The following is a 57671-nucleotide window of genomic DNA, read 5'->3' as shown; positions in this document are numbered from 1 at the left end:
CCGCGGGGCTATAATCAACATCTCCCATGGCCCTTATCAAATCAAAATCGCCAAAGATCAAGGGGCTCAACGAAGTCGGCCGCTACGCTATCGGCGTGCAGTGGATCGACGGCCACGACAGTATCTACCCGCTCGAGAACCTGCGCCGCGGATGCCCGTGCGATGCGTGCCGCGGCCGCATCGAGGGCGAGATTCCGCCGGCCAGCCAGCGGGTTCGACAATTGTCGCGGCTCGGCGAGGCGTCGGTGTTCATCGGCTGGGTCGATGGTCACGAGACGATCCTTACGATGAGCCAGCTGCGCGCGCTATGCCGATGCGCCTATTGCGTCGGCGAGCCCGAGCGGCCGGTCACCGGAGGCTGAGCAAGCAATCATGCATCGCTCGAAATTGATCGCCACGATATGCGGTTGCGTGATCGCGCTGGCGCTCTGCGCATCGTCGTTTGCAGCGGGTGCCGGGGGCGGCGGAGGAGTTGGCGGAGTCGGCGGCATCGGGGGCTTCGGTGGCGCGCATGGTGGCGGCATGATGGGGATTCCGGGGGGAGCGCCTGGAACCGGCAATGTTGCTCCACCGACTATCATGAACCCCTACCTTTACGATCGGCACTTCAGGGAGCTGAAGCTCGCGGGCCAAGTGCCGGCGGTGCCTGACAAGCTGCCGAGCGGTGCGCGGATCGTGCAGCTCAGGATGGACGGAAAGATCATTCCGATGGCCTTGGACACGGAACTCGGTTCAAGCGAGCTCGAGTTCGAACCGGGAGAGCGCTACGCCGAGGAGCTCTACACCGCAGTACTCACCAAGAGCGTCGCGGTGGTGGGCGACTCCGCGCTGCGTGAGCGTATTATCCAGGCGGCGGGAAGTTCGCAGCCCATCGAAGTGGAGGGCAAGGTGTTCAACTCCACGACCCCGTACTTCGTCGTGACCTCGGTCGAAGCGGCGAAGTAGTTCGGCGCCTCAGTTGGTTTTTGAATGCTTGGTGATTGTGCCGCGGCCGGTTGAACCGCTGTTGAGCTCGGTCAGGTTCTCGCGCGCGGTCTTGAGATTCGGATCGTAGTCGAGCGCGGTCTGGAAGGCCTCGGCCGCTTCGTCATAGCGATCGAGATCGTTCAGCGCCATGCCCTTGGCATTGTAAAGATGCGCGTTGCGATGGTCGTGCTGGAGACCGGCGTTGGCGGCCTCCAGCGCGCGCTCCGGATCGCCGACGCGCAGGTAGATATCGGCCAGTTCCTGGTAATTCGCCGCCGATGGATTCAGCGTCACCGCGCGCCGGTACATATCGACCGCGGTTGGTCCGTCGCGAAGCGCACCGTAGCAGAAACCCAGATCGACATAGGCGCCGTCGTTATCCGGATCCAATCGAACGGCGCGATGCAGCAGGTCGACCGCGTTGTAGATGAGCTTTGAGTTCATCGGATTCGATTCGCCCGCGCGGCGAATCTGCGCTTCGGCCTGGGTGACCAGCTGATTGGACGCGGTGCGATCTTCGGGCGTCGCGGCATAGGCCTGGCGCGCGCCCAGCGCGATCGCAATCGCACAAATTGTCAACATCCCGCTCGCCGCGCGACGGCGCTCGGCCTTGGGTTTCGTGCTGGAGCCTGCGCCCGCGGTTTTCATTTGGCTGCCAATCAACTCGAAGATCGCGGGCAGCACAACCACAGTCGCGATGAGAATCAGCGCCACGCCGAGGCTCAGCACCCAGCCGAGGCTCGAGATACCGCGATGGGTCGCGGAAATCAGCGCCGCGAAACCAGCGATCGTCGTCAGCGAAGCGATACACACCGATTTGCCGACCGAACGAGTGAGAATCAAGGCCGATTTGTCACGCTCCTCGCGCCAGCGATAAATCATGTTCACGCCATTATCGACTCCGGTACCGATGATAATAGGCACGGCAAACAGGTTGGCAAGATTGAAATCCCAGCGCATCCAGCCCATCGCTTCCAGCAGCCAGGCGCCGCCGAACAGCAGCGGCACGGTCGCGAGCGCGGTATCGCGCAGACTGCGGAAATCGGCGAACACGAACAGGAACACCGCGATGAGCGCAAACACCGCGGCGCGCTCGTAGCCGCGGCGCATCACCGAGGCGATCGACCAGGTCTGGATCGGCGGCCCCGTGACGTCCGGATCCACGGTGCGGAGCGCCGTCACGAATCGCGCGAGGGGAGCATCGTCCCAGATGTCGCCGCGCGGATAGACCTGCACCAGGTACGTGCCGGCGCGGCCGACGAAGCGATCGTGAATCAAGTGCGGCAGATTGGCGGCGGTGACTTCGCCCGGCGCGAGGTTGCGCCTGAATTCATCGAGCTTGCTCGAGAGCGCGCTCGCCATTCGCGCCTCGTACGCGTCGAAGGCCTTGGGATTCGCGGCGAGCCGCGCGATCGCTCGGGCCAGCAGCGAATCGGTCGTTGCAAGCTGGCCCGAGGGATCCTGATCGCGCGCGCCACCGAGCTTGAACCGCAGCGACTTCAGCTCCGCGAGCAAAGTGGCGGAATCATCCCGATGCGCGAGCGGCTGGACTGCAACACCCTCGATCGCCGGACGCAGGCCCGCCAGCGCCGCGCGCTTGGCCGCCTGATCGTCGGGGATATAGGTCGCGATCGTCTCGGCGTCCGAAACTTCGGGCAGCTTCTGAAAGGCCGCTGCGCGCCGCTCGGCCTCAGCCTGGTCGGGTGCCAGCGACACCGCGAACCATGAAGAACGCCCCGAGTCCTTGAGCAGCTTGTTCTCGAAGATTACGGCCTCGCTGCGTTCGGCCTGAAGCTTCAGCAGGTTCTGATCGAACCTGACCCGCGGCAGTCCCGCGGCGAGCGCCACCGTCACGCCAATCGCGCCCGCCACGATAACTTTCGGCCGCGAGTAGAGGCGCTTTAGGCGTGGCTCGCGCCGGGTCAGGCGAATTACTTGCGCGCGCGGCCGGCGGTTGGCATCGCGAATCGCGACCAGCGCCGGGAAGACGAACATTGCGGAGACCAGGCACAGGAACAGTCCCGCCGCCGAGACGAGGCCCAGTTCGGCGATACCGCGGAAGTCGGTGAAGCTCGGCATCAGGAAGGCCAGCGCCATGATGCAGGCCGAGGCGACCACGCCGGCCCCGGTGTTGACCACCGACAGCTCGACGCCGTCGCGCATCGCACGCCCGCTCGCGCGCGCCTCGTCGTAACGCGCCATCAGGTGAATCGGAAAGTTGATTCCGATTCCCGCCAGCACACTGGTGAAGACCGCGGAGAGCAGGTTCAGATGACCGACGAACAAGGTCGTGAAGCCGAAGGACCATGCGACCCCCACCAGCAGCGCCGCGAGCGCGAAGATCGGCTCGACGATTCCGCCGAAAGGGATCACGACCAGCAGCACGTTAGCGACGATCGCGATGGTCGAGGCCAGCGCCACGTCATGCGCGGTCGAGCTTTCCTCGGCCCGCGCGAGGGCCGGGCTGCCAGTCATTCCGGCTTCGACGTCGGGGAACGCAGCGCGCGTCTCATCGAGCGCGTGCTGGATCGCGTCAACTGGGTCGGGGCCGTTGGGCGCGCCGTCGCCCTGCGCGATATCCATCAACAGGTACTTGCCGTTGTCGGAGGCGAGATAGCCGTCGCGCAGCGCGCCGCTCTGCTGGCCCGCGCCGGTCAGGCGATCCCACGGCAGCGGCGCATGCGCCGGATCCTGCGCCAGCATTCCTTTCAGAACGTCATCGATAAAGCCGAGATCGAGATTGCTCTCGGTGCTGCTGCTCGATGACGGGCTGCCGAGCAGCCCCGACATCATCCGCGAGGTCATCGCGCGATTGGTTTCGTCGTTGACGATGGCGAAGAACGTCGCGAGGCTAGGGTCGGCGGTGTATCGCGCGAGCAGGGCGCGATTGTCACCAAGCCGCGTGGAGAGTTCCTTGATCTCGGGCAAGCTCAGGTAGAGCAGGGCGTGTCCATCGAAGAGTGCGGGATCGATACGATAGAAAACGCTCTTCACATTCGCCTTGTCGGGCGTGAGCTTCGCCGCGAGCGCGTCGGCGAACTGCTCGGCGCGAGCTGGATCGGGATCGGCGCGCACGACGACGATCAGCCCGTCGAGGTCGGGAAACTCATCGGTATAACGATGATAGTTGTGGGAGTCGCGGCCGGTGCCGGTTACGAGATCGTCCTGGCCGGTGCGGAACTCGAGATGCTGCTGGGTGTAGAAGATCGAGACCGCGGCAATGAGTGCGCATATCGCGAGCACGGCCCACGGATATTGGATATCGAGCCGCGCAATTGCGCGGAAGAAGCGATAACGGATGCTCAACCCCTCTCTCCAGGTGCGCGCCGGGCGGCGTTGCCGGATGCGCCGTCTCACGCGGCACGGCTGCCGAAGCATCCGTTCGCGCAAATCAGCCTTGGAGATTAACAGCTTCGTAAAATAGAGCGAAGCTGCGCCACGTTGATTGTCTCGTTAAGCGCTACACGTTTAGTATTGGGGAGTGCCGCGCGACTCCTTCAACCGCGAAATCGACTACCTGCGGATCTCGGTAACCGATCGCTGCAACTTTCGATGCGTCTACTGCATGCCGCTTGACGGCCTGCGTTTCCTGCCCAACAGCGAGCTGTTGACGCCGGCCGAGATCGAAACCGTGGTTCGCGCCGCAGTCGGAATCGGATTCGGCAAGTTCCGCTTCACCGGCGGTGAGCCGACGTTGCGGCTCGATTTGCCGGAGATCATTGCTCGCGCATCGCGGGTGCCGGGCGTCGGACCGCTCGCGCTGACTACCAACGCGATGCTCCTTGAGGAACTGGCGAAGCCGCTCAAAGAGGCCGGGCTCTCGCGCATCAACGTTCATCTCGACAGCCTTAAGCCGGCGACGCTCGAAAAGCAGATGCGCTGGGCGAACTTCGATCGCGTATGGCGCGGGATCATGGCGGCGGAAGAGGCGGGACTCAGGCCGATCAAGCTCAACGCCGTGGTGACCGCCGGATACAACGAGGACGAAGTCGTCGAGCTGGCGCGGCTCACGCTCGAGCGCGATTGGCATGTGCGCTTCATCGAGCTGATGCCGCTGGGCGGCGGTGAATGCGCGCGGCTGTCGGTCAAGCGTTACGTTTCGAATATCGAGACGCGGCGGCGAATCGAGGCCGAGCTCGGCGCGCTCACGCAGTTGCCGACCGACAATCCCGCCGACGAGGCTGTCAACTTCAGGCTCGCGGGCGCGCGCGGCGTGGTCGGATTCATCAGCCCGGTAAGCGAACCCTACTGCGGCACCTGCAATCGCATGCGGCTCACCGCGGACGGCAAGTTCCATCTCTGCCTGCTCAACGACGACGAGATGGATGTCCGCAAAGCGCTGCGCTCGGGTGCGTCTAACTCGGAGCAGCAAATCGCGGAAATCCTGCTGCGCGCGGTCCAGCACAAGCCCACCGGCCATCACCTGCTCGAAGGCCGCTCGACCCGCGAGCGCTCGATGTACCAGATCGGCGGATAGCTATCGGACCAGGTACGGCTCCGCGAACTTTCAATCCTACGATCCACAGAGCGGCGCGCGGACTGCGACTTAAGCCAGCCGTTCTTGCCAAGATCGAGCTTCGCAACGGGTACATCGATACGGTTTGAGCGATAGCAGAAAACGATTCGACCGGGCTGGCCGATAGTAAATCCGTCGCGTTCGCTCTATTTGCTGGGGCGAACTCGAGCGTATTTCCGCCTTGAATCCCCGGCGTCGATTTGCCGGGTACCGGACCAGAGAGATCGAACTGATACTGTGCAATGCGCGCCCGCCGGGAGATCGGCAATCGCGAGGCCAAACAATATAGCCCGATACCACTTCACGATCTCAGTATAACGCTTGCGCGCGGACTGAGGTTAATGGGTAATCGCGGCCTGCTAATGGCTCATAACGATCGATCAGGATCTGCCTGTGTTGCGGCGAGGAACATAAAAATTCCACCCTCTCGCGCTAATTGCACTAACTAGGGCGTGTGAGTACATATTCTTCGGCGAAAAGTCGTGCCGAGCATAGACGCTCACAGCGATTGTCCAATCTGCGACGCCCTTGGAGTTCTCAAAGTGGTGTACCGCTTCGAAGACGCATCTTGTTTCGTAGTCGCATGCGACAACTGCAGAACGGAGACTATACTACCTCATCCCGGCACAAACCAACTGCACGACTTCTACACCGACTACTACAATACAGAAACTCCTGAAACCAACATGCCGCTTCTGATCGAAAGGTCGGCGCGACTGTTTGAAGACCTGCGTGAAGCCATGACGCTGGCCGATCTGACGGCACTCCCCTATCTGGAAGTGGGATTTGGCAACGGCGCGAGTCTCCTGGCGGCGGCTCAAGCCGGGATGGAGGCTGTCGGAATCGATGTAGACCAGTCGAAAGTTCGCGAAGTCGCCAATCGAGCGTCCAGGCTCGGGTTGAAGATCGATTTGAAGTGCGGCGATCTGAACGATGAAGTCGAACTGGAGGGCAGGTTTTCACTGATCAAGGCCTCTCAGGTAATCGAACACTTGCTCGATCCCGTTGGATTCGTAAGAACGCTGATTCGAGTCCTGGCGCCGCGCGGATATCTATACCTGGAATGTCCAAATAACACGGCGGCGTTTCTGCGCGTCAAGAATCTGCTCCGCAGGCAGTTCAAGCGAATGAATTTCTACAACTCGCTTAAAATAGGCGAACACTTGTGGGGTTTCGGCAAGCCGGGCCTGTGTGAACTCCTGCGGCGGCTCGATTTGGACATTATTTCCTGTCGCTCGTACCCCATCCGACATCGATACCTGCAACCGGAGAATCTTGTCTGGTATCCCTCGTTTGCGATGGGAGTTCGCCAGTCAATGGCCTACCGTCGAGCATATCCGCTACTGAAGGCCTCTATTGCAGTCTTCGATCGTTTTGCGTACTTGAGTGCCGACCAGGGAATGGGGCTCAGGGTTCTCGCTCGTAAAAACTAATCCCGAACTCTCGGAGGCGGGCAATGCCTGACGACGGATCGCAGCAATCGAAAACGATATGGCCAATGCCGAAGTTCTACTTCGAAGTGAAGTGGGATTCGATCGCGACGGCGTTCCAGGAAGTTTCTGGCCTGGACGCGGAAACGCAACCCATCGAATATCGCGCGGGCGGCACGCCCGCTTTCTCGACCGTCAAAATGCCCGGCATTAAGAAGTACGGCAATGTCACGCTTAAAAAGGGCCTTTTCAAATCGGACAGCGACTTCTGGGACTGGTACAACCAGATCAAAACGAATGTACCGGATAGAAAAACGGTCACTATCAGTCTGCTCGATGAAGCGGGTAAGCCGACGATGGTCTGGACGCTCGCGAATGCCTATCCCACCAAAATTACCGGCACTGACTTGAAGTCCGGAGGCAACGAAGTGGCGATCGAGGCGATGGAGCTCGCCCACGAAGGAATCAGCATCGTCGATCCGGACAAATAGTCTCGGCCGCGAGCCGCCTCACCTGGGCGCGGACGATGGATCGGGGACGCGATGAAAGTCGGCGTGCCAGGTACGGAGGCTCTCGAAACCCGAGCCCAGCACGAGTTGCTGACGAGCGGTCACTGACACCGTGTTAGTATCCTTGAGAGTTGCGATCTCCTCGTCGGTGAGGGTCTGGTGGAATGGTATCGGGACGACCCATAGCATCAGCTCGACACCTTTGAGCGGTACGAACGTGCGAGCGTGAATCTGCGTCGGAGTCACCGCATAGACCTTGCTTTCGATCCGGGCTTCATCAACCTTCAGCACGGTCAATCCAAGACCGTAATTCAGCGCGATGTCCTTTAGCCAACCATTCTTGCCGAGGTTCAGTGTGGCTACGGGAACATCGATGCGGTTTGGGCGGTAGCAAAAGACGATTCGTCCCGGCTGGCCGATAGTGAATCCGTCGCGCGAGTTGACTACTGAATCGAAGCCATCAGGGGTGCCTTCCCAGCATCCGACGAAGGCGGACGGTATCTCGATGTTGGTTAGAGGCGCCGGGGCTGGAGGCAGCTTCGCGCCCTGCGCCGGGGCGAGCTCGAGGATATTTCCGCCTTGTCCTGCTGGCGGCCGTTCGAGCGTATTTCCGCCTTGAAAACCCGGCAGCGCGGGACTCGGTGCTGGTCGCGGGACATCGTACTGGTATTGTGCAGCCGCCCCGATTGGAACGAACGCAAGCGCTAGCGCGGAGAATATAGCCAAACACCCCTTCACGGTTCCTGGCAGTATAGCGTTTGCAGAGGACCGAAAGTTACCGCGAGAATCGCTCCGGCACGGCTCAAGATATCGAACCGTGCCGGCCTCGCCTCAGCTCATTTTTGCGAGCAGATTCTTCAGATCGTCGGCGTGCTCCTCTTCGACCTTCAGGATCTCCTCGATCAGTTTTCTGGTTGTTGGATCGTCGGAGCCGAGCCAGCGGACGATTGAGGAATACGATTCGATCGCAATGCGCTCGGCGTAAAGGTCTTCTTTCAGCATCGAAACTAAATCGTCGCCTTCCTGGTATTCGGAATGACTCCTGGTAGCAAGGCCCTCGGGATTAAAATCCGGTTCGCCGTTCAACTGAGTAATGCGAGTGGCTACCCAGTCCGCATGCTGCTCTTCCTCAGTCGCGTGCTGTTGAAATTCAGTTTTCACGGCCTCGGCGTTGATTCCCTCGGCCATATAGTAGTGACGCTTGTAGCGAAGTGCGCACACCATCTCCGTCGCCAGGACTTCGTTCAGGACTTTGATCACCGCCTTGCGATCGGCTTTGTAGCCCGCGGTGACCGCGCCCTGCTCCATGTGGTTGCGCGCACGCTCTTTGATCTTCTTCAAGTCTGCGACAAACTCGCCCATTGCTCTGCTCCCTGAGTCTCAATTTGAAGGTTCGAGGTGAATATAAATATTGAATCAACCCGGCGAGGTGAGGTCCAATTTTTCATCAAGCTGAGGGGACCAAGTTGGTAGCGGCGGTCGGCTTTTGCAGGCAACACTTACATTACGAGCAGCCTTGAATTTTGAATCTGCGAGCGCCGCCCGAGCGATATTTTTAGGGAGTATTTACACAATTCTCCTTTTCCGCCGATGGACGGAACGCATTTTGCGCAATAAAGCTCGTCAAATCAGTGAACTCGCATGACGATTCGATGGCACATTGCGTGCTGCAATTCACTCAATGGAGGCTCTACCGCGATGAGTGATTTCGCCCAGCGCATTCGTGAACGCGCTTATCAGATTTGGCAAAGCAAAGGCTGTCCCGACGGCGAGGCCGAGCAGCACTGGTGTCAGGCGGAGCGTGAACTTTCCACTTCGAATGATGAGGAGTTGCGCGGCGCGCATGACTACGAACGCAATCTTCAAAAATTTGAGCGCAACGGCCACGCAGGCTCTGCCGCTCAGGAAGCGAAACGTGCGGTCGAAGGCCCGGAAGGCCAATCGCTTCGTGAGGCCGAGGAAAAAGGGAAACAGAGGAGCAAGGGCGAAGATCTGTAACCTTTGACCCAATCGCGTTTGGAGAACCTACACGTGAATCGCAGCATCTTCATCTCCATATTATTTAGCGCGGCAGCGCTCTGCTTGATCGCGTGCCAACAGCCATCGGCCGTCGTCACGCATAAACTCGTTGCGACTGGAAATCAGCATACCGTTCCGCTGTATCCCGACGAGCAGACCTACCTGCACGTCTCTCATGAAAAGCAGTCGGGTGGCGTGGAGGGAATGGTCGGCGACGTCAAGCAGCAGTTTCAGGCTCGCGAAATCGATGACCAGACACAGGTCAGCGTAATGTCCAGCGACGACAATGGATCGGTCGTCCAGGTGATCGACGGTCCAATGAAAGGCGCGAGTGGTTTCGTTGCCAAGCAGAACGTTGACTAGTCGCCATTAGTCGCTTCGGCCATCGAAACGACTCTGTCTCTCCGCGCCCGGATTTCGAAAGCAATCCGGGCGCGTTGTTTTGTATGTACTTGGCATTCTACAGGATAATTCAAGAGTGTTTTTCCTTCAGGCTGATGTTATCCAGGCGCCTATCGGATGGATAAAAATTACTTGCTGTCATCAGGCAGTCCGCAAAGTCCAAGACGATATCAATACCTCAGTAGCTTCAAATAACGCTTACTTAGCCGACATTTTAAAAACACGCGACTTGCACTGCGCACTGGATGCGCAATGGCACAGCGGTTGCTGATTAATCTGTCAGCGCTCAGGAGCGCGGAAATCAAATCGGAGGACGGCCAATTATGCGTTACGCAATTGCATGGCTATTGGGAGTGCCGATATCGGTGCTCGTCGTCATATATCTCTTCACCCACGTGCTGTAATACGAGGTATTTCCCTTGAAACGCATTGCACTGAGTTTACTATTGTCGTCCGCCTTGGTGGGTTTTGGCGGCTTTGCGATCGCGCAAGAGGCTGCGCCCGACAATACCGCGGTAAACGCGCGTGACAAGCTCGCTGGCGCTGTAACACCCGATCAGCAGTCGAACTCGCCCAATGACCTGCAGCTCACCAGTGAGATCCGCCGGGCGGTCGTGAAAGACGATTCGCTTTCGACGCTGGCGCACAACGTCAAGATCATTACCGCCAACGGCAGCGTCACACTGCGAGGCCCGGTGCAGAACGAGGCTGAAAAGACCTCGATCGCAGACAAGGCCAAGGCGCTCGCCGGCCCAGATAAAGTCAACGACGAGCTCGAAGTAAAAGCTCAATAACAGGAGAGGTCATGGCAATCAAAGCAGTATTCGGTATCGCGAAGACTGAGACGCAGGCGATCCAGATCGCCGATGGTCTCAAAGCCGCGGGCTTCAGCGAGAATGATATTTCAGTCCTTCTGCCCGATAAGCAGGGAACTCGCGACTTTGCTCACGAGCAGCATACCAAGGCGCCCGAAGGCGCGACCGCTGGAGCGGGAACGGGAGCAATCCTGGGCGGCGCGCTCGGATGGATGGTCGGTATCGGAGCACTGGCTATTCCGGGGCTTGGCCCATTTATCGCCGCGGGTCCGATCATGGCGGCACTCGCCGGTGCGGCCGGCGGCGCTGCGGCCGGTGGCGTGACCGGCGCCCTTATCGGCTTCGGTATCCCCGAGTACGAAGCCAAGCGCTACGAGGGCAAGGTCGCCAGCGGTAACATCCTGCTGTCGGTCCATACCGAGGACGGCAAGGAGCGCGATCGCGCCAAGAAGATTTTCGAGGCGCTCGGCGCCGAGGACATTTCGTACACCGGCGAAGCGTCGGTGCCCAAGGAAAATAAAGCGCCTGCCCACCACTAACCGCCTGACGAGCGGGTGAGATCGCCACGATTTCGCCCGCTCCCTTCCAATCTCTTTGCGGTCATCTTCAATCGATCGCCCAGTTTGGTCGCTCTCTTCACGGCGTGGTATGAGATGCGCTGCGGCGACTCTGGCCGAGGAGAGTTTGATATGGCGATTCAGATTGACGGTTCGTGCGATCCCAGGTTCAATCGCGTCAAGGATGCGTTTGCGCAGAATTTCGAACGCGGCGTTGAGGTTGGCGCCGCGGTGGCGATCACAATCGACGGCAAGCCGGTCGTTGATATCTGGGCTGGTCATGCCGACAAGGCCCGCACGCGGCCGTGGACTCGCGATACACTGGTTAATTGCTATTCGACGACCAAGGGCGTGACGGCAATTTGCGCTCATCGCCTGGCTGGCGAGGGCAAGCTCGATATCGATGCGCCTGTCGCGAAATACTGGCCGGAATTCGCGCAAGCCGGAAAGGCGAAGCTGCCGGTGCGCTATCTGCTCAGCCATCGCGCCGGACTCGCAGCTGTCAGCAAGCCGCTCCGCCCCGACGATATCTACAACTGGGATACGATGTGCACCGCGCTCGCCGAGCAGGAGCCGTGGTGGGAGCCGGGAGCAAAGCACGGTTACCATGCGCTCACATTTGGATGGCTCGTCGGCGAAGTGATCCGGCGTATCTCGGGCAAGACGCCGGGACGCTTTCTGCACGATGAGCTGGCGGGTCCGCTCGGACTCGATCTGCATATCGGCCTCGATGCGAAGGACGATGCGCGTACTGCCGACATGATTCCGTCGCCGCCGCTGCCGCCGGGCGCGCCGAACCTGTTTGCCGAGATCGCGAAGAATCCCGAAGGCGTGATGGCGAAGGCATTCGCGAATCCGCCGGTGCTCTCGATGCCGGGACTCGACAACACGCGTGGTTGGCGCGGCGCGGAGATCCCCGCCGCCAATGGTCACTTCACCGCGCGCGGACTGGCGCGCCTTTACGGTGCGCTCGCGCGCGGCGGCGAGCTCGACGGCGTACGGGTCGTGGCGCAGAAGCAGATCGCGCATTGCTCGGAAGAACAGTCCCTCGGTCCCGACGCGGTGATCATGGGAATCTCGACCAGGTTCTCGCTGGGCTTCATGATGTCGCAGCCGTCCGCCGCGTTCGGTCCCAATCCCAAAGCGTTCGGCCATCCTGGCGCGGGCGGTTCGGTCGGCTTCGCTGATCCAGAGGCGAAGGTCGGATTCGGCTACACGATGAACCAGATGCAGATGGGCCTGCTGGTCGATCCGCGCGCGACTGCGCTGATGGACGCGTTCTACGCGTCGCTCTGAGTGAGATTGCGATGAACGTGAAGAGCGAAGGCAGTTGCGATCCGCGCTTCAAGCGCGTCAAGGAAGTCTTCGAGTCAAACTTCGCCGCCGGACTCGAGGTTGGCGCCGCAGTGGCCGCGACCGTCGATGGCAAGTCCGTCGTCGATCTGTGGGCTGGGCATGCTGACCAAGCCCGCACGCGTCCCTGGCAGCGCGATACGCTGGTCAACGTCTACTCGACGACCAAGGGTATCACCGCGATCCTGGCGCATCGCCTCGTCGATCAGGGCCGGCTCGATCTCGACGCGCCGGTAGCGAGTTACTGGCCTGAGTTTGCGGCAGCGGGAAAGGCGAAAATTCCTGTTAACTATTTGTTGAGCCATCGCGCCGGCATGGCCGCCGTGCGCAAGCAGCTTCCGCCCGACGGGTACTTCAACTGGACGCTGATGTGCGATGCGCTCGCCGCCCAGGAGCCCTGGTGGGAGCCCGGCACGAAGCACGGCTACCATGCGCTCACCTTCGGGCATCTAGTCGGCGAGGTGATTCGGCGCATCACGGGCAAGACGCCAGGCACTTATCTGCGTGAGGAAATCACCGGGCCGCATGAGCTGGATATTCATATCGGCGTCGGCGCGAGTTTCGATTCGCGAATCGCGGACCTTGTTGCGGCGGCGCCTCCGCCAGCGGGTGCCCCCGACCCGATGGCGCAGATGGCGAGCGATCCCGAATCGGTCAGCTACAAGGCGATTGCCAATCCCGTGCCGGTGATCGATTCAAAATTGGTGAACAGCCGCGCCTGGCGGGGCGCCGAAATTCCCGCCGCCAATGGTCATGCGACGGCGCGCGATCTCGCGCGCCTCTACGGCGCACTGGCCATGGGCGGCAAGCTCGACGGGCGTCAGGTTCTAACGCCCGCGAGCATCAGGCGTGCGCATACCGAGCAGGCGGTCGGCCTCGACGCGGTCCTCGGGCAGAAAACGCGATGGGGCCTCGGCTTCGCGCTGACGCAGGCCGAAACGCCGCTCGGTCCGAATCCGCATACGTTCGGCCATCCAGGAGCGGGCGGTTCGATCGGCTTTGCAGATCCCGATGCCCACGTCAGCTTCGGCTACGTGATGAATCAAATGGGCGCGAACGCGTTGATCGATACACGCGCTGCTTCACTGTACAACGCACTGTTCGAAGCGCTCTGAGACGCCGCGCGCCTAGAGTTCGTAGAGTTGGTAGAGCGCCGAGCGCAGCTTGAAAAAGTGCGTCATCGACGCGAGGTAGCGCACCCGCCAGACCGGTGAGATCTTGTCGTGCTTCAAATCGAGCTTGAAGCGGCGGCCAATCAGATCGTAGGCGAGCTTGATACGCTCAAAAATGTCATCGCCCGTCCCCGGGCGCGTGTTGCCGACCAGACCGATCGTGCGCATCAGTTCGGCAGGATAGGCAGCCAGCGCGACGAGGCTGTCGGCGAATAGCTCGTCGGGCGCATCGATATGGGCAGACAGGTTTCCTTCCATCAGCGCGACCGTGGTCTGCGTCTCGCCGACCAGCGATCCATGGATGAAGTGGCCGAGCTCATGACCCAGGGTCGCCGCGACTGCGCCAGGATGGTGCGCGGTGTTGAGAAAGATCACGAATTTATCGCCGCTTTTGAGATTGGCGCGGCAAAAAAAGCCCCGCAGCGCCAAACCCGCTCCGCGACGATAGGGCTCGGTGCGGAGCTCGATTTCGCGTGGACCGAAGATGCGCGACATGTGCGAGAGCATCTCAGGACTGTCGTCGAGGCTTTTCCAATCCGTGACGTAGGGACGGAGTTCGTTATTCGCGATGAGCGAAAGCTCGCGCAATAGCGGCCGCGCGGGGAGCCCAGCTGCCGCGAGATAGTTGGCGCTCAGGATCTTCTTGAGGTCAGCGAAATGACTCAGCACTCGCTGCCCCAGCGACTGGAACGGGATGCGGGTTTCGGTGAGCAGGCGCGAGACGAGCGCATCGACCTCGCGCGCGACCATAGCATCCGGGGCGCGACCGGAAAGTCGCCTGCCGATTCGTGGCGATTGGGCGAGGGCGGCACTCATAACATCACCAAGCGCCTTTCGCTGGTCCCGAAGGAACCGCACGTAGCCATCGGGTGGCTACGCTCTGCGCTACTTTAAATTATCTACCGCTAAATTAAGCGAGTTCCAAGCGATAATTCCATCAAATCGTCATGCTAAAAGGCGAAAAGTCCAAGATCGTCGGATGAATTGAAAATTCTGGCTTGCGCTTTGAATGATCGATAGGTTGCGACCCCAGTAGCAGGCCGCGATCTAATCTCCGAGAAAGGGTACGAAATTCGAAAACATTTTGAGCCTGAAATTGCATTTTTCTTCCCAGCGTGAGCGCCAACGTGCGAATTGTTTGTTTTTGCTTACTATTTGTCAAGGCTGCTTGCGTTGCTGGCTCGTAACTCTCCTCCTCGTCAAAGCGTCCCGCCCCCGTTTTTGCATTCAACGGCGTCGGGAAAGGCCATTTCGACCGGGTTGCGGCAAGGCGACGCGATTGTCATTACTGCCTGACGGTCGCTCCCGCACTTCTGTATTATCGAATTAACATCGACTGATTCAGGCGATTCATCATCATGAGCCGACGTGCCAAAGCCACTCCAACGCTAAATGCTTCCACCGGATCGCCGCATCCTCTCGGCGCAACCTTCGACGGCTCGGGCGTCAATTTCGCCCTGTTTACCGAGAGCGCCGCCGGCGTGACGCTATGCCTCTTCGACGGCGAGGGCGGCACCACCGAAGTCGCGCGCGTGCCGCTAATCGAGCGCACCGAGGGCATATGGCACGGCTATATCTCCGGGCTGAAGCCGGGGCAGCGCTACGGCTACCGGGTTGATGGCGCCTACGATCCCAATGCCGGCCTTCGTTTCAATCCGATGAAGCTCCTGCTCGATCCGTATGCCCGCGCGTTCGATCGCCTGCCGCTGCCGTTTGATACGATCTTCGCCTATCGCTTTGGCCACGCCGATCTCGACTTGCGCAAGGATAATCGCAACAGCGCAGCCGTCGCCGCCCGCAGCGTTGTGGTCGATCCGAGCTTCGATTGGGACGGCGACTCTCAGCTCAGGACTCCGTGGACTGACACGATCATCTATGAGGCGCACGTCAAGGGCATGACGGCACGGCATCCCGACGTGCCCGAGAATCTGCGCGGCACTTACGCGGGCCTCGCGTCCGCGCCGGTCATCGCCCATCTCAAGGAGCTCGGCATCACGGCGATTGAGCTTCTGCCGGTATATCAATCGTCGCCGGAGCGCCGTCTGATCGACCACAATCTCGTCAATTACTGGGGCTACAACACGATCGGATTCTTCGCTCCCGACATCCGCTTCGCTGCATCGAAGGAGCTCGGCGGCGCGGTCAACGAGTTTCGCGAGATGGTCAAGGCGTTCCATCGCGCGGGAATCGAGGTCCTGCTCGACGTGGTTTACAATCACACCGCCGAAGGCGGACCGGCGGGGCCGACCTTTTCATTTCGCGGAATCGACAACGCCGCTTATTACCGGCTCGATCCTAACAACAAGCGCGCCAACCTCGACACCACCGGCTGCGGCAACTCGCTCAACATGATGCATCCGCGGGTGCTGCAGTTCGTGCTCGACAGCCTGCGCTATTGGGTCGTCGAGATGCACGTCGATGGATTCCGCTTCGATCTCGCCACGACGCTCGCGCGCACGCGGATCGGTTTCGACGGGCAGTCGCCGTTCTTCTCGGCGCTGATGCAGGACCCGGCGCTGTCCAAGACCAAGCTCATCGCGGAGCCATGGGATATTGGCGACGGCGGTTACCAGGTCGGCGGCTTTCCCGCCAACTGGAAGGAATGGAACGGCAAGTTTCGCGACAAGGCGCGCGACTTCTGGCGCGGCGCCGACGATACGATGGCGGAGTTCGCCTCGCGCTTCACCGGCAGCTCCGATCTCTTTCAATGGAACGGCCGCGCGCCGCAGGCGAGCGTAAACTTCATCACCGCGCACGACGGCTTCACGCTCGCCGACCTCGTCTCCTACAACGAGAAACACAACGAAGCCAATGGCGAGAACAACCAGGACGGCGACAACACCAATCGCTCATGGAATGGCGGCGCCGAAGGTCCCACCGCTGACCCGGTGATCAAGGCGCTGCGCCGCCGCCAGCGCCGCAACTTCATCGCGACTCTGATCATCTCGCAGGGCGTGCCGATGATGCTCGCCGGCGACGAGCTCGGACGCTCGCAGCGCGGCAACAACAACGCGTACTGCCAGGACAACGAGATCGCGTGGCTCGACTGGTCGGCGGCCGATACCGAGTTCCTGGATTTCGTGCGCGCGATGATTCGGCTGCGCAACGAGCATCGCGTCTTTCGCCGGCGCAAGTGGTTTACCGGCCTTGTGCGCGCTGGCAGCAAGCTCAAGGACATCGGATGGTTCCGGCTCGACGGCAACGAGATGACCGTCGGCGATTGGAGCGCGGGCTATGCGAAATCGCTCGCGGTCTTTCTCAACGGCGACGCGCTCGACGAAGTGAAGGGCGATCGGGTGGGCGCCGACGATTCGTACTACGTGATTTTCAACGCCGGCGCGGATGCGCTCGACTTCGTGATGCCGGCACGCATCTGGGCCCGGCGCTGGGTCAAGATCCTCGACACCACCGAGCCGATGCCGCAGGAAACGGATTCATTCACGCCAGGCGGCAAGGTCCACGTCGCGGGACGTTCGATGGTTATCCTGCGGCGCACGGCGTGATTTCGCGAGCGCGGTTCAGCTCGTGACGCGGTCAAGAAACGCGCGCACCGCGGCGTTGAACGCCTCGGGCTGATCGATATTGGCGGCGTGGCCGGCATCGGCCAGCACGACTTTTTCCGCGCCAGGAATTTTCGCCGCCATGTAATCGGCCGAAGGCAGAAACTGCTTGTCATTCGCGCCGACCAGCACCAGCGTCGGCACTTTGATCTCCGGCAGTCCTTCGATGACGCGGCCGTCCTTCTGCGCCAGCATCCCGCGCGCGGCATGCGCGAGCCCTTGCGCGCTTCGATGATGCGCGAGGCGCGCTTCGGAGCCGCCCATCGCGCCTTCGAGGCCCTTGGTCTCGAGCGTGCGCGCCAGCGTGCCGGCCATCGCATTCCATTCGTTGCGCGGCCCGTCCTTTTTGTAGCCGGGTCCCGTGTCGAAGAGCATCAGCGCGGCGCTGCGCTCCGGATGCGCGAGGTGAAAGGCCAGCGACATGAAGCCGCCCAGCGAGAGGCCGCCGATCACGGCGTGCTGCGCACCGCATGCATTGAGAATCGCGGCCATGTCCGCGACGGTCGCCTCGTGCGAGTAGGCCGCGGGATCGGCCGGCGAATCCGAGCGATCGTGACCGCGCATGTCCCACGCGATGATATGAAAGCGATCGGAGAGTGCGCTCAACTGCCCTTCCCACATCCGCGCGCTCGCGCTGTAGCCATGGCTCAGCAGAACCGCGGGCCCGCTGCCGCGCTCCTCGTAGTAGATGCGCACGCCGTCACGATCCAGATAGGCCATGATGCTCCTCCAGCGATATCAGCCGATGACGACGCTATCGCACGAACCTCGCTCGCGGTGCAACGAGCGCTTCTAGCGCTTCGCCGAAGAGGCATGAAACACGTTGAGCGCCGAGCCTGCGCGAAACCATTCGAGCTGCCGCGCGCTGTAAGAATGATCGAGGATCAACGTTTCCGACGTGCCGTGGGCATGTGCGACGCGGCATCGGACTGGCTGGCCCGGCGCCAGGGCGGCGAGTCCGAGGAGGCTTATCCGATCATCTTCGCGAATCCGCTCGTAGTCGGCTGGATCGCGAAACGTCAGCGCGAGGAGGCCCTGCTTCTTTAGATTGGATTCATGAATCCGCGCGAAGCTGCGCGCGATTATCGCGGCGCCGCCGAGAAGCCGCGGCGAAAGCGCGGCATGCTCGCGGCTGCTCCCCTCGCCATAGTTGCGATCGCCGAGCACGACCCACCTGAGTCCGCGCGCCCGATAATCGCGCGCGACCTTCGCGATCTGCTGGCTCCGATCGCCGCTCACGACGTTCGCGGTCTTGCCTGCCTCGCCGGTGAACGCATTGATTGCACCCATGAACATATTGTCACTGAACTTGTCGAGATGGCCGCGATACCTGAGCCATGGTCCGGCCGGAGAAATATGATCGGTGGTGGTCTTGCCGACGGCTTTCAGCAGCACCGGCATATCGACGAAATCGCGGCCGTCCCACGCGGGCCATGGTTCCATCAACTGCAATCGCTCGCTGTGCGGATCGACGATCAATTTTGTCGCCGAGCCGTCCATCGGCGGCGCAACGTAGTCTGCTTGTCCACGCTCGAATCCAGCGGCGGGCACTTCAGGCGCAGACGCGGGCGGCTGGAGCCGAAACGTCGTGCCATCCGGAGCCGTGAGCAAATCAGTGAGCGGATTGAAGGACAGCCGACCCGCGATCGCGAACGCCGTGGCGATCTCGGGACTGGCGATGAAATTCATCGTCGATGATTTGCCATCGTTGCGCCCGGGGAAATTACGATTGTACGAGGTGACGATCGTATTCGGATCGGGGGCGGAATCGCGCCGCCACTGGCCGATACAGGGGCCGCAGGCGTTGGCGAGCACTGCGCCGCCGACGTCTTCGAAGGTCTTGAGCTGGCCGTCGCGCGCGATCGTCGCGCGAATCTGCTCCGAGCCCGGCGTGACCATGAAGGCGGACGCGGCTTTGATTCCATGCGCGCGCGCCTGCGCGCCGATATCGGCGGCGCGGCTCATATCTTCGTACGAAGAATTCGTGCAACTCCCGATAAGCGCCGTCGAGACCCGGTCGCAGAACGAGTTCGCTGGATCGCGGACTTCTTCGGCTAGCTTTGAGATTGGACGCGCGCGATCGGGCGAATGAGGTCCGACGACGTGCGGCTCCAGTTTCGAGAGATCAAGCTCGAGCACGCGATCGTAGTAGCGCTCCGGATGCGCCTCGGCCTCGGCGTCGGGCTCGAGCAGCGTCTGATACCGCCTGATCAAAGGCACGAGGCCGGCGCGCCGCGTCGCGGCGAGATAGGTGCACATCCGCTCGTCGGCCGGGAAGATCGACGTTGTCGCGCCAATCTCCGCGCCCATGTTGGTGATCGTGGCCTTGCCCGTGGCGCTTAACGTGCGCGCTCCAGGGCCGATATATTCGACAATCGCGTTGGTCCCGCCGCTCACTGTCAGTTGGCCTGCAACGTACAAAATGACGTCCTTGGCTGCGGTCCATCCGCTCATCACGCCCGTCAGGTAGATCGCGATGCGCTGGGGATAGAGCACTTCCCACGGCAGGCCGGCGATGACTTCGACCGCATCGGCGCCGCCGACGCCGACCGCGCACGCGCCGAGACCGCCGGAATTGGGCGTGTGTGAATCGGTGCCAAGGATTAGCTCGCCCGGAAACGCATAGTTCTCGAGCACCACCTGGTGGATGATACCGGCGCCCGGCCCCCAGAATCCCGCGCCGAACTTCGCCGCTGCCGAGCGCAGAAAATCGTAGATCTCGCGATTCTCGGCCAGCGAGTCGCGCAGGTCCGAGACGCCGCCGGTGCGCGCCTGGATCAAGTGATCGCAGTGAATCGTCGTCGGCACCGCGACCGTTTCGCGCCGCGTCTGCATGAACTGGAGCAGCCCGGTCTGACCGAGCACATCCTGGAACACAACGCGGTCCGGCCGCAGCATCAGATAGCTCGCGCCAGGCTTCAATTCCTGATGCTCGGGCTCGTCGAGATGTCCAAGCAGGATTTTCTCGGCCAGCGTCAGCGGCCGTGCGAGCCGGCGGCGCACGACTGCGAGATTCTTTGCGATAGTTTCATAAACGCGCGCGGCCATTTCAGGTGTCGATTCGATCGCTGGCATGAGTACTTCCTCCGATAAGAAAATTCTGCGGAGGAACTGCATTGCAAGTAAAATGAATTTATCTCTAATATTAATGCATATTGTTCATGAGAATCGACACGCTCGGACTCGAGGCTTTCGTTGCGATCGCCGATCATGGCGGCTTTCAGAAGGCCGCCGACGTTCTGCACCTCACGCAGACCGCGCTCACGCGCCGCCTGCAGAATCTCGAGAATCTGCTGGGCGTAAAACTGGTCGAGCGCACGACGCGGCGCGTCGCGCTGACCACGCTCGGGCGCGATTTCGTGCCCCAGGCGCGGCGCCTGCTCGCCGATCTCGGCAATGCGCTGACGGAGATTCACAACACCGGCAAGGCGCAGCGCGGCGACGTCGCGATCGCGTGCGTGCCGACGGTGGGCGTGCAATACCTGCCGCGCATCATCCAGGAATACGCGGCGCGCTACCCCGACAACCGCATCAAGATTCTCGACCATGCTTCTTCGGGAGTGGCCGAGGCGGTGCTGCGGCGCGAGGCCGAATTCGGCATCAACATCGGCGGGCCGCATCACGCGGAGTTAACAAGCATCCCACTGCTCGAGGATCGCTTCGTGCTCATTTGCCGCGACGACCATCCGCTCGCAGCGAAGAAGAGCCTGCGCTGGAAGCAACTGGCCGGCTCGCCGCTGATCTTCGCGGGTGACGTGAGCGGTAATCGTCCCCTGCTCGACAGCGCTCTCGGTGCGCAGCACGTGACGCTCGAGGCGCACTACGAGGTGCAGCGCAGCTCGACCGCCGTCGGACTCGTCGCGCAGGGCGTGGCGGCGGCAGTTGTGCCGAGTCTCGCGATTCAGAAAGGCGCCTATCCGCGGATCAAGGTTATCGCGCTCACCGATCCGGTGATCTCGCGAACCCTGGTGCTGGTGGCGCGCAAGACTGCGTATCTCTCGCCCGCGGCGCAGGCACTTTACGAGATGATTCGCCGCCAGGCGAAGCTGGCATGAGTCAGTGCCGGGCGGCACATCGTGTCACACCGCGCGCGTTTCGTGTAAGTAGATGCCCGTGGGTGGACGGCTGCTGATGCGCACTCGGATAGTCCTGCTCCTCGCAGTTTTCGCGACTCTGGTCCTCTGCGCATGCGATCCGATTATCACGATCGCGGGCGCGAATTTCCCGAGCTGGCTCGTATGCATGATCGTCGGCGCGATCGTCACGGCGATCGTGCGGCCGCTGCTCGCGCTTTCACGTCTCGAGCCGTACCTTGGACCGCTCACGATTTTCTATCCCAGCATGATCGCGATGTTCGCGATGATCCTGTGGGTAATTTTCTTCAACCGGGTGTAGCGCGCGATGGCGTTGGACGATCGTCAACTCGCTCGCAATATCGCCGGGAAGATTCTCGCCGCCGCGGTCTATGCGGTGACGATCGCGCTTGCGATTTACGTCACGCACATCTACCTGGCCTTTCCGCAAACTGACGACGCATACGTGCGCGCGAATATCGTCGGCATCGCACCGCACGTGAGCGGGCCGATTGTCGAGTTGCCGGTTCGCGACAACCAGCGCATCAGGAAGGGCGACTTGCTGTTCATCGTCGATCCGCGCCCCTATCAGGCCGAGCTCGATTCCGAGGTCGCCAATGTCGATCTGACTAATTTGCAGATAAGCGCGCTCGACGATTCAATCTCGGCCGCCAAGGCCCGGCAGGCGCAACTCGAAGCCGACAGCGCCTATGATCAGCAATACCTTGCGCGAATCGAGCCGCTTTTGAGCGAGAATTTCGTCACCGCCAACGACGTGTCGAATGCCAAATCAAAGCTCGCCGCCGCGCGCGCCGCCGTCGCCAACGCCAGGAGCGAAGTCTCGCGCGCAACCAACGAGCTCGGCAAGTATGGCGATATCAACGCGCGGCGCAAGGCCGCCGAGGCCGCAGCATACAAGGCGCGCCTGAATGTCGAATATTGCTACGTAAAGGCGCCATACGACGGCTACGTGACCAATCTGAATATCGCGGTCGGCCAGTATGCCAACGAGGGCAAGGAAGTGCTGAGCCTGGTCGACGATCGCAACTGGTACGTGCTGGCGAACTTTCGTGAGACCTTCCTCGCCAATATCCGGCCCGGGATGCGGGCCGAGGTGTTTCTGCTCGGTTATCCGAATGTGCGCTTTCGCGGGCGCGTCGAAGGCGTTGGATGGGCGCTCTTCCAGGACAACGGTGCGACAGTCTCCGGCCTGCCGCGCGTCGAGCCGACGCTCAACTGGGTGCGTCTCGCGCAGCGCTTTCCGGTGCGAGTCACGCTCGAAGATCGCGACGCACGCTATCCGTTTCGCATGGGCGAGACGGCGGTAGTGACCATCAAAGGCTTTCAGCAGTAACGCGTCGGTAACAAAATCACGCTGACAGAAAGTCTGCGGTTACCCCGCCGCATTGCTACGCGATTTTTTAGTCTGGATTTTTTCTGCGCGCGGAAACCAAATCGCGGCGCCGATTGTTCATAGGGCTGGAGGAATCTCATGATCAGCAAAAGAGCCAGCCTTTCGCTGGCGCTTGGGCTACTGGCCGCCGCAGCAATTGCCGCGACGCCTGGCAGCGCACGCGCCCAATTTATCGGACCCCTGACGTCAACTGAGGTCGGTACCACCGTTCCGAGCAACGGTGACGTGAATCCCTACGGGGTCGCGATCGTGCCCACTACGATCGGCAATCTCAAAGCCGGCCACATTCTGGTCAGCAACTTCAATGACGTTGGCAATGCTCAAGGCACCGGCACGACAATTGTCGATATCGACCCCAACAACCCCGCGACGCCTGCCAGCGTTTTCGCGACGGTGACGCTCGGCCGCGGCATGCGATGCCCCGGCGGCGTCGGCCTGACGACCGCGCTCTCGGTGCTCAAATCTGGCTGGGTGATCGTCGGCAGTCTGCCAACCACTGATGGCACGATCTTCACGGCGTCGCCCGGATGTCTAATCGTGCTCAACGCCAAGGGTCAGACGGTGGAAACCTTCGCTGGCGGCGATATCAACGGGCCGTGGGACATGACCGCGCTTGACCAGGGTGGGGTCGCGACGCTGTTCGTATCGAACGTGTTGAATGGCGTGCTGACTACGCTGCCGCCATCCAATGATCCCGAGCCGGTGTTTCCCGTCGTGAACAAGGGGACGGTGGCGCGGTTGACGCTGATTGTGCCGCCGCAGGGATTCGGAATGCCGCGCCTGCTCGCCTCGACGATCATTGGCTCGGGCTTCTCGGAGCAGGGAAGCCTGGCCGCAGTTGTCGTGGGGCCGACCGGCGTTGGCCTCGGAAAAGACGGCACGCTCTATGTGGCTGACAGCGCAGCGAATCGTATCGCGGCGATTCCCGACGCGACGACGCGCTTCAGCACTGCATTTGCCGGAGAAGACGTTTCATCCAACGGCCTGTTGAATACGCCGCTCGGGCTCGCGATCGCGCCCAACGGCGACATCCTCACCGTCAACGCCAACGACGGCAACATGGTCGAGACGACGCCGGCCGGGGCCCAGGTCGCAAGCAATCCGACCAACTATGCGAGCAATATCGATGATGGCGCGGGCGCGCTGTTCGGCCTCGCGGTGCAGCAGGTATCAGCGACCAAGACGATCGTTTACTTCGTCGACGACATCCAGAACGCGCTCTTCGTGCTGAAGTAACTAGCCGTGGAATCGCGCCCCGTCTGCGCTTGCAGGCGGGGCGTTGTTATCGACGAAATCAGGGCCGCGCCTGATCGGGGATCGCGCCGGTAGCGAAGGTGACTGCCGCGGCCGAGATCAGAAGCTCGGCTTTGGTTTGGATGATCGTGAACCTCGCGGCCGCCAGCTCACGCTCGGCTGATAACAGATCGATAATCGTCGATAGTCCCAGACCGTAGGATTTGTAGTTCGAGTTGTATGACGATTGCGAGGCCGACAGCAACGCTTCGGCGTATTCGTACTTGCGCTGGGCCGTGCGATACGTGAAGTAAGCGCGCCATACATTGGCGGCGACGTCGAGCTCGGCGCTCTTGAGATCGGCGCGCGCGGCGTCGCGCTGCTCTTCGGCCTCCTTGATGTCGTTGACGCGCGAGAAGCCCGTAAAGATATCCCACTTGAGATTCACGCCCGCGCCGTACTCCGGCGCCATCGCAGTGAAGGTGGGCGTTTCCGGATTCGAGAGGCGATAGGTGAAGGCTTGCTCGCCATAGAAGCTCGTGAAGCCGAGTGTCGGGTAGAGCGAGGCGCGCGCGAGCTCAACGTCGGCCTGCCTCGCGCGCACGGCCGAGACTTTCGCCGCGAGATCGGGCCGCTCGCGCACGGCGCCGTCGATCAACTGCTCAACATCGGCGCTGAGCGTACTCGGCAGCGGCTGATCCTTCAGCGGCTTCACAGCAGGCGCACGATCCGCTCGCACGCCGAGTGCGACCGCCAGGTCAGCCTGCGCGATGCTCACTGCCAGGCGCGCATTTTCCAGATCGAACTCCGCCTGCGCGTCGCGCTGCCGCGCGAGCAAAACCTCGGGCGCCGTCGCGAGGCCATGCTTCTGTCGCAAGTCCGCGGCGCGCCGATCGGTTGAAGCGAGCTTCAAGGTTGCCTCTGCCGCCCTGACGCCCGCGTCGGCAGCGTCGAGCTCATAGAACGCGCGCTCGACGTTGAAGACCACCTCCTGCACTTTGCGATTGAAGATCAGGTTCGCTTCGACGAGTTGGTTGAGCGCGGCCGACGAGGCCGCATCGCGGCGTCCGAAATCGATCAGGTCATAGTCGAGCGATACGATATTGCGGCTCTGCCACGTCTTCAGCGTTCCCCAATGCTTCGGCACCAGGTCAACGAGGCGCTGGTAACCGTTATCACTCTCCGCGGTGACAGCAGGATAATACGGCGCGCGCGCCTTGCCGGCAGCGGCCGCCGCGGCCTCGGCAGTTTTCCACGCGGTGCGCGTACTCGGATTGTTATCGAGCGCGAATCCGATTAGCTCGGTGAGGTCCATGCGCTGCGCTGACGGCGGCTGATCGGACAGCAGCGCCATCTCGGCGGCGGAACCGACGAGCGCAGTCCGGCTCCGGCTCGGCGCCCACTCGCGATCAACAGTTTGTGGAGCCCATCCGCGCGGATCGATTTCCGGCTGATCCGCGTATCTCGAGCATCCTGCCAACGCCGCCAGTGCGAGAAGGCCTGCGGCGAGGGCAGGGCGGATCCTTCGCGGCGGATTCGACGATGTTGAGAATCTGGGCGGCTGGCTGTCGCTTCGATAAAAGTGCATAAGGATCCCACCAATCCGGTGACTAGTGCTGATTTGCAAATTCGCGCGTTCCTAAGCTGTTGGAAAACGCGCAACAGGTCCAGCATCGCGGGATGACGATGGCGTCGCTGGATGCGGCAGGAAGTTTGGCGGCGCGCCGCGGCTTCGCGCCTCAATCGCCGCGCGCGATTGTGCGCTCCTGGCGCGCCGAGCTCGCGCCGTTTCCGCATCGATGGCGCCGCGCGTCGCGCATCGCGTTCGTGACCGCGCTCGGCGCGGGCGTGATGGCGATACTACAGATCTCGAATCCGCTCGGGCTCACGCTGTTGCTGAGCCTCGCCGCGCCCGAGTATGCGTTCAGTCTCGCGACCGCGATCACGTTCCTCGCCGGTGCGGCAGCGACGCAATTACTCGTGCTCGAAACGATCGGCGCGCTGGTCAACCTGCCGGTCGCGCATGTGAGCGTGTTCATTGCGTACACATTCGTCACGACCTATCTGATCTACGGCGTGCCGCGCTTCGGCCGGCTCTGGATCTGGGTACAGATTCCGACCGTCACCGCGTTTTACCTCGTACTGTTCGATCATCGCGCGCTCGGATGGGACAACGCGCAGATGTTCGCGAGTCTCGTGGTTGCGGTTGCGATGCTGTGGCTGTTCAACAACGTTATCTGGCCCGCGCCCGCGGCGAAGGTGCTGGCGAATTCGATCAACAGCACGCTCGAACGATCGCGGCGGCGCCTGCAACTGCTGATCAAGATTTTTCTTGCCGAAGATGGAGCGGCGCCCGATCACGATCGCGGCGTGGCGTCGAAACTTGGCTATCATCTGACGCTGCTCGCCCTGGCCACACGTAGCGCGACCGACATTCGCGAGCCTGCAGCGCTCCTCGCGAAGACGATCGTGGCGGAGAGGATTCACAACGAGATCGATCGATTGTGCGTGCCGACTTGCACGCAGCGCGGCGCAGCTCTCGATGAGATGGCGAGAGATCGATTGCATCGAATAGCGGGAAAGCTCGACGCGAGAATCGAATCCTATATTGCTGGCGAGATTGGCCCGGACGCGCCGCTATCCGAACTCGATGCGCTGAGTGCGAGTTCTTCGCTCGAGACCGCCGAGATTGCGCGGCACTTTGAAAAAATCGCGGCGCTGCTCTTTGAGGAACCCAGCGAGTTGCCGCGCGCCGCATCAACGCCGCATCGATTGCCCAGGCCTGCGGCGCATCTCAACAAGTTTCTGATTCGGTTTTGCACGCGGCATACGATCGCGATGACGATCGCGTTCGTGGCCGGGCTCTTCGACAACAGCGCGGCGATTCATGCGGCGTTGTGGCTCCTGATGATCGGCGGGCCGCCGAGTCACGGCGCGACGGCGAAGAAGTTCACCGTCCGCGCGATCGGCTCGACGGCTGCGCTGGCGTTCGCGGCGCTGGCAACGATCGCGCTCGCGCCAAACTTCATCTCGCTGCCGCCGTATATGCTCGCGATATTCGTCGGCGCGATGCTGATGACTTACATCGGCGAAGGTGGCGGGCAGCTCTCGTATCTGGCGATCGGCGGGACGGCGTTTGTGATCGCGTTCAGCGCGCCGGGCCCGCGGCCCGACATGGTCGGCTCGATTTGGACGATCTGGGGCATCAGCTTCGGGATGATTATTCGCGCGCTGGTCTCGGTCGAATGGCGCGAGCATGCGAATCGCACGCTAGCCGAGGAATTCGAGCGGCCGCTTGCGGCGCTCGTGACGCTCGCATCGCGCGAGGCGCGTGCTGATGCGCATCGAATCGAAGCTGCCGAAGTGATCACGATCGCGGGGATTGAGGAGATTCTGAGCGTCGTGGCCGACGCGCAGCTCGCGGGGCGATCATCGGGAATCGACGCTCGCGAGGTGGTCGATGCGCTCGACACGATACGTCGTCTCGCCTTCGCGCTAGGAAATCTCGCGCCGGAAGGTCAGGGCGAGCTCGATTTCGACGACGCGTTACGCGAGCAGCTCGAGGCGTGGCTCGATAACTTGCGCTATCAACTCGAGCCCGGCCGATTGCACGATGCGCCGCTAAGGACCATGGTCGTGAGCACAGCGCATCTCGATTTGGCCGCGACGAGCGATCTGCGCCGGGTTCATATCGCGCAGCTGATGAATTCGCTCGCCGATCAGCTCAAGACGATCCGGCTCAGCTCAGACTCCTAAACCGATACTTCCGCGTAGCCCAGGGCGCCGTTCATGCCGTAGCCGAGCAGGCGGCGGAGTTCCTTGGGTAGATCGCGCGCGACGGCGGGCGGGACGTCGAGATAGAGATTCTCCTCCTGGCGGAGCCATCCGAGCGAGAACGACAGGAAGGTGCCGAAGCGCCATTCGTTGGTGCGATTCGCGCCCGCGCCGTGGAGCGTCGTGCCCATCCAGAAGAAGATCGAGCCGGCTTTCATTTCCGCCGCGGCGACTTCTTCCTCGCGAGCCTTGCGCAGCAGGGGCCATCGATGACTGCCGGGCACGACGCGCGTCGCGCCGTTGGCCTCGGTGAAATCGCTGACGGCGGCCATGCTCGCGACGACCAGAGTAGGCCGCGGTTGGGCGTAGTTCCGAAACGAATCTTCCTCGCGATGCAGGACCTGGATTTCCGCGCCGGGTCCGATGACGAGCGCGGACGTCGCATGCACCTGGTAGCGGATGCAGTTGGGCTTGAGCAGCGCGTCGCAAACGCCGAGCACGGCAGGATGCATCACGAAAGATTGATAGGCGCGCGACTTAGCGACGAGGCCGGGGATGCGCTTGGTATTGCCGGGATAGAAATCCTGCGCGCCGGTCTCGGCGAGATGCTTGTTCATCGAGGGGATCGCGGTCGCCGCGCGCTCGACGTGCGGATCGAGCTCGGACTTCAGCTGCTTGCACCAATCGGTGCCGAGGATCCGATCGACGACGACGCATCCGTCGCGCTCGAGGGCGCCGGCTATTTCGGCAATATCGGCGTTGGCGGGAACGACGGGAATGCGAGCGGCCATCGCGGCTTCCTCCAGATGCGATGAAGATCGCGCGCGCCGGTGCGCAGCGCAAGCTGAATTGTCAGTCGGCGGCGGGCGCGGATTGCTCCGCCGTCGCGATCGCGACTTCGGCCGCTTTGATCGGACCCGTCGGACGCTTGCCGCTGACCTCGTGACCCGCGTGCCGATCGAGCGACAGGTACAACGCGGACGAGAGCAGTGCCAAGACGCCGGTGATGACGAACGGGAGAGTAAAGTCGTGCGCCGTAAGTTGCGATGCCGGCCGGCCCGCGAGGCTGAGATGCAGCAAGAGCGCCGCGGATGCCACGCCGAGGCTGAGCGAAAGCTGCTGCGCCATGCTGGCGAGACTGCTCGCGGTGCTCATCAGCTCGGCGGGGATATCGGCGTAGGCCAGGGTGCCCAGCGCGGTGAACTGCAGCGAGCGAAAGAATCCTCCCGACAGGAGCGCGAGGATGATCAACGCATGAGGCGTTGTCGGCCGGAACAGCGCGTAACTCATCAGGATGAACGAGCTCAGAACGCCATTGCCGAGGAGCACGTTTTTAAAGCCCATGCGCCGGATGATCGGCGGCGCCGCAGCTTTCATAAACATCGCGCCGGCCGCGCTGGTGAAGGTGATCAGACCCGAGGCGAAGGGACTGAGCCCGAAGACGAGCTGCAAAAGCATCGCGAGCAGAAAGGGCAGGGCGCCGATTCCCATGCGGAAGAATCCGCCGGCGACGGTAGCGGTATTGAAGGTCTGAATCGAAAGCAGCTTGAGATCGATGATGGGGTATTTCGTGCGTCGTGCGTGGAAAACATAGCTCGTCGCGCAGATCAGGCCACCGCCCAGGATCAGTGCCTCGGTCAGAGGCCGAACGAACTCGCGCCCGAGCATCTCGAAGCCGAACACCAGTCCCGCGAGGCCGATTCCCGTCAGCAGGAAGCCGATGAAGTCGAGCGGGCGGACAAGGTTGTCGCGAATGTTCGGAATCAGCAACGTCACCAGCGTGATACCGATGGCGCCGATCGGCACGTTGATGAAGAAAATCCAGCGCCACGAGTAATAAGTCACGATGAAGCCGCCGACCGGCGGGCCCACCACGGGTCCGAGCACGGCCGGGACCGTGAGATACGACATCGCGGTGACGAGTTCCGATTTGGGTACCGTCTTGAGAACGATCAGGCGGCCGACCGGAACCATCATCGCGCCGCCGAAACCTTGCAGCATGCGCGCGGCGACGAGCTGGCCTAAAGAGTGCGAGACGCCGCAACAGATCGAGCCGATGGTGAAGATAACAATCGCGGTTCGAAATACGGTGCGCGCGCCGAAGCGGTCGGCGATCCATCCGCTGATCGGGATGAACACCGCGAGGCTTAGCAGGTAACATGTAATCGCGACGTTGAGACGAATCGGGCTCTGGCCCATCGAATGCGCGATCGCGGGCAGCGCCGTGGCGATGACCGTCGAATCGAGCATCTCCATGAAGAGCGCGCAACCGACGATCAGCGGCGCGATGAATTGGGCTTCGGGGACAAATCGGCGGCGCGGCGCGCCGGCGTGATCGTGATGCCGATGCGTGAGGTCAGGAGAACTCAAACCCGCGGTTCCCACGAACGATATGAATTGCGGCACTGCCGCTGACTTGTGCTCAACAATGTTTCAGCTCTGGCGGTGCGCTCTACGTCCTGTCGCAGGCTCCGCTCGTCTCAAGACAATGAACGCCACATTGTCGTCCATCTTCAGAAATCGAACAAGTAACTGCTGGACGATCGCGCGAACCTGAGTCAGCGAGTGAGCGCCAAGCTCGCCTGCAAATTGCAATGAGCGGGCGCCTAGTGAGCGCTCATCTGCGCCTGGCGCGGGTCGTTCTTCTTGAGCAGGAATACGAGCGGGACCATGACCGCGCACGAGATCGCCATCACCCAGATCGCATCGACGTACGCGAGTGCCGCGGCCTGCATCTGCACGAATCCGTACAGGTGCGCATACGATTGCTGCGCTGCGTCGGGCAGGCTGAAGCCGCGTTGCGCGAACATCTGGTTCATGCCGCCGATCGTGTTTTGAAACGCCAGGTCGTAGCCGGTGACGTGAAGCGCGAGGCGATCCTGATGGACCTGCGAGCGGCGTGCGACGATCGTCGTGACCATCGCGATCCCGACGCTGCCGCCGATGTTGCGCGCAAGGTTGATGAGACTCGAGACCTGGTTGTTCTTGTTCTGCGGCACGCCGATATAGGCCATCGTCGTGAGCGGCACGAACAGGAACGCAAGCCCGATCGATTGCAGGCAGCGGTAGATGATCGCGGCCCTGAAATCGATGTCGGGATTGATGCTCGTCATGTGCATCAGCGACCACGCCGAGATCGCGAATCCGAACGCGGCGAGCCATCGCGCCTGCACGCGCGTGATCAGCGTGCCAACGAGCGGCATCATCAACATGATCGTGAGGCCGCCAGGCGAGAGCACGAACCCGGAGAGCTCCGCGGTATAGCCCATCAGCGATTGCAGGTAGAGCGGCAGCAGGACCGTGGTTCCGTAGAGACCAGTGCCGACCACGAACATCATCAGCCACGAAGTCGCGAAGGTGCTGTTGCTGAACAGGCGCAGATCGAGGATCGGATCGCGCTGGCGCAGTTCCCACACCACGAACCCGATTAGCGCGACGATCGACACCGTGGTGAGCGTGGCGATCATGTGCGAAGCGAGCCAATCAACTTCCTGGCCCTTGTCGAGCACGACCTGCAAGGATCCGAGCCCCAATGCGATAAGGCCGAGGCCGATGTAATCGATACTGAACCGTGCGCGTGCTTTTTTGATTTCCTCTTTCAGATACGGCGGATCCTCGACCATGCGGTAGGTCAGCATGGTCGAGGCTACGCCGATCGGCACGTTGATGAAGAAGATCCAGCGCCAGTTGAAGTGGTCGGTGATGAATCCGCCGAGCGTGGGACCGATTGCGGGCGCGAGCACGACCGCCATGCCATAAATCGCAAACGCCATCCCGAACTTTTCGGGCGGGAAGGTGTCGGCGAGAATCGCCTGCTCGCTGGGCTGCAGGCCGCCCCCGCCGGCGCCCTGCACGATTCGAAACAGGATCAGGATTCCGAGCGTCGGGGCGAAGCCACACAGCAACGAGCTGGTGGTGAAGATCGCCACGCACGACATGTAGAAGCGCTTGCGGCCGACGATACTTGCCATCCAGGCGCTGAGCGGCAGCACGATCGCGTTGGCGACCAGATACGCGGTGAGCACCCACGTGCTCTCGTTGACGCTCGCCGAGAGGCCGCCCGCGATATGCGGCAGCGCGACGTTGGCGATACTCGTGTCGAGGACTTCCATGAAGGTCGCGATCGTCACGGTAAACGCGATCGCCCACGGATTGCGCTGCCTGACTGGACCAGGAGCAGTGCTGACAGGAAGTGTTTTCGGGGCCGCGCTCATCGAAGCCAGACGGTCGGTTCGACGGACATCCCGGGGCGCAGGCGGCGATCCTGATTCTGACCGGGCTTGAGCCGAATCTTGATCGGCAGACGCTGCACGACTTTGACGTAGTTGCCGGTCGCGTTCTCCGGCGGCAGCAGGCTGTATTTTTCGCCGCTCGCGCCGGCGAGGCCGACGACGTAGCCCTCGTACTCGCGGCCGGTCGCGTCGACGTACATCGTGACGCGCTGTCCAGGAACGATGCGGCGGATCTGCGTCTCTTTGAAGTTGGCGGTAATCCAGATGTCATCGAGCGGGACGATCGCGAGCAGTTGCTCACCCGGCTGAACGCGCTCGCCGACTTCGACGCTCTTCTTGCCGACGACGCCGCTCATTGGCGCTGCGATCCTGGTGTATTCGAGATTCAGTTGCGCCTGCTCGAGCGCAGCTTGCGCCGCTTTCACAGCAGCCTCGCGCGAGCCGATCGCTTTGGCGACGGCGTTGGCGTTGGCGCGCTCGGATTCGAGTGCGGCTTGATCGACGGCCGCGGCGCGCACCTTGTCGTCATAGTCGGCGCGCGAGACGACGTGCTGGCCGAAGAGCGAGATGTAGCGCTCGGCGTCCTTCTGCGCCTGCGCGTTGGTGGCGTCGGCCTGCCGCACCTTGGCCTGCGCGGAAGCCGCGTCGGCGCGGGCGGAATCGAGCATCGCAAGGGCCTGGGCAAGATTGGCGCGCGCGTTGTCCGCCGCGGCCTGCTCATCGCGCGCATCGAGAGCGGCGACGGGAGCGCCGGCCTCGACGAACTGTGTATCTTCGACATACACGCGCGCGATCGTGCCGTTGATACGCGAGCTTATCGGCGCGATATGGCCGTCGATCTGCGCGTCGTCGGTCGATTCATACGAATCCATGTAATGCCACGCCCGCGTCGCGCCGAGCGCTGCGACGAGCAAGAACGGGATGATCGCAAGGCGCAGCAGCATCGGGCCAATCCCGCGCGGCTTCGCCCCGGTCTCAACAGAATCCGCGCCGGTGGAATCCGCGCGGCGCAGTTCCGCGAAATGGTCGCCGACCGATACGTAGTCGGAATGCGGAAGCGGAACGGTGAAAGCGTCGTTGAGCTTGATGTCACTCATGTCGCGACCCTTTCCGCCGAGGCTTCCGCGCAACTGTCGATGCGCGTTTGAAACGGGGCGCGGCGAGAATCAAATCGACGTTGTCGCGCAGCACGGCCTGGATCAGGCTCACCTTGTCGGCGGAAAACTCTTTCCACGCCAGCAGCCGCAACACCGATTCGCCGCAGTTGTGGAAAATCAGCGCCTGCCCGAGGACCATCTGCGCGAGCACGGCGATGCGCGGATCGGTCGTCGAATTTCCCGTCAGGTAAGCGAGAATCTTGACGAAGGTCTGCCCGATCCGCCGCATCAATCCTTCGAAGAGAATCTCGAAGGCGGAGCCCGGCTGCAGTTGCTCGCGCATTATGAAGCGCGACCAGCTCAAGGCGCGCCGCGATCCGATGACCATGGTCGAGAAGGTGTCGAGCAGCTCGTGCAGCAGCGTAAGCGCGCTTTCGCGATCGAGATGCTTGCCGACCAGCGACTCGTCGATTCGCTGGATGATCGGCAGCATCTCGCGGCTGCCGTCTTCGACGATCGATTGTGCGACCGCGCGATAGAGTCCTTCTTTGGAGCCGAAGTAGTACGGGATCGAGGCGAGGTTCGCGCCGGCTCTATCAGCGACGGCGCGTGTGCTCGCGCCCTCGAAGCCGTAACTACCGAAGATATGCAGCGCGGCATCGACCAGCCGGTGGCGCGTATCGTCGCCGCGGGCGGAAGATTGCGCGGGCTCAGGGCGAGCAGATTCAGCGGCCATATTCTGGAAACCTCCCGGGCAGGTGCGAGTTTAATCAATCGACTGAATCAGTCAATCGATTGAATAAAACTGGGACGAACCGAATCGCCGGCTGCGACGGCGGGCTCACTGACGCCGCTGCGTCAGTGGGCGTTAGGGGCAAAAAGCATACGAATGCACTATTTGCTTGTCATAACGGTCAGCTTTTTGTTATCTGGATCGCGACATGCTGCGGATCAAGATTGTTCTGTTGGCCGTGGTTCTAATCCTCGGGGGATTCTTCACGGCGGCGCCTCGCAATTCGTGTCAGCTCAGGATCAACCGGCGCCCATCGATCGCAGCGGTCGCGCAGAAGCACATCTGTCAGTCTCCGAATCCGGACAGTTCTCCGGTCCTCGATTGGGCGAGCTTGACCAGCACCAGTTTCGACCCCGCATGGTTTGCGCCGGCGCTCGAGGCTCATGGCCTCGTCTTGCCGAGAAGTCTACTCCGCCTGCTTTGTAGCCTCAGGATCTGATTCCTCCGCATAGCGAAAATTCTCTCGCCGGTTCGTTTGAACGTCAGGACGTCGGCAGGTCGCTGAGTCATGAGGCGTACGACGAGCATTCGCCAGCCTGTGTGTTTCGGGAGATTAGCTATGAGCCGTTGGGTTAAGGGGAATTACGTCGCAAGCAGATGGGCGCGGAGTCGCACGCTCGTTGTTCTGGTTTCGCTGACAATTCTGATGGGGCATGGCCTTGCCGCGAGGGCTTCGCAGGATGCTGCGGCGCCCGCCGTTCGCCTACCGGGGCATGTGCTGCCGGTTTTGAGCAAATCAACCGCCGTCGCCCGGACTCAGGCGACCGGCGAGCAACCGATCGACCTGACGATCGTGCTGCGTCGCGATCATCAAGCTGCCTTCGATCGCTTTCTCCACGAATTGTATGATCCGCATTCGGCTCGCTATCGGCATTTCCTCACCCAAAGTCAGTTGGCCGATCGCTTCGGTCCGTCGCGGCAGGACTACGCTTTGGTCAGGCAATACCTGGTGGCGCGAGGCTTCACGATCGTTGCAGAGTCGCAGAACCGGCTCACTTTGACGGTCCGCGGCAGACGCGCAAAGGTCGAGCGCGCATTCGACGTGACGATACGCGACTACACGTTGGGCAAGCGCGCGTTCTTCGCGAACGATCGCGACCCGGCGCTGCCGCGAGAGATCGCTTCGTCGGTGCTTGCGATACAGGGGCTCTCGAACCTGGCGACCCCGGAGCCTGGTAATTTTCCGATTATAGCGCCGCCCAAGACCCCGCCGGTATTTCCTGCGCCGCCCAATACTCCCCCGCCTCCGCCGGGACCGCCTTGCGACATCTCAGTAGCTTCAGCATGTGCGACTGCGGCGGGCGGCAGTGCATGCTACGCGAGCAAGGCCGCGCAGCAGTGCTATCAGCAATGCCTCTCCGCGGGTGGTTCTCCGGGCAACTACGGAGGGCAGGGTCTTGGCGGCCTGCTTCAGCAGTTCGTTGATGAGGACTGCGGCTCTGCGCCGATCACGCCGCAAACGTTGAACGCCAAGCCGAGTCGTCTGAACTTCGACGGCACCGGCCAGACTATCGGACTCGTCGAGTTCGATTCGTTCGTGCAAAGCGACGTAACCAATTACCTCGCCCTCTTGGGCTTGCCCTCAACGCTCATCAACAACCTGAGCAAGGTGGACGTTGACGGCGGGGTCTCACCGGGGCCGAACCAGGCCGAAGTGCTGGTCGATATCAACGCGGTGCTGACGACAGCGCCGGGCGTGAAGATCGTGGTTTACGATGCTCCCTTCACTGGCGCGGGCAGCTTTCAAGCCGTCCTCAACGAGATGATCAACAACAAGGTGACAATCATCAGTAACAGTTGGGCGTACTGCGAAGATCAGACGACTTCGGCCGACGTGACCAGTATCGATTCGGTCCTGCAAAACGCCGCCGGCGCGGGAATTTCCGTATTCAGCGGGGCGGGCGACTCGGGCAGCACCTGTCTGGACGGCAGTCCGAACACGATCTCGGTTCCTGCCGATTCGCCGAATCTTACCGCGGTCGGAGGCACGTCGCTCACCCCGGGTCCGGGTAACACCTACGGCAGCGAGACCTGGTGGAATGGAACGAGCGCCACGCCGCCAACCGGCCAGGGCGGATTCGGCATGAGCAAGTTCTTTCCGGTCCCCAGCTACCAAGCGGGTCTGGGATTGACAGGGCGCTCGATCCCCGACCTCTCGCTTAACGCCGATCCGTCCGCGGCGGGCGTGATCATCTGCGAGGCAGCCAACGGCGGATGCCCCAACGGATTTCTTTATGGCGGCACCAGCAATGCGACGCCCACCTGGGCGGCTTTTGCCGCGCTGCTCAATCAGGCCCTCGGCGCGAACCTGGGGCAGATCAATTTGCAGTTTTATCCTCTCATGGGTACGAGCGCTTTCAATGCCGGTGCCTCGATGAGCCCGGCCTCCGACTTCGAACATGTCGGCGTGGGCTCGCCCAATCTGGATCTGCTCGAACTCATGCTGAGCGGCGCCAGCCCAGGCTCGGTTAGCGCGACCACGTCGGCGGTTTATCTCGGTCCGATTGGCCCCAACGTTCAAGGACTGCAGCCCGCCGATGGAGCGACCGCAGCGGTGATCGTGGTGATCCTGCGCGATGCCAACAATCATCCTGTTAGCGGCCAGACCGTTTCGCTCGTTGGCAGCGACGGCAGCAGCGCGAAAATCACGCCGATCAATGGCAGCACCTCCAACGCCAACGGAATCGTCACCTTCTCGATCACCGATTTGGCTACCGAGAATGTGACATTCACCGCGACCGGGGGCGGTACTACGCTCACGCCAGCGATCACTCCGACGATCAATTTCGTCGCGCCTCCCGCCGCCTCAGCGGGCATCGGCGCAAACCCAACTACTGTGACTGCCGATGGGGTAAGCAATAGCACGATTACCATCACGCTCGAGGACGCCCTTTCGCGTCCGTCGCAAGGCAAGCTGATTCAGATCAATCAGACGGGAGGGACGTCAACTATTACCTGTCCGAACCCGCCCACGACCAACAGTAGTGGACAGGTTCAATGCGTCGCGGTCGATACCAACAATGAAACGATAACTTACTCGGCGACCGATGTGAGTGATGGAAACATCCCATTTCCTGGAACCGCGCAAGTGACCTACGGCAGCGCGACGGCGAGCGGATGCGGCAACGCCACCCCGACAGCCGCGCCGGGTTTCGTTATCACGCCCTACGTAACAGGCCTGCTCGCAAAAAACTTCAGCTATGCTGACGGTGACATTAATTTTGGCGGCTGTCCGGGCGCGTTCGGAATTGCATTCGACGGCTCGAACAATATCTACGTCTCGGACGCTCCTACGGGCATCGTCTATAAACTTCCGGCGGGCGGTGGAGTAGCGAGCAGCACTAATGAGCTCAACAACACCCTCGGGCCGGGCGTGGGTTCGCTCGTCTTCGAAAACGGAAACCTCTACGTAGTGCAGAGCGCCACGACGGGCGGAGCTACCACTGGTGCCGTCATGCAGCTCAATCCTTTGAGTGGAGCGGTTGTTGCGATAATAGCATCGAACCTGACCTGTCCGCTGGATATGGGGGCTGATCCGCTCACGGGCGATTTGTTTGTGGATAACGCGTGCATCGGTGGGGGGTTCGCCGGTGATCAGCTCACCCGTATCGCCAATCCGACGAGCCCGACTCCGACGGTTTCGACGTATGCGAATTTGCCTAATGATGGAAACTATCAGATATCATTTGCGCCTGATGGTACGATCTATGTGTTCACAGGCCTCAATACCAGCAACTATTCCGGGACAGCGGTCGAGGTCGGTGGCACCAACACCACGCAGCCAGCCTCGGTAAACGTCGTTTCGAATATCACCCCGGCTGACGAGATCGTGCTTGCTGGAGGGACAGCTTCGGGAGGCGGCGCGCAATACCTGATCTCGGGCAATATCGCCTACGCGACAAATCTTCTCAACAGCGCGCTAGGCCTTTTCGATCTGACAAGCAATCCGCCCAGCGCCAGCACGCTTCTGGCCAATAGCAATCTCGGTCAGCAAGCGAGCACTGCGGTATTCGGTCCCGATGGATGTGTCTACGTTAGCGCTGGTAACGCAGTCTTCAGGGTGACTGATACGAACGGCGACTGCTCGTACACGTCGAACTTTACCAATCCGTCGTTGGCGCTCACGCCGCCGTTCGTTTCGCCAAATCCGGTTCAAGGTACCCCGCAGGCATTCACGGCGACGTTCCATAACGCCGGAACGACGACGGGCATTCCGGTGGTGTTCACTGTGACCGGCGCCAATCCTCAGCATGGCCAGGCGATCACGGGATCCAATGGTCAGGCCACCTTCAGCTACAACGCGATCTTCCCGGGGATCGATACTGTCGTAGCCTCGGCGTCGGTCAGCAGTTCGTCACCGCCCGTGCAATCAAACACAGTCAACGTAACGTGGACGTCGGGGACCGATACAACCTACCTGACAGTCAATCAGAGTCCGCAGGGCGGAACCGTCGGTACGCCAATAACGTTGAGTGCGTCCCTTATAGATCTCTCGCAGCGGCCACCCGTGGCTGTGAGCGGGCAGACAATCGATTTCTCAGTGGGAGGTCAGGGCTGCAACGCGCCGACCAACTCCTCCGGCATTGCGACCTGCCCGGTTACGCCGAGCGCCGCGGGTGTGCAGACTTTGACCGCATCTTTTGCGGGCGGCGGCCAGTTCCTGGCGGCGAACGCCTCGCAGGGTATCAACGTACTAACTCCGGCGAGCCCAACGCCGACCCAAACGCCTACACCCACTGCGACGCCGACGCCAGGAACCACCGCTTTCGACGCGACGTTCGAGCGGCTGAGCGGAGGACCGGGGGCTCAGGTCAGCACCACGTTCACGGCGACCAACAATACCGGCACCAGCGAGACCATCAGCTCAGTTACGATTGGTCTCAGCAGTCCCTCGCTCTTCTCGGCACTGGGAGTCAGCGCTAACGAAGAGAGCGGCGAAGCGGCTGGACCGATCTCGTCGTCCAACGAGTTCACGTTCAGTCCGGCGCTCACCGTGGGATCAGGGCAGTCGATCACGTTTACGATTGCCGCGACGATCGCATCGGGCGCAACGTCGATGACCGCGCCGATGCACATCGCATATGCGAGCGTGATCGCTACCCGAGCCGGCGCGCACGATGGACTCCTGCCGTTGTTCGCGAGTCTGACCCTGATGGGACTCGGACTGCTCGCGTGGCGCGGCGACTCGCGCAAGCGCTCGATCATTACTGCGCTCGCGTTGGTCGTTGTTCTGGCCGCGAGCCTCGCCGGATGCAGCGGCAGCAGCAGTGGCGCGCCGCCGCTGCCGAGTTCGACGATCTCAGTTACAAGCGCCACTACCAGTGGCGGAGGAGGCGCGACGAGCGGATTGCCGCTCGACGTAGCGCGGGTGACCCGGAACTAGAGCCACCGGGGTTTGCATCGGCGGTCGGGTTGACCGGCCCGATCGCCGATGCTTTGCTCGCGGCTGGAGGCGCCCATGCCTGAGCAGACTCTCGATCCCGAACGCGTCCGGCGCGAGCAGCGCGAGTTCTGGAATGCTGCCGCTCCCGGCTGGAAGCAGATGTTCATCCTTCTCGATCGCGCGGCCCAGCACGTGTCGGACCGTATCGTCGAGCTCGCGAAGATAAAGCCCGGAGACCGCGTGCTCGATATCGCGACCGGCTCGGGCGAACCGGGTATCACGGCTGCGCGCAAGGTCGGCGCGAGTGGCAGCGTTGTCGCGACCGACATGTCGCCCGCGATGCTCGCGCTGGCTCGCGATCGTGCAACGGCGCTCGGTATATCGAATATCAGGTTCGTTGAGACGGGCGCCGAGGCGCTCGCAATCGATGAGCGCGACTTCAACGCGATCGTTTGCCGATGGGGCCTGATGTTCGTGCCCGATCTCAACCTCGCCGCGCGCCGTATCTACGAGCTGCTGGCCAAGGGCGGCGGCTTCGCGACCGCGGTCTGGGGCGCTCCCGAGAAGGTTCCGATGATAAGCCTCGGTGACGACGCCACTCGCGAGCTCGCCAAGCTGCCGCCACCTCCGCCGGGCGCGCCGCATCCGCTGCGACTGGCAGACCATCGGCCGCTACAGCAGGCGCTCGCGGCTGCCGGTTTCAAGGACATCGTGGTCGAGCCGCTCAACGTCGCGTTCGAGTGGGAATCGGCGGAAGGATTCACCGAGCAGCGGCGCGCGATGTCCTCGCCGTTCCGCGCGCTGCTTGCGAATCAGACGCCGGAGCTGCAAAAAAAGATCCTCGACGCGGTCACCGACGCGGCCCGCAAGTATGCGGATGCCACGGGCAGGGTGAAGATGAACAACGAAACGGTTTGCATCGCGGCTTGCAAGTAGCGGAGCGCAAGTGATTTAGAAGAACGATGGAGCCGATCGCGTACGCATCACGCCTCAATGATTTCTATCGCAGCCAGGGTTTTCCGGCCTACCGCTGGACGATCAACGATAGCGCCCCGCTGACCCCGCCCAACAAGCCGCTGAGCCAGTGCCGAGTCGCGATGCTCACTTCGGGGGGCGTATCGCGCAAGGATGCCGCGCCATTCAACCCGCAGGCGCGCAACGATCTGCGGCTCGACCGTATCGAGCAAAATACGTCGTCGCACTTCTTCGCGATTAACGACGATTACTACAATCACACCGACGCGGACCGCGATATTAACTGCGTCTTCCCGATCGATCGCCTGCGCGAGCTGGCCGCCGAACGCGTCATCGGCAGCGTCGCGCCACATCACTACAGCGGATTCATGGGGCGCATTTACGTGCGCAGCGCGGTCGTGAACGAAGCCGCTCCGGCGCTGGTCCAGAAACTGCGCGACGAAAGCGTTGACGTATTCCTCCTCGTACCTGCCTGACCGCTCGATCACCAGACCGTTGGTCTGGTAGCGCGGGTGGTCGAAGCCGCTGGAATTCCTACCGTGCTGGTTTCGACCGGCCGCGATCTGAGTATCCAGGTCAAGGCGCCACGGACGGCGTTCGTCAACTTCCCGATGGGCAATCCATTCGGCAGGCCGTTTGACACCGCTCAGCAGCGCACAATTCTGCTCGACGCGCTAAGCGCGCTCTATTCGATCAACCGAGGCGGTGAGTTGGTCGATCTGCAGTACGAATGGGGCGCGGACTTCCGCATGAATCTCGGTTCCGGATACAGCTCGGCTCAAACGGGGTGAGGCTATGGCGCTGAAACTCAAGAAGACCGTCAAGCAGATGCTGGCGGAGGCGAATGCGGAGATCGAGACGGTCGCCGCCGCCGATGCACTCAAGCTGAAGGACGATCCAAACATATTATTTGTCGACATCCGCGATATTCGCGAGCTCAATCGCGACGGACGAATCCCCGGCGCACTGCATGCGCCGCGCGGAATGCTGGAATTCTGGGTCGATCCGGAGACTCCGTACCATCGCGAGGTCTTCGCGTCGGGCAAGAAGTTTCTCTTCTTCTGAGCGGGCGGAGGCAGATCTGCGCTGGCAGCGCAGACCCTTCAGCACATGGGCCTCGAGCCCGTCTGTCACATGGGCGGTGGTTTCAACGCCTGGAAGGCTGCGGGCGGCGCCGTCGAGAGTGGAACGAAGTAGGCCAGCCTCCCGTTTAGCGATCAGTGCGCGCCGAAGAATTTCGTCACGGTCCTGGTGCCGTTGACGATCTTCGTTTGCGTGCTGATCGAAGTTGAATTCAACGTTACGCACGCACCTTCATAGCCGCTGCCGGAATCATCTGAATCGCCGTCGGCGGTATACAGGATGAATGCGTCAACCTTTGAACTGGGCACCGCGATCAGGCCCGGCGTTGTGGACGCGGCGTTGAATGAAAACACGTCGCTCGCCGGAGTCTGGGTGTTACCCGATCCATTCTGCACAACGATGGTCTGCGTGCCGTCGCCACTGCTGATGATGCTGGTGCCGCCGCCGGAGACCGTGCACACGCCGTTGATGCAACTCACGCTCTGATTCTGGTTCGCGGGGGGCGGAGGCGGGGTGTTCGCGGTTATCGTCCAGTTGGCGGTGAGGGGCGAGCTCATGAACTCGAAACTCTCACAATCGGTATTGGTCACCTGGTCGAGCGCAATAGTAAGCGGCGTCAGGGTCGGCTCGCCGGTCATGCACTTCTTCGAAGGTGCGAGGCCAATTATCAGCATCGCATTGCTGGGTGGATTACAGATATCGTCGTCGAAATCGACGCTGTTGAAGGGCGTATAGAGCACGAACGAGGAGCTGTCAGAAGTCGGTCCGACTTTAGGCGTGACCTGCTTGTCGCTGACGGAGACGCTCAGGCCCACCGGCTTAATATCGGGGCTGAATGCCGGCAGGGTGAAGGCATGCGCCGTTGCGGCTCCGGCAATGGCCAGGAACGCTACAGCTACGGACGAAGCGACCGCATCGCGTAGTTTAAGGCTCATATATCCCCTGCAAATTTCAAATCGTAATCGTTAGTGCGCTGTGGAGCGAATTTACTAACAGGCGAACATTACGACAGAGTTACAGAATAATTCATTGCAATACATCCTGTAATTGCTCCCGAGACGGCGAAAAGAGGCCAACGATTCCATCCCGCGGCCAAATTCGCTTCTGATAGCTGTTCCTAGCAGCCGTCACATTTCGCGCGTTCGTAATCTTTCAATAATTGGCACGTCATCCGTGCTGATTATCGTGCCAGCGCCAAAGCAGGGCCAGGTATGCCCGTGCGATCGAACCAATCGAAGCACGGAAAAAACCGGCCTGGGAGTCAACGTTTTCGTGGGAGGACAATCTTGATGAGAGGCACGCGACTGAGGTTCGGAATCTCGGTGTTGGGCGGGCTAATAATGTTCTTGGTGAGCGCCGGGATCCATCCAACCAGCGCACGGGCCGCGATGGCGCTCTACCAGGATCCGCGAACGGGGGCGGTCTATACGAAAAAGTGCCGTACCTGCATCTTCATGGGCAGTTTCGTACCCGCTCCCCAGATCGAGCAAAGCGTAACGCAGCAGACGCAGGCGCAGATCGAAACTGAACGCGCGCAGATGCAAGCTCAATTCGCGCAACAGCAGTCACAGCAGCAGCAGTGGAACGCCGAGATGGCTCAGCAGGTCAGCTCAATGCAGCCTGCGTGGCGTGACTATGCTGATCGTTGGTACAAGAAAGTTTCGTTCGGCACCCTGATCTACGCTGACTATCGCTACATGACTCACACGGGCTATGGCCCGCAATTCCTGACCCAGGAGACGTGGCCTGGCGAAGGCAACAACGGCTTCAACTCTTTCGATATCACGCGAGCGTACCTTGATTTTCGTTTCACGCCCGACGAAAACTTCATGGCGCGCGTCACGCCCAATATCTATGAGACGATCAGCGGAAGCAGCGCTTCGGCGATCGCCGACAAAGTCGGTAACAACACCGGATGGGGCCAGACGGTTGACGGTAATCTCAGCTACCGCCTGAAGTACGCGTACATCGACTATCAAACATTCTTCAAGAAGATTCTGAAGATCGCGGCGATGCGTGATGACAAGATCACCTTCGGTCAGCAACAGAATCCTCTGGTCGACTGGGAAGAAAACCTATGGGGTTTCCGCTACACAGCGCTGACCCCGTGGAACTATATGAGCCTCAGCTCGACCCAGGTCGGTCTGGCGGTCAAGGGACCAATCAAGTTCCGCGAACTGCAGTATGCAGATTATGATGTCGGCGTTTACGACGACGCCAGCTTTCATGCCATCGAACAGAGCTCTTACAAGCAGGTCATGGGCCGTTTGACGGTCAATCCGCTCGGAGCGCATACCCGCTACGATTCGCTGGGAATCACCGGCTTCTGGGACTATGGCTATCCGAACAAAGCGGAGGACGGTCAATTCACGGGCCTGCCTGGAGCTCCAATCGCGAATACTACTTCGGCCTATGGTCATATGACTCGCGTCGCAGGCCTGCTGCACTATACGGCGGAGACGTGGGGCCTGATTGGCGAGTTCGACTACGGCCACAACGCGTTCAGCGCCAACAACCTGTTTTCGGGCTCGGGTCCCGCGGACAACTTCACGGGGCTTACGTCGCTCACGCCCTCGGCGATCAGTTACGCCAACTGGACCAAGATGGTGCAGTTCTATCAGAACGCCAGCACCTCGGTTCAGATCGGGTGGGATTTCCTGGGTCACGTGGATATTCCGCGCACTCCCTTTACCCTGTTCGGCTTGTATCAGCAGTTGCAGCCAAATATGCAGGTATCGAAGAACCCGCTCGACTTCTATCGCTTCGACCTGGGTCTGCAGTGGCTGATTAGCAAGAACCTGCGCGTCGCGATCGACGATCAGAACCTGACGTACTACCACGATCAGTTCACCACGACGACGGCAAACCTGTTGCAATTCGGACCGACGAAGCCGCTCAGCGCTCCGATCACCAGCTCGGTCCCGCGCGGCACGAACATGATCATGCTAAACGTGGAGTTCAAGTACTAAACGAGGGAAATTACCTCCGAAAGCAGCGCGGGCGCCCGATGAGGCGCCCGCGCGTATTTATCGCAGTGAGTATTCGACCGATTACTCACTGGCAACTGTTGGCGCGGATGTACTGAAAACGCGCGCGGAAGATCCGCTGCACCTGCGCGAATATCAGTCTGTCCTCAGATCAAAACGACGTGCGGACCGCTGCGAGGAGTTCGAAGAGTATCGCTGGCCGCTGAGCCGGGCCGCTCGCATCCGCCAGTCTGCTAGGGTGCCGCGCCGGTTACATAATCGACGGCGGCTTTCGCGACCGCGAAACCGTAGAGCGACTCTACATATGCGGCTGACGCCTCGGTAGATTGACGCTGCGCGTCTTCGAGCTCAACGATATTGCCAAGACCAGTGCGATAACGTTCTTCGGCGAGATGAAGCGCAACCTCTGCCGCTTCCTGCGTCTCATGCGCCCGCTCGATTGCCTCGACTGAGGCACGCCAGTCGAGATATGAGCTTTTTACCTGCAGGATTACTTTCTGTTCGAGATCGTCGATCGCATGCTGGACCGCGCGCTGATCGTATTTCGCCGCCGCAACCTCATGCTCGGTCGCGAAACCGTTGAACAGCGGCCAGGTCAGCACGATTCCGAGATCGTAGTTGTTAACCGCGGGCGTGCCGGTGCCTATAGCCGAGTAGGCGCCGGTCGCGAACGCACTTGGAAAATAATCGCTGCGCGCCTGCGTGATTCTGGCCCCCGCCGCTTGCGCCTCCGATCGCAGCATCACCAGGTCGGGACGCTGACGAAATGCGGAATCGAGCAGTTGCTGGAGCCCGACTGAGATTTGCGCGGAGCCCATCTGATCCTGAAGATGATAGGCAGGCGCCAGGTCGCTGAGACCCATCGCATTGTCGAGCGCGACCTTGGCGTCGTCGGCGCCATTGTGCGCGCGCACCAGCTCAAGTTGTGCCCGCCCAAGGTCGGCGCGGGTCAGGTAAACGTCGAGTTGTGGCCGCAGATCAGATCGCGCATAGACTTCAGCCTCATGGAGATGCTCCTGACGCTGATCAGTAGCCACTTGATAGACCTTTACATTCTCCGCCGCGGCCAGCAGGCCGTAATACGCTTTTGCAACTTCGAAGGCGAGCTCCAGATCGGTGACGCGCTGTCGAGCGCGCGCCCCAGCAAGCTCGGCTTTGCGCTGATCGATTAGCCCGCGGGTACGCCCGAAATCATAGAGATACTGCGATACTGAGATTCCGGCGATGTAGTTATTATCCGGCACGAAGCCCTGTGCCACTCCGTTTGGAGCGCCATGGTTGGTTCCGGTAATTCGCGGCAACCCGTCGAAGGCGAGAAAGCTCGCGTTGCCGATCGCGTTGTGAGTAGCGCCGAGATACTCACTTGCGCCGAGCACCTGCGGCAGCAGGTTGGCGTTTGCGACGCCGACCTGCTCAGACGCCGAACCGGTTTGAGACTCGGCCTCCAGGTGTCGCGGATGATACTTGAGAGCGATCTGGATCGCCTGCGCCAGTGAGAGTTCGGAGCCGGGCACGATGGGCGCGTCTGCCGCGTAAAGAGTTGCGCAGGTCAGCATCGCTCCGCCGAGCGCGGCTGCAGTGAGGCGCAGCATAGATTTGCAACCATTCATAATGTACTCCGGAGCAGTGGTTCAGTCGGAAGAGGCGGCAGGGACGCGCCCATCCTGCAGCTGCGCAGCCAACGCGACCGGACGCACGCGCTGGCCTTCACTCAGGCCAGGGCTGTAAGTCGCGACGACTTCGTCGCCGGTGCTAAGGCCCGAAGTGATCTCGATCGAGCGGCCGTTTTCGATTCCCGTCTGCACCGGGACCCGCGTCAGGACGCCGTCGCGTACCGTCAACACGATCGGTTCGGCCCGCGATTGATCGACCGCGCCGGCCGGCAATTCGAGCGCATTGGGATGCTGCTCCAGTTCGAGCGTCACCGTCGCATACATCCGCGGATAGAGCCGTCGGGTCGGGTTGTCAATGTCGATTTCGGTCAACATCGTACGCGTCGAAAGGTCGAGCGATGTCGCGTAACGCGTTACCTGTCCTTCGAATGTGCGCCCCGGAAACTCCTTGAAGGTCAGCTTGGCTGGCATCCCGCGGCGAATCAGCGGGGTCTCCTGCTCGGGCACATAAACGTAGGTGCGCAGTTTATCGATGTCGGCCAGAGTGAGAATCGGACCGCCGCCGCTGCGATGACCGCCCGCGCCTTCGGTCGCGCCCGAGCTTACATCGGCCGCCGTGGCGTCGAGACCGATATCGCCACCACCGGCCCTGATCAAAGCGCCCGGATCGGCGAAGCGTCCGGTGATAACCCCGTCGAACGGGGCGATGATTTTGGTGTAGTTCACCAGCGTTTCGAGCGCCCCGGACTCGGCCTTGGCCTGCTGCCATTTGCTCGCTGCGATATCGACGTCTTCCTGCGCGACCAGCCGTTGGTCGGTGTCGCGAACTCGCTTGAGCCGTTCATAGGTAAGGCGTTGCATGTCGAGATTGGCGCGAGCCCGGTCGAGGTTCTGATTGAGCTCCGGGACTTCGATGTCGGCGAGGACCTGTCCCTTCTTAACCCAGTCGCCTTTGTCAACATAAACGTGACTGAGATAGCCAGTGACTTTTGCGTGCAGCGCAGCTTCATAGAATCCGACGAGATCGCCGGGAAGATTGATACTCAGTACAGCGTCGCCGCGTTGGGGATGGATTACGGTTATCGTTGGAATGTGATCGTCAGTTGCTGCCGGCGCAGGCTCCCCCGAGCAGGATGTAAGCGTGGCGCAAAGCAAGAGAAGAACAACAACAAGTACGAGGCGCTTCACTTACCTCACCTCCCGGCGCGAGTAGAAAAGCTCGTAAACCGCTGGCACAAGGAACAGGGTCAAGAGCGTCGATACCGCCAGACCGCCCGCGGCGGCGCGCGCGAGAGGCGCCGAGGCCTCCGAACCCTCGCCAATCTTGAGCGCGATCGGCAGCAGGCCGACGATCGTCGCGAGCGCTGTCATCAGGATTGGCCGCAGGCGGATGCGCGCTGATTCCACCACGGCGCGCCGCAGTTCGTGACCCTGCGTGCGCCGTTGATTGGCGAAATCGACGAGCAGAATCGAGTTCGACACGACGATCCCAACCATCACGATGATTCCCATGAACGATTCTATATTTAATGTCGTTCCGGTGAGGTAAAGGGTCCATACCACGCCGATCAGGCCCATCGGAACGGCGAACATGATAATCAGCGGATCGAGGAACGATCGGAACTGCGCGACCATTACCAGGTAAAGCAACGCCACCGCCATATAAAGACCGAAGCCAAAGCTGGCGAAGGACTTTTCCATCGCTGCCACCGATCCGCGATAGTTAACGCGGATTCCAGGCGGCACAGGAATTTTCGACAGTGCCTGTTTGATCGAATCCTGGGTGCCGCCCCAATCTCCGCCGCGCGGCGCGACCAGCAAATTGACTACACGCTGCACGTTGTAATGATCGGCCTGCGCTGCGTGACGCTCGGGAACGATTGTCGCCACGTCGCGCAGCAGCAGTGAGTTTGCATGGCCCTCGGCGCCGCTATAGCTACGCACGGGTATATTCTGCAACGATTCGATCGATTCGATATCCGATTCGGGATATTGCGCGGTGAGGTAATAGTCATTTCCGGACTTGGGATCGATCCATATCGACGGCTTGATCATCTGGTTCGACGTCAACGCGGTGATCACATTCGTGATCACGTCGCGCTGCGTTAGCCCGAGCCGGCCCGCCTTCAGGCGATCCACTTTCACGTCGAGCGTCGGGTAACCTGATTCTTCAGGTATATAGGTCGCTGCGACTTTCGGCAGACCGCGAATCGTATCCTCGAGCTTTCGCGCGAAGGCGAAGATGCTCGGATAGTCCTGTCCGCTTATCTGCACATTGATCGGCGCGGGCGAGCCGAAGTTCAGCACCGCGTCGATAATACTGCCGGACGAGAAGAAAGCATGAATCTCCGGGACGCGCGTCGGCAATTCATCCCTGAGCTTATTCATATATTCGTTGGTAGGACGCCGGTGGTTGGCCTTGAGGCTGACAAGTACCTGGGCAGTATCCTGGCCTGAGTTGCTCGAATAGATCGCGGAGAGGTTCGGCTCCAACCCAATATTCGAGACGATAGTATCGAGCTCACTCGCCGGGATGACATCGCGGATCGCCTGTTCGAGCTTGCGCGTGAGCGACTCGGTCACGGCGATGCGCGAGCCCAGGGGAGCGTGCAGATTGATAGAGAATTTTCCTGCGTCGGTGTCGGGAAAGAGTTGCGTGCCCAGCCGCGGAAACATCAGCATGCTCAGCACGAAGATAGTCGACAGCACCCCGATCACGGCGAGCTTGTGCTCCAGGGCCGACTGTAACGCCCGCTCGTAGCGCAGTGCCAGCTTCTCGTAGGCGCGGTTGAACGCGGCGAAGAACCCACGCTTGCTCTCGGGCCAGTCCGCGCTCTCCGCCGCCGCGTCGCGCGCGTCGGTTTCGTGCCCGCCTTCCATTGCGCGGGCATCCTCGGCGGTTAGAAAGCGGGCGCAGAAGATCGGGATTACCGACATCGCGACTACATACGACGCAAGCATCGACAGCACGACCGCCAGCGCCAGCGCGGAGAACATGTACTTCGCGACACCGAACAGAAACATCACCGGGAAGAAGACGATCACAGTCGTGATCGTTGAGGCCAGCACGGGCAGCGCGACTTCCTCGGCCCCCTGGCGCGCAGCGACCTGCGGCTCCACGCCGGCGGCGAGGTGCCGATTGATATTTTCGAGCACGACGACGGAGTCATCGACCAGGCGCCCGATCGCGAGCGCGAATCCGCCAAGTGTCATGATGTTGATCGTCTGGCCGCCAATAAAGAGTCCGAACGCGCCCGCCAGAATCGAAAGCGGTATCGACAGGAAAATCGCCACCGTCGAACGGAAACTGCCGAGAAAAATCAGGATCATCAACGACGCAAGCACCGAACCCGAAACCGCTTCATGCTCGAGGCTGCTGACGGCGTCACGGATGTAACTCGACTGATCGAAGATACCCTTGAGCTTCATCCCGCTCGGGATTCCCACGATGTTGGGTAGGATGTCCCTCACGCCTTCGACCACCGAGATCGTGTTTGCGCCCGGTTGCTTGAGCACCGGGACGTAAACCGAGGGCTGACCGTCGATCAACACCACGTTGTATTGAATCTGCGACGCGTCCTGGACCTTCGCGACGTCGTTCATGACTACGGGCGCCTGGCCCGCGCCGATCTTAACCGGCACCTGGCCGAGGGCGGCGATGTCCGGCGCCATGCTGTTCGAATAAACGAAGTAGTCGGTCGAGCCGATCTGCGCGTCGCCTGCGGGCAGGATCAGATTCGAATCGTTGAGCGCGGAGACTACGTCATTGAGGGTCAGGCCGCGAACCTGCAACGCCTTGCGATCGACGTAGGCCATGATCTGCCGGAACTTGCCGCCGAAGGGCAGCGGTACAGAGGCGCCTCTGACCGTAGCCATCTGCGTGCGCACCGTGTAGCGCGCGGCATCCTCGAGTTGGGTTTGCGTGAAGCCCGAGCCACTAACGGTCACGAGCAGAACCGGCAGGGACGACGCATCGTACTTCAGCACCAGCGGGGGCAATGTTCCCGGCGGTAGCACGCCGAGATCCGCCATCGCCAGCGTCGCGAGCTGCGCCGCCGACGAATCGACGTCGGTGCCGGGCTGAAAATAAACCGTGATGATGCTGATGCCGGGCAGCGAGCGCGATTCGATATGCTCGATGCTGCTGCCGAGGGTGAAGAAGCGCTCGTAGCGGGTGGTGATGTCGCGCTCGATGTCGAGCGGCGGCATCCCGGGATAGAACGTCGCCACGACGACGGCGGGAATCTTGAGATTCGGAAAAACGTCAACCGGCATCCGCGTGAAAGCGGTCACGCCGAGCAACGAGATAATCAGCGCCCCGACGATGATTACGTAGGGATTGCGCAAAGAGAAACTTGGCACAGTTTCGAGACCTCGCAGTAGTTCCGGGCGCGCCGGAAATCCAAACTGATCGTGCTCTCGATTCCGTATTACCGGAATCGGCTAGTCAGCTCTATGCGAAGATCGAATGAAAAGGATCTTGCGAACGAGGTGGCAATTTCAGCCGCACCAAATGCCACGCGAGCGGCAGGTTCACTGTGCTACCCGTCATCGGGCGAGGCCGGCGCAGACCGCGATCATCTGTCGTCACCGCTGCGCGCTGCCGTCGCTGGAATCCCTGGGCAATCTGGATCAGAGGCGCGGAGTCCGAGGGAGTAACGAAGGATTGACGTGCCGCCTCGCGCTCAACCTCGCGCGTTTGCACCGCGGTCCGCGAATGATGAAAGCGCAGGGTTGGCAGCGTTAACAGAACCAGGAGGCTGACGACGCATCCCAGTAGATGTGCGCTGGCGACCAGCAGACGCCGCTTGCGGTTGAGTTCAATCATCGCGGATGGTTCCAAAATATTGATGGGAACCCGCGATCACAAGGCCCTGTCGATCTCGTGCGCGCCAGCATTCGGTGATTCTTTAAGCTTAACCCACCCGGATTTGAAGCGAAAACAAGGTAAAATCATGGTTAATTCTGCTCCCGAGGGCCGCGCGCTTGAGTGTATCGGAGAGAGGGCTTAGCATCGAGGTCAGGAGCGCTTACCAGTTTGCACACTCGAGTGCGCATCGTCGGAAGATTTGTGAGAGGCGCGCTTTGCGCGCTTGCGCTGGTGATGCTGCTGTCCTTCCCGGTGCGCGCCGGGCATCAGTTCGCCAATCATTTTCGGCCCACTCGCGTCGAGCAGCAGATCAAACGCAACACGTCGGTCGCGCAGCCCGAAGCTAAATGCGTCCAGCGCATCGTGCTCCCGGCGATCAATCCAATCGAACCGATCGACGATCCCGCTCTTAAGGCGGCGCGGCCTGCGCCTGAATCTGACGTTCCTGAGAATTTCCGGCCTGTGACGCGCATCCTGATGCGCATCAAGCTCGGACCATCGCAAAGCGAATCCTCGCCCCCACTCCTCTCGTAGCGAAAGCTTTCCTGGGTCGCGTCGTAACTGACGCGGACCGCCTGGCTCGCGTCGATCATCGGCCGAGCTCGGGCGGGATTCCGTTTGACTATTCGACTACTGGACGAGGAACGCGAATGGAACTCACGATTGGCAGCACGAGATGTTACTCGATCGTAAAATCAATTGGCGCCGCTACGATAATGCTTGCGCTCTCGGCTTGCGCGACCAGCTCGCCGATGACATCCGCCAATCAACAGGCGGCCGACATTCAATCGCTGCGTCAGGCTGAGCAGGAGGATCTGAATCGCGCCAACAATCCGAACACCCCCGCCGTTGCGCAGGTGGATCTTTATGCGCAGGCCGTCCGCGCGCACGACGAGATCGCAAAACTGGAACATGGATTGCCGGCGACGACCGCAGAAGTCGCGCGCGCGTCGGCTGTCCCTGATGGCGAGCTATCCGAACCGCAGCGCGCCGAGCTAATCGCCAAGCTCAAGGAAGCGAGGACCCTGGCCGATCGCGGCGCGTACGATCATGACGACAATCCGATCCTGACAGAGGATTTCATCGAGCAGGGCAACCGGATCGACGAGGCAATGGCGAATCTCCAGAGCGGCGAGGCCGTGCATCAGTCCGATCTGGAAGCCGCGCTGAACTCACCGGCTTTCCCATGATCGCGCGCCGATAAGGTTGAAGTGGCCGGCCCGGAGCGATTCGGACCGGCCACTTAACTAACTGTTATGCGATGCTTCAGTAGGGGGCGCTGCCCGGCGACTTGCAGGCCTTGTCGATCTTATCCTGCGGGACGTCCTTGCCGTTCTGCAGCGCGGCGATCAAACCTCGCATGTGTTTGATCTTGATGGTGTAGTCTTCCTGCGTAGTCGGCTCCTGGCTCCATCCGGCGCGCGCCTGCTTCATGTGCGAGATACAATCCTGAAGCTGCTTGATCTTCTGGTCGCTAGTGGCCGCCGCCGGCGATCCGGCAGCTGCGGGGCTCTCCTGAGCGAGCGCTGCGGCAGAACTCATCGTTGCTCCGGCAATCAACCCAGCAATCAACGCGGTCGCGACGAGTCTTCCTGTCTTCATTGCTATGTTATCTTCCTCCCGAATGCGATCAGTGGCTCTCAAAACTTCCCGCTGATTTAGCAGATCGGACTTGTCGCGAAGAAGCGTAAACTCACGCTGGCAGGCGCTTTTCCTGCAATGTTCTCATGAAAAGATTGTTGCTGGCGCGTTACGGCAAAGTCCCGGCGCCGGCTCGATCCTTGACTTGCACGAGCGCTGACAGATAATTGCACTAGCAGTGCGAATATTTCCAGCATCGGTGCTGTCGCTGCCCGGAGAAACATCATGAAAATCCTGCGTACACCCGACGAACGGTTCACAAACCTGCCGAGTTTCTCGTTCGAACCTCACTACGTCGAAGTTGCAGATGGCGACGGAGCGCGCCCGCGCATTGCCTACATCGACGAAGGTCCCACCGATGCCGCCCCGATTCTACTCATGCATGGCGAGCCGTCGTGGTCGTATCTCTACCGGAACATCGTGAGCTTGCTCGCGGCGCGAGGGCATCGCGTGCTCGCGCCAGACCTCGTCGGTTTTGGCCGATCCGACAAGCCTGCTGACCTCGCCGATTATACTTACGAGCGTCACGTGCGATGGATTCGCGACTGGCTCACGGCAGTGAAGCTCGACCATATCACTCTGTTCTGCCAGGACTGGGGCGGACTGATTGGGCTGCGCCTCGTGGCCGCCGATCCCGGCCGCTTCGCGCGCGTGTGCGCGGCGAATACGGGATTGCCAGTCGGACAAGGGTTCTCCGACGGCTTCGAGCGCTGGCTAGCATTCAGTCAGAGCACGCCTGCATTTCCGGTCGGAGACATTGTCAGCATGGGCACGCGGCGCGGCTTGAGCGCGGCCGAGCGGGCCGCTTACGACGCGCCATTTCCGGACGAAAGTTACAAAGCAGGTGCGCGATGTTTTCCGACTCTCGTTCCAGTGACGCCACAGCACGCTTCAGTCGCTGAGAATATCGCAGCGTGGAAAGTACTCGAATCATTCAGCCAGCCGTTCCTGACCGCATTCAGTGATTCAGATCCGATCACGAAGGGCGGCGACGCGCTCTTCCAGCAGCGCATCCCGGGCGCCCGCAATCAACCGCATGTGACTATTGCCGACGCGGGACACTTCCTGCAGGAAGACAAACCCCAGGAGATCTCAGACCTGCTCGACGCGTTCATCGCGCGTACGCGCTAGGCGCCAGGCCGGGACGCGATCGACCGATCAAAGACGACGTCGTAAGGCTGACAGTCGATCGTTGCTAGTTAGAGATCAGGTGGCGAATTTCAAACTGCGTGAGTCGGCGTCAGTTATTTTCGATCTGACACTTCTTGTATCGAGCTTCGCGGCAATTCCGAGGCCGCGGCGCAAAGTAAAGCTCCACAAGTCAACGCCGCCATAATGCTGCTGCCGCCATTTGTCATTCGACAGGACGACGGATCGTTAAGCGGCTACGGAATCGACCCTGGAACCCAATTTCAGCGCGCCTCAAATTCAACACGAGCTATGACATATATCCAAGCCCGGGAGCGCTCTTGGCGGCAATGCGCGCCAGGAAAGACGAGGTCGTCGCGTCTCCAGTGGTCATAACCTCTGGGCGCGACGAGGAATTCGACTTGCGCGGATCGTCGGACCCGAGTTCTACGTCGCCCCAATAGCGTTTGGTTTGCAACTCGACAGTCCGTTGCGCAGAAAAGTCAATCAGGCTCTTCGGGCCCTGCGCGAAAACGACACCTATCAGAAATCTACGACAAATGGTTTGGCGCCCCGTGATCCGAGCTGCGGCCGGCTGCTTGAGCATTTATTGTATGCAACTCTGATTCGCTCGCGTGAAGGAATTTTCGAACCAGAGATTGGTTCCGCAAGCGGCATTGCCATCGTAGAGTTGATCGATGGAAGGCACGTCCTGCGTTTCGCCATATTCGGGTTGCGTCTGGAAAATGCGATTGCCCGCTTCACCCTTGTCTACTGCGACGCCATACTCGCCGCCCGCCAACTGAGTATCGTAGATCGCATTCTCCGAGCCGAATTGCTGAGCGGCACAAGCGCTGCCAGGCGCTGCGCCTGAGCATCCCTCGTATACATCGGCGATTGCGTTGTCTTCCCCGATGTTCAGGAAGACCTGGCTCAATGTCGATGCGAAAATCCAGAAACCATAGATCGAGTTATCGGTCGAATAGATATTTGCCGCGATACATCTCGTGCAGCTGTGAAGCTCGATGCCATAGGCCTGATGCTGGGCGAAGACATTGGTGAAGAATTGATTCGACCCCTGGATCAGAATGCCCACGTGAGTGTTATCGACAACATTGAAATCCTCGGCGATCGTGCCCGATGTCGACGGCCCCGTTTCTACCCCGATCGAGAACCCTTCGATGAAAGAGTTGGCGCCTTCGATCGTGACATTGGTGGCGCTCCCAAGGACATTAATTCCGACACTCGAACCCGCCGGACCAGTATTGGTCATGTTGAAGTTTGCCAGGTCGAGCGTGACGTTACTGCTACGGATATCGATACAGTCAACGGACCTGGCAACGAGGGTATTCGTGACTCGATAGAAGCCGGGCACCGCGATGCTACCGCAGCGCGGGATATTGTGTACTATCGTGGCTGATTGAGCCGAACCCTGGTATGCGAAGACAATGACCGCTAACGACATCAGGCCCACAATACACGAATGGCGTGTGCCCGCGATTTGAGCGCGCTTCACCACTGCCCCCCTCCGCATCGACGCCGGACAGATACGTCGAAATGCGGAGGTGCGACTCTAGCGAAGTGCCGCGGTTGATCAATCAGGAAATCTACTAACTCTACCCGGAAGAGTACCTACTATGTTTACTCCGGCCGGACAGATGTCTGGTCAGTGTGAGCTATTTTCTGGCAATCGAGGCGAATTCCAGCCGCGCCATTTGTTGCTTGGTCCAATGGAGATGTTCGTCTTCCTGCGGCTCGACCTCGGCGACCGCGGGTTTGAGCACCGCGCGCAGTTGGTCGTCGTCTGACTGACGCGCGATCTTGCCGAGCATCTCCCAGTTCGCATGGTCTTTGGTTTCGCCGAGGATAATATTCTCGACCGCATTTATCTGCTCGGCGTTCGACGGTAGATAGTCAGTTCCATCGCCGCTCGCCATGGTGCTCAGCAGGCTCTCGGCCTTTTTTTGCGCGAGTTTGGCGGTCGGGCTCATATACGACGGATCCATGCCGAGGGCAGTGATGACTCGAATCAGTATCGATTCGTGATTTCGAGTCTGCTCGCGGAACTCGCGAAACTTCTTCGATACGTCGGGATCGGTAACGATTTGCAGAGCGCGTTCGTAGAGCTTGAGTCCGCCGCGCTCCACAATCAGGCACTCGCTCAGCTTATCGCGCAGCAGCTCGCGCGAGATGGAGGCGCGGCTGACATAGTCTTCGGCCTTCTCGATGATGCTTGCCATGAGGCACTACCTCTCGATGTCAACTAAAGTCCGCCGGCTACGCCGCCAGGCGGCTTTAAGTGAATATCGAGCAAACGATATGCCGTAAGCCGGCGGGGAATTATCGGTTAGAGTGCCGCGCGAAATAGCGCAGGCGAAAGGAAGACGTTCTACTGATGTGCGAGCTGGACCTGCCAGCGTTACGCAGTGCCAAAGAACTCGGCGTTCGACGCGTAACGCATAAAAGTTACGCGCGACCAGGCGGCTGATCGCCGCGACTTCTTACGGACGGAAATAGCGGACGACCGGCGTCGGCGGGTCGTCTCGCCCATCGTTTTCGTCAGCGTTGAAAGGAGGGGCCCGCGAATCCACTCGGTGGCAGCGCGTTGGTATTCGTGTTCTGCGCGAGCCGGATCGACTCACCCGCGATCCCGCCGCCATCGACGACCATCGCAGTGCCGGTGATCCATTCAGATTCGTCGGAGGCGAGGAACAGCGCCATGTTCGCGATATCGAACGGACTGCCGGCGCGCTTGATCGGCTGCAGATTCGCGAGCACCTGCTCCATGATTTTTTCACCGCCCGGCGTCGTGCCATAAAGAATCGGCGTATTGATTCCGCCCGGGCAGATACAGTTGACGCGAATCTTGTCGGGCCCGAGCTGGATCGCGGCCGAGCGCGTGATATTCACCACAGCGGCCTTGGCACCCGAGTAGGCGTGGATGCCGTCGTAGCCCTGCAGGCCGGCCAATGACGCGGTCGAGATGATCGAGCCGCCGCCCTGCTTGCGCATCACGGGAATCGAATGCTTGATGCCGAGGAAGACGCCGCGCACCAGGATCGCGAAAGTCTTGTCCCAATCCTCGACCGAGATGTTTTCGATAGGTCCGATAGCGCCGCCCAGGCCGGCGTTGTTGTAGGTGATATCGAGACGGCCGAACTCCTTGACCGCGCGATCGATCATCGCCTTGACGTTATCCTCGGCGCTGACGTCGGCCTTCTGAAAGACTGCGTTGCCGCCGTTCTCCTTGCATTCGCGGACCACGGCCTCGCCGCCCTCGACGTTGAGGTCGGCCACCACGACAGACGCACCTTCCTGCGAGAAACGGATCGCAGTGGCACGACCCATCCCGCTGGAAGCTCCCGTTATCACGGCCACTTTGTTTTCAAGTCTGCGCATAGTCACAGCTCCATCCCGGACGATTAGGCGCAATGCGCCCCGGGGTTCGACCCGTGTAGTAGCACAATCCGGTGCCGATCGGGCTAGTGATCGCTGCGCCGAACCACGCATTTTCCGCCCTCGGCAGCAACAGATCGTGATCGCATTGCACAGTCTGCGTCTATTCTCATCGCCGACGAGTGTCAGATGCGGCAGTGTACAGAAAGCTCACGATACTTGACTGGGCGTGATGGCGTCTTGCCGAAGAACATAGAAGATCGCTCGATTTAATTGTACATAAGCACTAATCCGCACGTTAAATTTTCGCACAAACAATCAAACTTTCTCAATGCCTTTTTATACAAAGAGATTCGGCGCTTCGCCGATCGGGCCAACCCCCTCAAACATTGGGATGGAACTCGATTCTTCCAACGCGATTCGACAATTTGCCAATTCGAGCATCGGTGTTCAAGTCCCGTTGAAAATCGGAGTCTTCGACCTTGACCTCGGTTGCCTTTAATACCTTTTCCACCACGGGGGGCCGCACTCACTTTAGGTCGGCCAAATCTCGACGAAAAACCCGCCGCGACTCAGCAGTCAGAGCGAACTGGTCATAAAAGTGCAAACACGATCGGGAAATTTCTGGTGCCGAGGGCGGGACTTGAACCCGCATGTCCGTAAGGACGGAGGATTTTGAG

General features: G+C 60.9%; 47 protein-coding genes. 26 read left to right on the top strand and 21 right to left on the bottom strand.

Annotated features, from left to right (window positions below; genetic code table 11):
* The first annotated feature begins 26 nt into the window (after window positions 1-26).
* Together VMA09_05560 and VMA09_05555 are read left to right on the top strand one after the other, a co-directional pair.
* Entirely contained in the window at window positions 27-362 is a 336-nt protein-coding gene (locus tag VMA09_05560; protein HUA33051.1) for a gamma-butyrobetaine hydroxylase-like domain-containing protein, read from the top strand.
* A gap of 10 nt (window positions 363-372) precedes the next feature.
* Complete coding sequence (locus VMA09_05555; protein ID HUA33050.1) at window positions 373-945, top strand: hypothetical protein; 573 nt, start codon at window positions 373-375, stop codon at window positions 943-945.
* A gap of 9 nt (window positions 946-954) precedes the next feature.
* Here VMA09_05555 and VMA09_05550 read toward each other — a convergent pair whose 3' ends face one another.
* Window positions 955-4272, bottom strand: a complete 3318-nt coding sequence (locus VMA09_05550) for an MMPL family transporter (protein HUA33049.1) — start codon at window positions 4270-4272, stop codon at window positions 955-957.
* Between the two features lie 175 nt (window positions 4273-4447).
* Between VMA09_05550 and moaA the strand changes: the two genes are divergently transcribed.
* The 3 genes from moaA to VMA09_05535 all read left to right on the top strand — a co-directional run bounded on the left by moaA (window position 4448) and on the right by VMA09_05535 (window position 7403).
* On the top strand, window positions 4448-5443 hold the full coding sequence (gene moaA / locus VMA09_05545) for a GTP 3',8-cyclase MoaA (GenBank protein HUA33048.1): 996 nt from the start codon (window positions 4448-4450) through the stop codon (window positions 5441-5443).
* Window positions 5444-6027: 584 nt separating this feature from the next.
* Entirely contained in the window at window positions 6028-6915 is an 888-nt protein-coding gene (locus tag VMA09_05540) for a class I SAM-dependent methyltransferase (protein HUA33047.1), read from the top strand.
* Between the two features lie 23 nt (window positions 6916-6938).
* Window positions 6939-7403, top strand: a complete 465-nt coding sequence (locus VMA09_05535) for a phage tail protein (protein HUA33046.1) — start codon at window positions 6939-6941, stop codon at window positions 7401-7403.
* 18 nt (window positions 7404-7421) lie between these two features.
* Here VMA09_05535 and VMA09_05530 read toward each other — a convergent pair whose 3' ends face one another.
* Window positions 7422-8147 carry a hypothetical protein gene (locus VMA09_05530; protein ID HUA33045.1) on the bottom strand — a complete coding sequence of 242 codons (726 nt, stop codon included), beginning with the start codon at window positions 8145-8147 and terminating at the stop codon, window positions 7422-7424.
* A gap of 105 nt (window positions 8148-8252) precedes the next feature.
* Window positions 8253-8783, bottom strand: coding sequence for a ferritin-like domain-containing protein (locus VMA09_05525; protein ID HUA33044.1), 531 nt, complete (start codon window positions 8781-8783; stop codon window positions 8253-8255).
* Between the two features lie 336 nt (window positions 8784-9119).
* On the opposite strand from VMA09_05525, the gene VMA09_05520 reads away from it, so the two are divergent.
* The 6 genes from VMA09_05520 (at window position 9120) to VMA09_05495 (ending at window position 13682) form a co-directional block, all read left to right on the top strand.
* Window positions 9120-9419 carry a DUF2934 domain-containing protein gene (locus tag VMA09_05520; protein HUA33043.1) on the top strand — a complete coding sequence of 100 codons (300 nt, stop codon included), beginning with the start codon at window positions 9120-9122 and terminating at the stop codon, window positions 9417-9419.
* 33 nt (window positions 9420-9452) lie between these two features.
* Window positions 9453-9803 carry a hypothetical protein gene (locus VMA09_05515; GenBank protein HUA33042.1) on the top strand — a complete coding sequence of 117 codons (351 nt, stop codon included), beginning with the start codon at window positions 9453-9455 and terminating at the stop codon, window positions 9801-9803.
* Window positions 9804-10261: 458 nt separating this feature from the next.
* Window positions 10262-10636 carry a BON domain-containing protein gene (locus VMA09_05510; protein HUA33041.1) on the top strand — a complete coding sequence of 125 codons (375 nt, stop codon included), beginning with the start codon at window positions 10262-10264 and terminating at the stop codon, window positions 10634-10636.
* Between the two features lie 11 nt (window positions 10637-10647).
* The gene (locus VMA09_05505) at window positions 10648-11196 is read left to right on the top strand and encodes a hypothetical protein (protein ID HUA33040.1); all 549 of its coding nucleotides are present in this window, start codon (window positions 10648-10650) and stop codon (window positions 11194-11196) included.
* A gap of 150 nt (window positions 11197-11346) precedes the next feature.
* Window positions 11347-12510 carry a serine hydrolase domain-containing protein gene (locus tag VMA09_05500; protein ID HUA33039.1) on the top strand — a complete coding sequence of 388 codons (1164 nt, stop codon included), beginning with the start codon at window positions 11347-11349 and terminating at the stop codon, window positions 12508-12510.
* Window positions 12511-12521: 11 nt separating this feature from the next.
* On the top strand, window positions 12522-13682 hold the full coding sequence (locus VMA09_05495; GenBank protein HUA33038.1) for a serine hydrolase domain-containing protein: 1161 nt from the start codon (window positions 12522-12524) through the stop codon (window positions 13680-13682).
* Between the two features lie 12 nt (window positions 13683-13694).
* On the opposite strand, the gene VMA09_05490 is transcribed toward VMA09_05495, so the two are convergent.
* Both VMA09_05490 and VMA09_05485 read right to left on the bottom strand, forming a co-directional pair.
* The gene (locus VMA09_05490) at window positions 13695-14489 is read right to left on the bottom strand and encodes a hypothetical protein (protein ID HUA33037.1); all 795 of its coding nucleotides are present in this window, start codon (window positions 14487-14489) and stop codon (window positions 13695-13697) included.
* A gap of 187 nt (window positions 14490-14676) precedes the next feature.
* Window positions 14677-14970, bottom strand: coding sequence for a hypothetical protein (locus VMA09_05485; GenBank protein HUA33036.1), 294 nt, complete (start codon window positions 14968-14970; stop codon window positions 14677-14679).
* Between the two features lie 127 nt (window positions 14971-15097).
* Between VMA09_05485 and glgX the strand changes: the two genes are divergently transcribed.
* The gene (gene glgX, locus VMA09_05480; GenBank protein HUA33035.1) at window positions 15098-17242 is read left to right on the top strand and encodes a glycogen debranching protein GlgX; all 2145 of its coding nucleotides are present in this window, start codon (window positions 15098-15100) and stop codon (window positions 17240-17242) included.
* 15 nt (window positions 17243-17257) lie between these two features.
* Here the strand turns inward: glgX and VMA09_05475 are convergent, their stop codons facing one another.
* Window positions 17258-18019, bottom strand: coding sequence for an alpha/beta fold hydrolase (locus tag VMA09_05475; GenBank protein HUA33034.1), 762 nt, complete (start codon window positions 18017-18019; stop codon window positions 17258-17260).
* A 72-nt stretch (window positions 18020-18091) separates the two neighbouring features.
* Window positions 18092-20374, bottom strand: a complete 2283-nt coding sequence (locus VMA09_05470; protein HUA33033.1) for an aconitate hydratase — start codon at window positions 20372-20374, stop codon at window positions 18092-18094.
* An 86-nt stretch (window positions 20375-20460) separates the two neighbouring features.
* Between VMA09_05470 and VMA09_05465 the strand changes: the two genes are divergently transcribed.
* From VMA09_05465 to VMA09_05450, 4 genes are all read left to right on the top strand, one after another.
* The gene (locus VMA09_05465; GenBank protein ID HUA33032.1) at window positions 20461-21354 is read left to right on the top strand and encodes a LysR family transcriptional regulator; all 894 of its coding nucleotides are present in this window, start codon (window positions 20461-20463) and stop codon (window positions 21352-21354) included.
* Window positions 21355-21430: 76 nt separating this feature from the next.
* The gene (locus tag VMA09_05460) at window positions 21431-21694 is read left to right on the top strand and encodes a YtcA family lipoprotein (GenBank protein HUA33031.1); all 264 of its coding nucleotides are present in this window, start codon (window positions 21431-21433) and stop codon (window positions 21692-21694) included.
* Between the two features lie 6 nt (window positions 21695-21700).
* A complete protein-coding gene (locus tag VMA09_05455) occupies window positions 21701-22726 on the top strand; it encodes an HlyD family efflux transporter periplasmic adaptor subunit (GenBank protein HUA33030.1) in 1026 nt (341 codons plus the stop codon).
* Window positions 22727-22864: 138 nt separating this feature from the next.
* Entirely contained in the window at window positions 22865-24022 is a 1158-nt protein-coding gene (locus VMA09_05450; GenBank protein HUA33029.1) for a hypothetical protein, read from the top strand.
* Window positions 24023-24080: 58 nt separating this feature from the next.
* On the opposite strand, the gene VMA09_05445 is transcribed toward VMA09_05450, so the two are convergent.
* A complete protein-coding gene (locus VMA09_05445; GenBank protein ID HUA33028.1) occupies window positions 24081-25607 on the bottom strand; it encodes a TolC family protein in 1527 nt (508 codons plus the stop codon).
* Window positions 25608-25666: 59 nt separating this feature from the next.
* Between VMA09_05445 and VMA09_05440 the strand changes: the two genes are divergently transcribed.
* Window positions 25667-27775 (top strand): hypothetical protein, encoded by a 2109-nt coding sequence (locus tag VMA09_05440; GenBank protein ID HUA33027.1) that lies wholly within the window; start codon window positions 25667-25669, stop codon window positions 27773-27775.
* Here VMA09_05440 and VMA09_05435 read toward each other — a convergent pair.
* The 5 genes from VMA09_05435 to VMA09_05415 form a co-directional block, all read right to left on the bottom strand.
* A complete protein-coding gene (locus tag VMA09_05435; GenBank protein HUA33026.1) occupies window positions 27772-28584 on the bottom strand; it encodes a phytanoyl-CoA dioxygenase family protein in 813 nt (270 codons plus the stop codon). The genes VMA09_05440 and VMA09_05435 overlap by 4 nt on opposite strands.
* 61 nt (window positions 28585-28645) lie before the next feature.
* A complete protein-coding gene (locus VMA09_05430) occupies window positions 28646-30163 on the bottom strand; it encodes an MFS transporter (protein ID HUA33025.1) in 1518 nt (505 codons plus the stop codon).
* Between the two features lie 236 nt (window positions 30164-30399).
* Window positions 30400-32007, bottom strand: a complete 1608-nt coding sequence (locus VMA09_05425) for a DHA2 family efflux MFS transporter permease subunit (GenBank protein HUA33024.1) — start codon at window positions 32005-32007, stop codon at window positions 30400-30402.
* Window positions 32004-33122, bottom strand: coding sequence for an HlyD family secretion protein (locus tag VMA09_05420; GenBank protein ID HUA33023.1), 1119 nt, complete (start codon window positions 33120-33122; stop codon window positions 32004-32006). The genes VMA09_05425 and VMA09_05420 overlap by 4 nt, the downstream gene beginning before the upstream one ends.
* Entirely contained in the window at window positions 33115-33858 is a 744-nt protein-coding gene (locus VMA09_05415; GenBank protein HUA33022.1) for a CerR family C-terminal domain-containing protein, read from the bottom strand. Before VMA09_05415 ends, VMA09_05420 begins: the two co-directional genes overlap by 8 nt.
* Window positions 33859-34474: 616 nt before the next feature.
* Here VMA09_05415 and VMA09_05410 point away from each other — a divergent pair.
* The 5 genes from VMA09_05410 (at window position 34475) to VMA09_05390 (ending at window position 41470) form a co-directional block, all read left to right on the top strand.
* The gene (locus tag VMA09_05410; protein ID HUA33021.1) at window positions 34475-39298 is read left to right on the top strand and encodes a protease pro-enzyme activation domain-containing protein; all 4824 of its coding nucleotides are present in this window, start codon (window positions 34475-34477) and stop codon (window positions 39296-39298) included.
* A 75-nt stretch (window positions 39299-39373) separates the two neighbouring features.
* Window positions 39374-40234, top strand: coding sequence for a class I SAM-dependent methyltransferase (locus VMA09_05405; GenBank protein ID HUA33020.1), 861 nt, complete (start codon window positions 39374-39376; stop codon window positions 40232-40234).
* A 26-nt stretch (window positions 40235-40260) separates the two neighbouring features.
* The gene (locus VMA09_05400) at window positions 40261-40749 is read left to right on the top strand and encodes a glycine/sarcosine/betaine reductase selenoprotein B family protein (GenBank protein HUA33019.1); all 489 of its coding nucleotides are present in this window, start codon (window positions 40261-40263) and stop codon (window positions 40747-40749) included.
* 36 nt (window positions 40750-40785) lie between these two features.
* On the top strand, window positions 40786-41064 hold the full coding sequence (locus VMA09_05395) for a hypothetical protein (protein ID HUA33018.1): 279 nt from the start codon (window positions 40786-40788) through the stop codon (window positions 41062-41064).
* Between the two features lie 4 nt (window positions 41065-41068).
* Entirely contained in the window at window positions 41069-41470 is a 402-nt protein-coding gene (locus tag VMA09_05390; GenBank protein ID HUA33017.1) for a rhodanese-like domain-containing protein, read from the top strand.
* Window positions 41471-41490: 20 nt separating this feature from the next.
* On the opposite strand, the gene VMA09_05385 is transcribed toward VMA09_05390, so the two are convergent.
* The gene (locus VMA09_05385; GenBank protein HUA33016.1) at window positions 41491-42291 is read right to left on the bottom strand and encodes a hypothetical protein; all 801 of its coding nucleotides are present in this window, start codon (window positions 42289-42291) and stop codon (window positions 41491-41493) included.
* A 354-nt stretch (window positions 42292-42645) separates the two neighbouring features.
* Here VMA09_05385 and VMA09_05380 point away from each other — a divergent pair, with 354 nt between their 5' ends.
* Window positions 42646-44325, top strand: coding sequence for a hypothetical protein (locus tag VMA09_05380; GenBank protein HUA33015.1), 1680 nt, complete (start codon window positions 42646-42648; stop codon window positions 44323-44325).
* Between the two features lie 251 nt (window positions 44326-44576).
* Here VMA09_05380 and VMA09_05375 read toward each other — a convergent pair whose 3' ends face one another.
* The 3 genes from VMA09_05375 to VMA09_05365 are packed head-to-tail and all read right to left on the bottom strand — an operon-like array spanning window position 44577 to window position 50318.
* Window positions 44577-45953, bottom strand: a complete 1377-nt coding sequence (locus VMA09_05375; GenBank protein ID HUA33014.1) for a TolC family protein — start codon at window positions 45951-45953, stop codon at window positions 44577-44579.
* A gap of 21 nt (window positions 45954-45974) precedes the next feature.
* Window positions 45975-47144 (bottom strand): efflux RND transporter periplasmic adaptor subunit, encoded by a 1170-nt coding sequence (locus VMA09_05370; protein HUA33013.1) that lies wholly within the window; start codon window positions 47142-47144, stop codon window positions 45975-45977.
* The gene (locus VMA09_05365) at window positions 47145-50318 is read right to left on the bottom strand and encodes an efflux RND transporter permease subunit (GenBank protein ID HUA33012.1); all 3174 of its coding nucleotides are present in this window, start codon (window positions 50316-50318) and stop codon (window positions 47145-47147) included.
* 709 nt (window positions 50319-51027) lie between these two features.
* On the opposite strand from VMA09_05365, the gene VMA09_05360 reads away from it, so the two are divergent.
* Both VMA09_05360 and VMA09_05355 read left to right on the top strand, forming a co-directional pair.
* Entirely contained in the window at window positions 51028-51360 is a 333-nt protein-coding gene (locus VMA09_05360) for a hypothetical protein (GenBank protein HUA33011.1), read from the top strand.
* A 116-nt stretch (window positions 51361-51476) separates the two neighbouring features.
* Window positions 51477-52016, top strand: a complete 540-nt coding sequence (locus VMA09_05355) for a hypothetical protein (protein ID HUA33010.1) — start codon at window positions 51477-51479, stop codon at window positions 52014-52016.
* Between the two features lie 76 nt (window positions 52017-52092).
* On the opposite strand, the gene VMA09_05350 is transcribed toward VMA09_05355, so the two are convergent.
* Window positions 52093-52428: a hypothetical protein gene (locus VMA09_05350; protein HUA33009.1), complete on the bottom strand. Its 336-nt coding sequence runs from the start codon at window positions 52426-52428 to the stop codon at window positions 52093-52095.
* A 264-nt stretch (window positions 52429-52692) separates the two neighbouring features.
* Here VMA09_05350 and VMA09_05345 point away from each other — a divergent pair, with 264 nt between their 5' ends.
* Window positions 52693-53598, top strand: a complete 906-nt coding sequence (locus VMA09_05345; GenBank protein ID HUA33008.1) for a haloalkane dehalogenase — start codon at window positions 52693-52695, stop codon at window positions 53596-53598.
* Window positions 53599-54202: 604 nt separating this feature from the next.
* On the opposite strand, the gene VMA09_05340 is transcribed toward VMA09_05345, so the two are convergent.
* The 3 genes from VMA09_05340 to VMA09_05330 all read right to left on the bottom strand — a co-directional run bounded on the left by VMA09_05340 (window position 54203) and on the right by VMA09_05330 (window position 56994).
* A complete protein-coding gene (locus VMA09_05340) occupies window positions 54203-55111 on the bottom strand; it encodes a hypothetical protein (protein HUA33007.1) in 909 nt (302 codons plus the stop codon).
* Window positions 55112-55271: 160 nt separating this feature from the next.
* A complete protein-coding gene (locus VMA09_05335) occupies window positions 55272-55835 on the bottom strand; it encodes a hypothetical protein (GenBank protein HUA33006.1) in 564 nt (187 codons plus the stop codon).
* Window positions 55836-56154: 319 nt separating this feature from the next.
* Window positions 56155-56994: an SDR family oxidoreductase gene (locus VMA09_05330; GenBank protein HUA33005.1), complete on the bottom strand. Its 840-nt coding sequence runs from the start codon at window positions 56992-56994 to the stop codon at window positions 56155-56157.
* Window positions 56995-57671 lie beyond the last annotated feature (677 nt).

This window comes from Candidatus Binataceae bacterium, assembly GCA_035508495.1.
Taxonomy (GTDB): domain Bacteria; phylum Desulfobacterota; class Binatia; order Binatales; family Binataceae; genus JASHPB01.
This window is presented reverse-complemented; position numbering and strand designations above follow the sequence as displayed.

What these genes read in the sequence shown, in the direction of transcription:
- VMA09_05560 (HUA33051.1), top strand. Translation starts at nt 27, where the DNA reads ATGGCCCTTATCAAATCAAAATCGCCAAAGATCAAGGGGCTCAACGAA.
- VMA09_05555 (HUA33050.1), top strand. Translation starts at nt 373, where the DNA reads ATGCATCGCTCGAAATTGATCGCCACGATATGCGGTTGCGTGATCGCG.
- VMA09_05535 (HUA33046.1), top strand. Translation starts at nt 6,939, where the DNA reads ATGCCTGACGACGGATCGCAGCAATCGAAAACGATATGGCCAATGCCG.
- VMA09_05525 (HUA33044.1), bottom strand. Translation starts at nt 8,783, where the DNA reads ATGGGCGAGTTTGTCGCAGACTTGAAGAAGATCAAAGAGCGTGCGCGC.
- VMA09_05520 (HUA33043.1), top strand. Translation starts at nt 9,120, where the DNA reads ATGAGTGATTTCGCCCAGCGCATTCGTGAACGCGCTTATCAGATTTGG.
- VMA09_05505 (HUA33040.1), top strand. Translation starts at nt 10,648, where the DNA reads ATGGCAATCAAAGCAGTATTCGGTATCGCGAAGACTGAGACGCAGGCG.
- VMA09_05500 (HUA33039.1), top strand. Translation starts at nt 11,347, where the DNA reads ATGGCGATTCAGATTGACGGTTCGTGCGATCCCAGGTTCAATCGCGTC.
- VMA09_05495 (HUA33038.1), top strand. Translation starts at nt 12,522, where the DNA reads ATGAACGTGAAGAGCGAAGGCAGTTGCGATCCGCGCTTCAAGCGCGTC.
- VMA09_05490 (HUA33037.1), bottom strand. Translation starts at nt 14,489, where the DNA reads ATGGTCGCGCGCGAGGTCGATGCGCTCGTCTCGCGCCTGCTCACCGAA.
- glgX (HUA33035.1), top strand. Translation starts at nt 15,098, where the DNA reads ATGAGCCGACGTGCCAAAGCCACTCCAACGCTAAATGCTTCCACCGGA.
- VMA09_05475 (HUA33034.1), bottom strand. Translation starts at nt 18,019, where the DNA reads ATGGCCTATCTGGATCGTGACGGCGTGCGCATCTACTACGAGGAGCGC.
- VMA09_05470 (HUA33033.1), bottom strand. Translation starts at nt 20,374, where the DNA reads ATGCCAGCGATCGAATCGACACCTGAAATGGCCGCGCGCGTTTATGAA.
- VMA09_05465 (HUA33032.1), top strand. Translation starts at nt 20,461, where the DNA reads ATGAGAATCGACACGCTCGGACTCGAGGCTTTCGTTGCGATCGCCGAT.
- VMA09_05460 (HUA33031.1), top strand. Translation starts at nt 21,431, where the DNA reads ATGCGCACTCGGATAGTCCTGCTCCTCGCAGTTTTCGCGACTCTGGTC.
- VMA09_05455 (HUA33030.1), top strand. Translation starts at nt 21,701, where the DNA reads ATGGCGTTGGACGATCGTCAACTCGCTCGCAATATCGCCGGGAAGATT.
- VMA09_05450 (HUA33029.1), top strand. Translation starts at nt 22,865, where the DNA reads ATGATCAGCAAAAGAGCCAGCCTTTCGCTGGCGCTTGGGCTACTGGCC.
- VMA09_05445 (HUA33028.1), bottom strand. Translation starts at nt 25,607, where the DNA reads ATGCACTTTTATCGAAGCGACAGCCAGCCGCCCAGATTCTCAACATCG.
- VMA09_05435 (HUA33026.1), bottom strand. Translation starts at nt 28,584, where the DNA reads ATGGCCGCTCGCATTCCCGTCGTTCCCGCCAACGCCGATATTGCCGAA.
- VMA09_05425 (HUA33024.1), bottom strand. Translation starts at nt 32,007, where the DNA reads ATGAGCGCGGCCCCGAAAACACTTCCTGTCAGCACTGCTCCTGGTCCA.
- VMA09_05420 (HUA33023.1), bottom strand. Translation starts at nt 33,122, where the DNA reads ATGAGTGACATCAAGCTCAACGACGCTTTCACCGTTCCGCTTCCGCAT.
- VMA09_05415 (HUA33022.1), bottom strand. Translation starts at nt 33,858, where the DNA reads ATGGCCGCTGAATCTGCTCGCCCTGAGCCCGCGCAATCTTCCGCCCGC.
- VMA09_05410 (HUA33021.1), top strand. Translation starts at nt 34,475, where the DNA reads ATGAGCCGTTGGGTTAAGGGGAATTACGTCGCAAGCAGATGGGCGCGG.
- VMA09_05405 (HUA33020.1), top strand. Translation starts at nt 39,374, where the DNA reads ATGCCTGAGCAGACTCTCGATCCCGAACGCGTCCGGCGCGAGCAGCGC.
- VMA09_05400 (HUA33019.1), top strand. Translation starts at nt 40,261, where the DNA reads ATGGAGCCGATCGCGTACGCATCACGCCTCAATGATTTCTATCGCAGC.
- VMA09_05385 (HUA33016.1), bottom strand. Translation starts at nt 42,291, where the DNA reads ATGAGCCTTAAACTACGCGATGCGGTCGCTTCGTCCGTAGCTGTAGCG.
- VMA09_05380 (HUA33015.1), top strand. Translation starts at nt 42,646, where the DNA reads ATGAGAGGCACGCGACTGAGGTTCGGAATCTCGGTGTTGGGCGGGCTA.
- VMA09_05375 (HUA33014.1), bottom strand. Translation starts at nt 45,953, where the DNA reads ATGAATGGTTGCAAATCTATGCTGCGCCTCACTGCAGCCGCGCTCGGC.
- VMA09_05355 (HUA33010.1), top strand. Translation starts at nt 51,477, where the DNA reads ATGGAACTCACGATTGGCAGCACGAGATGTTACTCGATCGTAAAATCA.
- VMA09_05350 (HUA33009.1), bottom strand. Translation starts at nt 52,428, where the DNA reads ATGAAGACAGGAAGACTCGTCGCGACCGCGTTGATTGCTGGGTTGATT.
- VMA09_05345 (HUA33008.1), top strand. Translation starts at nt 52,693, where the DNA reads ATGAAAATCCTGCGTACACCCGACGAACGGTTCACAAACCTGCCGAGT.
- VMA09_05335 (HUA33006.1), bottom strand. Translation starts at nt 55,835, where the DNA reads ATGGCAAGCATCATCGAGAAGGCCGAAGACTATGTCAGCCGCGCCTCC.
- VMA09_05330 (HUA33005.1), bottom strand. Translation starts at nt 56,994, where the DNA reads ATGCGCAGACTTGAAAACAAAGTGGCCGTGATAACGGGAGCTTCCAGC.